The organism is Psychrobacter sp. T6-6, from assembly GCF_052258185.1.
In the GTDB taxonomy this organism is placed as follows: domain Bacteria; phylum Pseudomonadota; class Gammaproteobacteria; order Pseudomonadales; family Moraxellaceae; genus Psychrobacter.
Map to the genome: position 1 here is coordinate 1 of NZ_JBQQEX010000001.1, position 57,671 is coordinate 57,671.

Here is a 57,671-nt window from a genome sequence, read left to right on the forward strand (position 1 = left end):
GCCACTGGAGTTGGATCAGCAGTAAAGCCCGCCTCTGGGGTAAAAGTGACTGCTCCTGTTTCTGGATTCACGCTCCACGTGCCTTCACCCGGTACAGTTAGACTGGTGACTTCAAGTCCAGTGTTTGGATTGATTAGTTTGACACTAGTTGGGTCAATATCGCCCTCAAGGTCGGTGGCGTTATCTAGCACATTGATGACGACTGGCTGACCAACACTGCCTGTTTGAATCTCATCTTCAACGTTTGGCGCCGTTGGTGGGTAGTCGACGGTTATAGTGGCTTGATTGGATTTGTTGCCAGTCAAGTCAGACACTATATATGCCACTGGAGTTGGATCAGCAGTAAAGCCCGCCTCTGGGGTAAAAGTGACTGCTCCTGTTTCTGGATTCACGCTCCATGTGCCTTCACCCGGTACGGTTAGACTGGTGACTTCAAGTCCAGTGTTTAGATTGATTAGTTTGACACTAGTTGGGTCAATATCGCCCTCAAGGTCGATAGCACTACTTAACAAAGTAATAGTAACCGACTGCCCCAAACTACCAGCTATAACTTCATTTTCTACCAATGGCGGCGTATTATCTTCAATGAGGGTGTCATCTCGACTGTTGCTACTTGTACTCGCTAATAGTCCGGCAATTCCCAATCCAGCAGCAGCAGGTATCCACCAAGGGATGACAGCTGCATAGACTTCCCCGCCCAATGCTTGCCCTTCCACGTCACCCACTTCTAATTGAGTAACATAATCATAGGTTTCACCAGTATCTGGAATATAGTAGTAATACTCACCATCTTCAGCAATACCTAGTAGAGCACTATCTGCACTGTCGTAAAAACCTTCAACAATAAGATCGCTCTCTTCGCCTTCTTTTTCAAATGAGACATGGAGGTCGTTCTTAATACGTTTAGTAATAATATGGTTAGGAGCACGGTTTATGGCATTGTCATGAAACTCGTAATTCACTCTTTCTGAGGCTTGAATAACTGTAGGTATGCCATCTTTTGTGACGACTTCTATCTGGCTTACAGTCTCAGTAGTATTATTAGTTTTTACGATGATAGTATTCATTGGTTACCCTTTTTTAAATGCTTTGTTGCCGCTTGAAATACTTTTATGATGCGGCTTTATTTATAATATAAATATACTTGTATCAATTACCCACGCGTTCTTCGACCACAGCGACAACACGGCGGTTAAGCTGACGGCCAGCAGCTGTATCGTTGGTAGCTCTAGGCTGTAGTTCACCATAACCGATAGCATTTAGACGTTCAGGATCGATACCAAACTGAGTAATCAATACTTCTTTTACGGCATCTACGCGTCGTTGTGATAGTGATTGATTATAGCGTTCGCTTGCCCGACTATCGGTATGCCCCTCGATAGTAACCATAGTGTTTGGGTATTGAGCCATGAATTCTGCGACTTCAGATATTTTAGAATAGTATTCAGGCTGTACTACAGATTTGTCCGTTTCAAACAGCACTTCAAGTTCGATGGTCACTTTTTCAGCTAATACTGGTACTACTGGCAAAGCCTCAGGTATCGGCGTTATAACTGCTGTTGGTACTGCGCAGTTGGGTACCACTCGGCTAATTTGATGAGTTTGATAACGTTTGGTTTCTAGTAATGGTAAAGCACTATCACTCGTTATTTGTTCCAGTGTGCTTTTGCCAAAAGCATCCATGTCAACATAGAAAAAGTATGTTTGTCCACCATCAAGTTTATAGTCTGTCTTATCTGCCAACAAATCATTGTCTTTAAAACCAGTAGCATGAGCACTTAACTGATTGCTACCAACGCAAGAGTTAACGGCCGTATAATTGCCAGGGTGCAAGCTCACCTGATATCTATTATTGACAGAAATATTGGCACTGGTTTGTTCTAGGTCATCATCACTTTTACGAATAAACACCAGTCTCGTTTCATTAGCATTGACTTCTTTTGCTAGCACATCACGAAAATCCATGTCGACTTGATTATTCCACATGACGTTATTCACTCTACGACTGTCACCTTCATTATCAATACCACTGTTGCCTGTGACAGCACAGCCAGAAACACCAAGTAGAATAGTAGGTAAAACAATAGTAGCCATAGCTTTCTTTAGTACTTTTTCCATGATGATTTCCTGATTAATAATTTTTGGGTAGGTATTTAAGTCTTACTTTAACTTCAGTTGTTGCACAAATCATGCCATGTGTTTGTGTGATGAAAACCTTTAAATATACGCAAGCTGCAAAATATTCGCGGTTCATTATCTGACATAGACGATACAAATAAAAGAAACTAACCGACTGTTATGTACTCTTATGGTAAGTCCATCACTGTGTCATCAACACTATAAAACGGATCTTATGCATTTAGACTGAGCCGCATTCACTGATACTTAGCAATTGGCAATTTACTAAGGTTTTAGCGCCAGAACTATACTATTCCATTCCAATGCATAGCTAACTTCCCACAAACTACAGCCTGCTTATGATTGGTGACTTTCTCAAACCCCAATGGTAAAAGACTCTACCCTACAACCTAAAAGTATATTTAGCATTAATGCCGTAATAATATTGATAACGAAAATGATTATCATTACAATAGACGCTTAACATACTTGCTGGAAAACCCAATGCAACTGTCTCGCTTATATTCTGCTTTATCTCGCATCAATACTGTAAAAACATCTCGCCACACGCGATCATCAAGCGCGCGGCACTCAGCCTATCTGTCTACATCAATACTATTATTAGGCGCAAGTCATGCAGCATGGGCGCAGACAGATATAAACACTGATTCTTCGTCTGTCTCTCCCAGTGTGGTGCTTGATACCATCGTCGTCACCAGTAGCGCCGATGCGTCAGCGTCTGGACTACCGAGCGCTTATGAGGGCGGACAAGTCGCAACCGGTAGCCGTGTTGGACTCTTGGGTAATCAAGATATTATGGATACTCCTTTCTCCACCACCTCATACACCAATGAATACATCACCAACCAGCAAGCCCAAAGCGTAGGCGATCTACTCAAAAAAGACCCAACCGTGCGTGTCGCTAGAGGTTATGGTAATTTCCAAGAAGCGTACTTTATGCGCGGCTTTGTGACTACCTCAGATGACACCATGTTCAATGGTCTATACGGTATTCTACCAAGACAATACATCGCAACTGAACTGTTCGAGCGCGTTGAGGTTCAACGCGGAGCATCAGCGATGTTAAATGGTGCTGCACCTAGCGGTAATAATGCGGGCGGTACTATCAACCTACTACCTAAACGGGCTGACAATGATCCTCTGCGTGAGATAACGGTTGGCTATGGTCAAGGTGATCAAGGTAAAGTCGCAATAGATGTCGGTAATCGCTTTGGTACGGGTGACGCCATTGGTGTGCGCTTCAATGCCGCCTATCAAGATGGTGACAGCGCTATCGATGATGAATCCTCAACTTTAGGACTAGCAGCGCTTGGTTTGGATTACAGAGCCGACAAGTACCGTTTATCCGCCGATCTTGGTTGGCAAGATAATAAGCTCAATGAGACGCGTACCAATGTCACGTTAGATGGTGTCACAGATGTGCCAAAAGCGCCAAAAGGTACGAAAAACTGGGCACAGCCTTGGACCTACTCTAACGAGGAAGACATCTTTGGTACTATTAGAGGTGAGTATGACTTTAATGACAGTATCACAGGCTACGGTGCCTATGGTATTCGAAGCAGTGACGAGTCCAACTCCTTGGCAAACCTCACCGTCACGGATGCCGACGGCACAGGCACGACTTATCGCTTCGATAATACTCGTGAAGATCTGGTGCAAAGTGCCCAGCTTGGACTACGGGGTAAGTGGCAAACAGGTAAGATTGATCACAATTGGGTACTAGCCGCTGATCTTTATGATCAAGAAGAAAAAGGCGCTTACGCTTTTGACTTTGGTAACCAACTCGCGACCAACCTCTATGATCCTATTGATTATGCTAATAACGCGTGGTCAAGTGCTGCTATTTTTGGTGGTGATCTAGATAATCCCAAACGTACGTCTGAGACCGAGCTACAGAGCGTTGCGCTCGCTGACACGCTCTCATTTTTTGATGACAAGCTAAAGACTACGGTAGGCGTGCGTCATCAGAATATAAAAACGACAAGCTATGACTATAATACTCAAGCTCAACTGTCTGCATATGATGAGAGTAAATGGTCCCCAAGTATCGGCATTGTCTATCAGCCGAGTATGGATTGGTCTATTTATAGCAACTACATCGAAAGCTTGGCTAAAGGTGCTACAGCACCATTGAATGACATCGATGGTAATACCTTGACTAATGCCGGGCAAAACTTAGATCCATATGTCAGTAAACAAACTGAAGTGGGCGTTAAATATGACAATGGTATGATTGGCAGCAGTCTAGCATTATTTAGTACTGATGAGCCACGTGCCTATATCAATGACGCCAGTACGTTTGTCGAAGCGGGTGAAAACCGTCACCAAGGTGCTGAGTTGACGGTCTTTGGTAGTCCAAGTGAGAACATGCGCCTCAATGCTGGTGTCAGCTACTTAAGTGCTAAGCAAAGAGACACGGGCAATGACGCACTAGATGGCAATAGAGTCATCGGCATTCCTACGCTTCAAAGCAATGTCAACCTAGAGTATGATTTAGCCGCAGTTGAAGGGTTAACGTTAACAGGCGATATTATCCACACAGGGGCACGTTACGCAGATGCTGCCAATACTCTAAAAGTTGATGGTTATACGACCTTAGATTTAGGGGCCCGCTATCGCACGATGCTTGGCGGACAAGATGTCACCCTCAAAGGCATGGTCACTAATGTCACGGATGAAGATTATTGGCAATCAGTCGGTGGTCTGCCAGGTTATGGTTACTTAAATGCTGGCGAACCCACTGCATTAAAAGTATCCGCAACGTTCGATTTCTAGACATCATTGAGTTCCATAGAAGGGACTAGGCGCGACCTACTCCCTTTTCTGCTATCAAAAATTTATACTATTACTGAGTCATTATGTCTTCTCGTGCCAGCACTTCTTTGTATCATATGATTTGGGCAAAGTATCGCTCGCCCTTTTTAAAAGTCATCTTACTCAACTTAATCAATGCTGCTGTTAGTGTCGGTATTATTGCTTATATCAATCATACCTTTATCAGCCAGCCTGTATTCAATACCTTATCGTGGGCAAGTTTAGGACAGTTTGTATTACTGGTACTATTATTGTTGATGACCACCTTTGTATCGCAATATGCACTGACATGCTTGGGGCACAAATTCGTCTATGAGCTCAGAACCAAACTGGTCAAGCAAATCATCGATACCACAGTTCCTCAAATCGATCATCTGGGTAGTGCACGGCTACTCGCCAGTCTATCCGCAGATATTCAGTCTATTACCGTCGCTTTCGTGCGTATGCCGGAGTTGGTACAAGGTGTTATTTTGGCTGTTGGTGTTGGGTTTTATCTGGGCTGGCTTTCGCTACCACTATTACTGATCGTGATGTTTTGGATTGCAATGACGATTTGGATCAGCACTATTTTGGTCAAGCATGTGTATCATCATCTAAGAGCCATTAGAGAGATTAACGATGCGCTGTATCAAGACTATCAGTCAATCATCGATGGTCGTAAAGAGCTGGCACTCAACCATCACCGTGCCGAGCAACTATACACGCATGACTTTTTAGAACACGCGGCAGCTTATAAAGAACGAGTGATCAAGTCTGACACTTATCATTTGTCAGCCGTGAACTGGTCTAATATTATGATGTTTGCCGCGATTGGTGTGGTATTTGCGGTGGCCAATTACCTGGGTATCTCGATGGGTATCGCCACTACCTTTTCTTTGACCATCCTATTTATGCAGTCACCACTGCTCCATGCTGTCGGTGCCTATCCAACCCTACAAACAGCTCAAGTTGCCCTAGACAAAATACAATCACTAGCGTTAGCTGAGCACCAGCCTACATTTCAAACAAGTGGTACTAGCCAGCATTGGCAGACCATCTCGCTAACTGATGTAAACTATCGCTACCATGTTTCTAGTAACGGTGTTTCCAGTAACGGTCTTCCTAGTGACAGTACCTCGAACAATACCGCTTTCAATGACAGCGAGGGTGACCATACCACTGGCAACGTTACTAGCAATATCTTAAAAGGTGTTAATCTGACGCTCAAACGAGGCGACGTGGTGTTCCTTATTGGGGCTAACGGAAGCGGGAAATCTACGCTTGCCAAGATTATTACGGGTATCTTTACCCCTACTACGGGCGCAGTGTATATCGATACACTGCGCGTTGAGCCGCACAACAATGCTGACTATAGACAGCTATATTCTGCTATCTTTAGCGATCAGCATCTATTTAAGCAACTGATTGGTCAGCAAGGACAGCAGCCAGATGAGTCTCTGGTAAGTGCGTGGCTGCATAAGTTGAACTTACAAGACAAAGTCAGCGTGACTGACAATCAATTGTCTACAGACAAGCTGTCACAAGGACAACGTAAACGCTTGGCTATGCTCATCGCGGTCGCTGAACAAAAAGACATCTTACTACTCGATGAGTGGGCGGCTGACCAAGATCCTGCGTTTCGCCGCGTGTTCTACCAGACACTGATACCTGAACTAAAAGCATTGGGTAAAACGCTGTTTATCATCAGTCACGATGATGGTTACTTTGAGCATGCTGATCGGTTACTGCTCATGAAAGAAGGTCGCCTCACTGAGCTCAATGCTGAAGAAAGACAACGCGCTAGTAAGGACGCCATTGCTATGTTGTCATAAAGACCATCTCGGTACAGAGCCAACTCAAACAATAGAAAAAAGCGGGGCGTCTCTTAACAAGATGCCCCGCTTTTTCAAATAAGAATAACTTTTTGAGCCATTTATTTTAATAATCTGTGCAACAACCCAACACGAGAAATCACTAAAAAGTCTAATAGCACAATCACCACAATCGCAATAATAGCGGTTGGGAATATGATAGCCACTATTAATAAAGGAATGGCGAGCGGCCACCACACTGCAAAGTGCTGTCCACGTGCTGGCGGGTTTAACCCACTGCTCTGACTAGCATGACGCGGGCGACGTTGCCACCACATGACATAACCGCTGACACAAATAGCGATTACTGCAAGGCAAAATAGCACATTGGCAAGTACACTCCACCATCCAAGTGTGCCCATATGCAGCGCAATACCAGCCGCCATGAATTTACCAAAAGCATTATAATCATCAAAACGTATATCCGCCAAGATATTGCCCGAATAGCGGTCGATATGTACCGTACGGTCTGCTGTTGGACTTTTCATATCATAGCTCATTGAATCTTGGCTAATGGTCCAGACGCCTGTACTGCCTTGTGGTAGGTTTAGTTGATAGCGCCCTACAAACCCCGTCTCACGAGCGAACCGATCTACCGTATCTATCATAATCGGTATATCGGGAGCGATACCATTTTCACCCATAGTTGTGCCTGATGCTGGCATCGGCGTCAGCTCAAGCACCCAAGGCACTTCTTTAGTGCTTCCTAAGTTTAAGGCGCTACCATGTGTAGGCGCGGCTGCACCATGTACATGTGGTACTGCAGCAGATTCCTGCATGGTGCTATGTTGGCTATGATCAATAGATACTGGCACTGGTGCCACACCCCACTTACCCGCAGGAAACTGGCTCCATGCTTGCACGACTCTCTCGCCCCATACGCCTGCCCATGCCATTCCTGAAATACAAAAAAAACAGCAGTAGTATAGAGACCCAACTGCCGAGCGTGGCATGAATGGTACGCATAAAAGACCGTTTTTTCTTGTTGGTTGCCGTATCGTTAGGTATTAACATCGCTTTGACGGACTTGCGATTTTGCCACCAGAGGTACCAGCCAGACAATATCATCAATATAGTCAAGGACGCCGCGGTCTCTAGGAGGTAATCACCAACTTTTCCAACCAACAAATCACTGTGAATATCATTAAAGGTGCTATATAGCCCGCTATTAGACGGTGTACTTTGGACGATATCAGCCGTATAAGGATTGACCGCCACCATGTTGCTGTGTTCGTCTGATTTTATCTGAAACAAGGCGACCGTATCTGTATCGCGAGGCGCGATATACTTAACCAGTGTGCTATTGGGCAAAGTGCTCAGCGCGTTTTTGGCTTGGATAGAAACAGGTGCTTGGCTGGTCAACTCTGGTATAGCCACGGTGAGACGATCATCATCACGGCCTGCAGTGTTGGACATGAACAGCATACCAAGTGCAGTGATGGCCAAAACAATCAAAAAAGGCGCCGCGAACATCCCAGCATAAAAGTGCCAACGCCATACCGTGAAGTAGCGTTGGTTGTTCGTGGGTTTCGGCATAGGTTCGTTCATAAATATGGCCTTTAGCGCTTTTTAGTCACTGATAAACAAGAGCGCTCTATCAGTAGTTGCCCTTAACAATGCCTACTGGTTTACTTAAGCCCAAATAGACGCCTGCATCATACGAGAAAAGCCATATAAACGCTATTACTTGTAGCAGCAATTATCGATAAGTTACGCCTTTTAGCGGATAGGCGGTACCTACTAACGTTGATGATGATAACTACTGGTCATGCGCAGGCTATAGACACAGCACCATCTCGCTTAATATCCCTCTAAAACCTTTTTATTTGTAAATTTTAATGATAATGATTATCGTTAATGTTATTATTCCTTTTCTTCTATTTCTGGTACTCAATAACACCTTACAAGGAAACATGATGCGTTCTGTCTCAACGTCCAAATTCATTCGCCAAAAACGTTTAACCTTAGCCGTCCAACTGGGACTAGCAATGGGTCTGAGCCATTCAGCCTATGCTGAGAACACCCCAAACAGTATCGAAAACAATACGGCTGACAGTATTGAAAATAACGTGATTGAGACAAGCGTAGAAAATTCTGTTGATATTAATAAAGTGGGCAATGACACAGCGCCATCGACTACCTTAGACGCTATTACCGTCTATTCAGATGGCTATCGCAGTACCGGTACCAAAACTGCATTGGACCCAGACGATGCCCCAATGAGCTATACCAGAATCGATCAAGACTTATTACAAAAACGACAAGCAGATAGCGTTAATGCGGCTCTACGTTATGAGCCAGGCGTGAGCACTGAAAGCCGTGGCACAGTATCGATATTTGATGAGTACAACATCCGCGGGTTCAAAACTTACTCTAATTTTTATGATGGACTGAGACTACCCTACGATGGCGCTTGGAACCTCATGCCGCAAGTCGACGTCTATGCAACAGAGGCAGTAGAAGTTATCAAAGGACCAGCATCCTCGCTTTATGGCTACGCAGCACCTGGAGGTATGGTCAACCAAATAGCCAAGACCCCCAAAAGCACACAAGAAAATGAAGTACAGCTGCGATTCGGTAATCAAAACCTAAAGGAAGTCGCAGTCGATAGTACAGGTCCTATCACAGACACGCTGAACTACCGCCTAGTGGCGCTAAAACGTCAAAAAGACGGTCAAATGCAAACCACAGAAGAAGAGCGATTGCTGATTAATCCGTCGCTTGAATGGCAAGCGACCGACGATGTCTCTGTACTTGCCAACTTGTTTTATCAAGATGATCCCGAAATGGTACCCTCTACCCCGCTCCCTGCTATCGGTACGGTCTACAAAGCAAGCTATGGCAAATTGGACAGTGACGCCTATGCAGGTGATGAATGGAATAAATTTAGCAAAGAAGTCTTTATGCCAAGTGTCACCGTGAACTGGGATATCAATGATAAGTTAACCTTTAAACACATCACGCGCTATACCGATGCTGAGGCGCAGCAGCGCAATATGTACAATAGAGGGTTTGTAGAAGGTAGTGACACGATTCTCAATCGCGTCGCCTATACCACTGATGAGAACATGAATAACTGGACCACAGACAATCAACTGGCCTATACATTTGATACTGGCAACACCTCACATAACTTATTGTTTGGTGCTGAATATCAAGAGACAGACAGCAGCGCGATTTACTATGATGCTGGTGCAAATGGCACGCCAAATCTTGACTTGTCTAATCCAGACTTTTCACAAATAAATACGGCTACGCTACCGCTGGATACCTATCGTCAGACACAAGATATCGAACAAAGCCAGCTTGGATTCTATGTGCAAGACGAAATGAAGTGGCAAGATTTAACCGTTGTCGCTGGACTACGTCACGACAACTTTGAGAGTACGACTAAGCAAACCGACGCCTCTCAAGGTGCAGTTTATAATAACGAGACGTTTGGTAATGACGCGTCCGAAACCAGCGGCCGTTTTGCTGCAATTTATGATTTTGACAATGGACTCTCCCCATTTGTCAGCTATTCAGAGTCGTTCCAGCCTGTGGTTGGTAGCAACTTTATTACCAATGAACCCTTTGACCCTAGCACTGCTGATCAGCTCGAAGCTGGGGTGAAGTACTTGTCTCCAGACCGTGCGACCAAAGGAACGCTAGCCGTATTCGATATCACACAGCAAAATGTCGTCGTCACCAATCCCGCTGACTATCGACAGAAAGTTCAAACGGGTGAGATTGAATCACAAGGGTTTGAAATATCAGGCAGTCGCATGCTTAATGACTGGGTAGATCTCGCGGCAAGCTACAGCTATACCGATGCTGAGATTACCGAAGATGAGTTCAATCCAGATGTGGTCGGCAACACTCCTGCCCAAACGGCAAAGCACAAAGCCACGCTATGGGCAGACTACTATGCGACAGACAAACTGACTCTAAATGCTGGCGTTCGCTATGAAGATGGCATGCAGATTGATAAGCAAAACTCAGACGAGCTCCCAAGCGTGACGTTGGTCGATATTGGTGGTAGTTATCAGATTAACCCTATGCTCGCGTTGGGTGCTAGTATCAATAATCTGTTTGACAAGACTTATGTCGGCGCTTGTTACGATACCGAGAACTGCTGGATGGGACCTGAACGCCAAATGTCCGTCAGTCTAAAAGCCAATTTTTAAACCTTATGAACTCAGTTATCGTTAGAATGGTGTTTGGCAGTCGACCATTCTAGCGATGTGTTTTTAAGACAGTATAGATTTTTAAGACAATAGACTATCAAAGCAGTGCTCTTGCCTTATAAACTATCAAACGAACGTACATAATAGTTTGAGCACCAATGTTATACGCGAAAAGCTACACGCACTAAAAGAAGGAAGATAATATATGGCAAAACCAACCCCTAGATTACTTGATGTTATTGGTAGCAGATACCTCACCCCAAACATGTGCCGTGTCACGCTTGGTGGCACAGGACTGACTGATTTTCCAGTGGATCAAGAAAGCGCTTATATCAAACTGATGTTTCCTCAAGGCGAGGATGCAAAGCCAGTGGTACGTACCTACACCGTCAGCATTCAGCGCGATGATGAGATAGACGTTGATTTTGCCTTACATGAGGCTGCAGGCCCTGCATCGACGTGGGCACGCAACACTCAAGCTGGTGATCAAGTATTAGTAGGCGGACCCGGACCCAAAAAACTCATCAACAATGACGCCGATTGGTTTTTGTTAGTCGGTGATATGACGGCGTTACCAGCAATCACGGTCAATCTGGCACAATTACCCGCTGATGCACGTGGCTATGCCGTGCTTGAAGTGACGACTGAGGCAGACCAGCAATCACTTAAAAAACCAGATAACGTCGAGATTCATTGGGTAATTAACGCGCATCCAAATGCAGATAGCAGCCCTTTGCTTGACTCGGTCAAATCATTGACTTGGCTTGAGGGACAGCCTGCAGCTTGGGCGGCTTGCGAGTTCCATAGCATGCGCGCACTGCGCCAGTATTTTAAAATGGAGCGCGACATACCAAAGACGCATTTATATATGTCTAGCTACTGGAAAGTCGACAGCACAGAGGATCAGCATAAAGTGGTGAAAAGTCAGGATGCCCAAACGGCAGATCAATAAATACAGATTTCACATTATAAAAAAGGCGTAGCTAATATGAGTCACGCCTTTTTTTATAAAACCTCACCTATCATGCCTCAACAGTCTTCCCCTTTTCCACCCGACTAATCGTCAGCCCCGTAAACCCAAACAACAGCGTCAGCAGCAATGACAAATAACAGAAGAACGCATACGGCAGATACTCTAATACTGGCACCCCTAATGCCTGACTGATAAACACCCCGCACACACTCCAAGGCACCAATGGATTGATCACCGTTCCTGCATCCTCAATCGTCCGAGACAAATTCTTTGGGTGCAGTTGCAGACGCTCAAACGTCGACCGAAATGCCGTACCAGATAATAGAATACTCAAATACTGCTCACCAATCAGCACATTGATACTGAGCGCCGACATTGCAGCCGCAAATATCGCTCGTCCTGACGTCGTCAGTGTATTCTTAATACCAGACAGTAATGCTGGCAGTATTCCTAGTGCCGTTAACAGTCCACCTAAACTCAATGCCAATATCACAATCGCCTGGGTAAAGAACATACTCTGTACACCGCCACGCGACAGCATACCACCGACTTCACCCAGCTCTAAGGACTCAGCGGGAGCATAGCCTGCAAATAGATACCCACCCAACTGACCAAAGCTTGGTGAGCTGTGTACATAAGTAATAATTAATGCTGCGGCAATGGTACAGATAATCGTATAGATCGCATTAACCCGAAACAGTGCCAATCCAACTAGTATTACAAAAGGCAGTACCGAATACCCATGTACCAAACCACTGTCTATCAGCTGTCCTTGTAGTATGGTCACTTGACTCAAATCAGAACTGACGGTCTGTCCTGAGAACATCCAGAACAATATCACTGTCAGTATCCATGCAGGTACAGTGGTATACATCATATTGCGAATGTGCTCAAACAGATCGATACCGACTACTGAGGACGCAATGGTACAGGTATCAGACAAGGGCGACATCTTATCACCGAAGAACGCGCCTGATACCACTGCCCCCGCTGCTATCGCGACATTGGCATCAAAGGCATTACTCATCCCAATAAAGGCAACGCCCAAAGTGGCAGCCGTCGTCAAACTACTACCCAAGGCAATACCAATAATCGAAGTTAAGACAAAGGCAGAGATATAGTAGTACTCAGGCGATATCAGCTGAAAACCTACATACATCAGTGTAGGAATCGCCCCTGACATCATCAAAGCCGCCACCATGAGTCCAATAAAGAAGAACAGATAGATGGCACCGATACCGCGCATGACGCCTGAGGCCATTTGCGCTTGCATGTCGTCAAAGCTAAGTCCTTTAGTCATACCGATAGCCAGCAGTACACAGATGGCCAAGATAAGAGACAAATGCGGTACCCAGCCAAAGCCGATCATGGTGATGCCCATGATACCGATGACGATGGCGGAGATGATAAAGGCAAGCTTGGCGCTGATCTCGGTGAGTGGTTTTGGTGGCATGACACATCCTTAAAATGCCAGTAGATACTGGCATTAGAGTGGGTTTGAATTTGGGAGTGTTAATTTTATAGCGTTAGAAAACGGGTTTGCTAGCGAATAACCGAATGGCTTATGCGTTACTTATCAAGTAGTTTATCGGTCTTAGCCGCCATGACGAAGTCATTACGATGCAACCCTTTAATACTATGTGACCACCATGTGACGGTCGCTTTGCCCCACTCTACCAAAATGCCTGGGTGATGCCCTTCTGCTTCAGCGATATCTGCCAGTTGATTGGCAAATGCCATCGCTGCGACGAAGTTTTTAAATTTGTACTGACGCTGCAATTGCTGGATGCCATCTATCTCAATCAATGACCAATCAGGAATTTGTGTTAATAGCTCACGTGCCTCAGCATCGTCGACTTTCGGTGCGCCAATGCGGCAGGCTTCGCAGCTGCTTTGTGATAGTGCTGTCATAATAAAATCCTTTTAAGTTGTTTGTTTTTAATAGCTGTTTCTCTAATACTCGTATATCCATATTGAAATAGCTTTAGCGCTACTTCAATACTCCGTACTGAAATGACTGCATTGATGTTTATGTTTATATTTGAATTTTAACGAGTTTTTTCTGGATAAGTCGGCTCAAACAACCCAAGTGACATCGCCTGCTTGACCGTCCCCATGATGTCACTATCGACGATATCAAATAGCATGTCTAATTCGTCAATCACATAGTAAATCGGCTGTATTTGATCGATACGATAAGGCGTACGCAATACATCAAGCAAATCAAATGCACGGTGCTCAGGTTGGGGGCTAGGCTGCTGTTTGGATGTATCTTGTACCGTCTGATCAAGCGCATAGATTGTTTCAGAAGGTGAGCTTAAGATACCGCCGCCATAGATTCTACGGTCCTCAAGCTGACTACCGACCAACCCAAACTCGATAGTAAACCAATAGAGCCGTGCTAAAAACCATCTTTCTTCTTTGGTCGCACTCAGACCCAACTTACCATAGGTTTCGTTAAACGTCGCAAATGCTGGATGGGTCAATAGCGGGCAATGCCCAACAATTTCATGAAAAATATCCGGTTCTTCGATATAGTCCATATCACAAGGCCGGCGAATAAACGTCGCCACAGGAAAAGACTTATTGGCGAGTAGTTTAAAGAACTTACCAAAGCTGATCAATGCAGGCACCGCTGCGGTTTGCCATCCTGTGGACGCTTGCAATACCTCATCGATGTCTTGTAGTTGCGGGATACGCGTCGCCGATAAATTTAACTTAGTCAAACCTTCTAGATATGCAGTACATGCGCGGTTGGGGATTTGCTCAGCTTGACGCGTCAGCAAATCTTGCCAAATGGCATGCTCATCTTCGCCGTACTGAATATGACCGTTGGCATCTGGCTGATGTGAGATATAGGGCTTTTTATCGGTCGTGTGATCAGTCGCAGTGTCAATTTGCTGACTGGTCGCAACATGATCGGTACCTATGACTGTATTCGGAGAGTCTGTATATGAGAGGCGTTCCATGCCTGTATTCCTTCTATCACAGTGAGTACATTACCTTTATACTTATACTTGTCAGTAACGTATCTATCAAAAAGTAGCTGTTGAAGCGTACCTATTAAGGACAAGCCAAATTCCCTTTGCCCTGTCCGTTCATCTTTGAGTACTTTCTAACCTTAGAGTCGCTTACGGCGTTTCTGTTTCTGATTGATCTGTCTCTGACTGACCAACCGTGCCACGACGCACTTGGTCGCGTTCTATCGATTCAAACAACGCTTTGAAATTACCTTCACCGAACCCATCTGCATAGTCACCTTTACGCTGGATAAATTCAAAGAACACTGGGCTACCTAAGATAGTTTCAGAGAAAATCTGTAGCAGTAGACGCGGTGCGCCGCCCTCTGTCGTGCCGTCTAGCAAGATACCACGCGTTTGTAGATCCGCGACGTTTTCACCGTGGTTTGGCAAGCGCTCACTGAGCATTTCATAATAAGAGGCAGTAGGTGCAGTCATAAGCGGAATACCAGCGGCTTTTAGCTTATCGATACTGGCAAACAAGTCATCACTAGCCAGCGCAATGTGCTGAATGCCTTCGCCATTGAAATGCATTAAGTACTCTTCGATCTGTCCACCGCCCTGCTTGGCTTCTTCATTGAGTGGAATACGGATTTTGCCATCTGGCGCGGTCATGGCTTTACTGGCCAATCCTGTATATTCACCCTTAATATCAAAATAGCGAATCTCACGGAAATTAAAGATGCGCTCATAGAATTTTGCCCAGTACGCCATGCGTCCACGGTAGACATTGTGTGTCAGATGATCGATGACTTTAAAACCATGTCCGACAGGCTTTCTGTCCACATCTGCAAAAAACTCAAAGTCAACATCATAGATAGACGCACCCTCTTCATAGCGGTCAATCAAATAGATTAATGAGCCGCCAATACCCTTAATCGCTGGTAGCCTGAGCTCCATTACGCCTGTTGGCACGTCTACAGGCTGCGCGCCCATCTCAATAGCACGCTCATAGGCTTTTTTGGCGTCTTTTACCCGAAATCCCATGCTGCAAGCGCCTGCGCCGTGCTCTTCAACGAAGTAACTGGCTTGACTCTTTGGCTCACGGTTTAGGATAAGGTTGATGTCCCCTTGACGATATAGCGCAACGTCTTTTGATCTGTGATTGGCCACATGAGAAAAGCCAAGCTGCTTAAATAATGCATCAACCGCATAAGGCTGCGGGGATGCAAACTCGACGAAATCAAACCCATTTAGTCCCATTGGGTTGTCAAATAAATCTGCCATTGCAATCATCCTTAATGTCAATTAGTAGTAAAGTCGATTAATGAGTAGTAAATAGTTAATCAATAATGAAAGTCGCTAAAACGGTTCGTAATGAATCTTTATTGTTGACGTTGTATTTATATTAGATTAGCTTTATTTATAAGACTAATTGTTTTTTATGATTTATTTATCAGGTTTACTTATGAATATCAGTATTCGCCAATTAAACGCCTTTATCAAAGTCGCTGACAACGGCAGCTTCACTCGTGCCAGCGAGCAGATGTATCTGACCCAGTCTGCCGTTAGTGGGTTGATCAAAGAGCTTGAGTCTGGTCTTGGTATCGTGCTGTTTGATCGCACTACCCGCCAGCTGTCTCTGTCGGCAGTGGGACGGCACCTACTGCCACAAGCACGGCGTATCTTAAATGAGATGCAGTTGTTCGAAAACGAAGCAAGCAGCTTGACCAGCTTGGCACAAGGTCAGGTACGCTTGGCAGTATCACAGTTTGCCGCGTCCTCCCTGCCGGCGGTCATCGCGCAGTTTGCCAAACAGCATCCCAATATCAGCGTATCATTATTGGATTGTTCAGCAGAAAATTTGCTCAAGCATGTTCAAGATATTGAGGTTGATTTGGGTGTGGGGACTGAGCTGGGTGTCTTTGAGGCAGAAGACGATATTGGCGCTGACTTGTTGTATCAGCTGCCCTTTTGTGTGGTCATGCCAGATAGTCATGTATTGGCCGAGCAAAATGAAATCACTTGGCAGGATTTATTAGATATTCCACTCATCACCCTGCAAGGTCCGTTTCTTGAGCAAGTGACCGCAGAGCTGGAGGACTCTATTGCAGCCCATATCCAGCAAGCGCGCTATAAGGTAAACTTTATGTCTACCGCGCTTGAGATGACGCGCCAAGGGTTTGGCATTACGTTGTGTCTCCCCTACATGCCTGAGGTCATTGACTGGGTCAGCGCTAATGGTCTACAAATGCGACCACTCACGCAGCCTGTCAAGATGCGGCAGTTCTTTATTTATCAACGGGCCTCACGGGCATTATCTCCCGCTACAGTTGCCTTCAAGCAGTTTCTGCAAACGTACTTTGCCACCCACTACAACGACTTACATCAGTCTGACACACTGGCGATTAAGTAATAAATCACGACTCAAACGCTTCTGCTAGATAGATGGGCAGATACGCAAAAAAGATATTTGGTGATTTATTTGGTTAATTATCCAAGATAGCGCACTCTCGTGTTGAGTTCATCGGCAATTTGCTCTATGATTTTCGGCTGCTTGGTTTATATTCTTATAAGGAAATGGCATGTTTGAACGTATCGATTATTACGCTGGTGATCCAATTTTGGGTCTGATGGAAAAATACTCAGCAGATAGCAATCCTAACAAGGTCAACTTAGGTATTGGCATCTATTATGATGAGAATGGCGTACTACCTGTGCTCGACTGTGTAAAAACAGCCGAAGCGCGTATTGCTGATCCTGTCTCTCCTCGTCCCTACTTACCAATGGCGGGTTTGCCTGGACACCGCAAAGGCTGTCAGGAATTATTGTTCGGTAAAGACGCCCAAATTTTAAAAGACGGTCTGGTCGCAACGATTGCCACTATCGGCGGTTCTGGCGCTCTAAAAGTAGGTGCCGAATTTATCAATCAATGGTTCCCGCAATCTAAATGCTATGTGAGCGATCCTACGTGGGGCAACCATATCGCTATTTTTGAAGGTTCTGACGTTGAAGTAGGCAAATACCCCTACTATGACAAAGCCAATAGCAGCATCAAATTTGATGAAATGATTGCGTTTTTTGAAACACTGAACAAAAACGATGTCGTCTTGCTGCACCCTTGCTGCCATAACCCAACGGGCTTGGATTTAACCCAAGCACAATGGGATACGGTACTTAATGTCATCAAAGCGCGTGAATTGATTCCATTCATGGATATCGCTTACCAAGGGTTTGGCGAAGACATGGACAGCGATGCTTACGCTATTCGTAAAGCCGTTGAAATGAAGCTGCCACTTTTTGTCAGTAACTCGTTCTCTAAGAATTTGTCGCTATACGGCGAGCGTGTTGGCGGTCTGTCAGTCGTCTGTCTCACCGTAGATGAATCTGAGCGCGTATTTGGTCAGCTAAACGCGATGGTACGTCGTATCTACTCAAGCCCGCCATCACATGGTGGTCGTGTGGTCGATATCGTTATGAACGATGAAGCCTTACATGAGCAATGGGTTGGTGAGGTCTATGCCATGCGTGATCGCATCAAAGCCATGCGTCTAAAACTAAAATCAGTCTTAGAAGCCAAAATTCCTAACCGTAACTTTGACTACATCACCCGTCAAAACGGTATGTTTAGCTTTACGGGTCTGACGCCTGAACAGGTCGAGCGCTTGCAAAGTGAGTTTGGTATTTACATGGTATCCAACTCACGTATGTGTGTTGCTGGCCTGAATACCAGCAACATCGATTATGTCGCCAACGCAATGGCAGACGTCCTAAAAGGCTAGCGTTATCAGCAAGCTATCGTAATAAGTAATAAAAAAAGCCGAGCGATTGCTCGGCTTTTTTGTGCTTACCTTTTGCTTTTCTAATCTAAGTGTCTGATCCCCAAAGTGTGTGACTAACCAAGATAAGGTGAGCGCTATAGGTAACACTCACTACACTTAGGCTATTTCTGCGATAGTGTAAGTGTAGTCCCTCGCAAGATAAGTCACAAAGCACGCTCCACAAAAAGCTTGCAATCAATATATCAATAAATTACATTATACGTAAGTAATTAACTATAACGTAATTAAATATGTTTTTAGCAAGGAGCAAATCATGTCAACGATTGACAGTACTCTCACCTCTTTTATCGATATCAAATCGGACTCTGACTTTTCTATTCACAATCTGCCTTATGGCATCTTTAGTGTCGCTAAAGATAGCGTTCGCCGTGCAGGCGTTGCCATTGGTGAGCATGTGCTTGATTTGTCCGTACTAGAGACAGAAGGGCTATTGAGTTTACAAGGTGGCCCTTATTTTGATCAGCCTACCCTAAACGCCTTTATTGACTCTGGCCCAGACAATTGGAAGCACGCACGTACAACTATTCAAAAGCTACTGTCTAGCGACAATGCCACCTTGCGTGACGATGCCGAATTGCAAAAAAAGGTGCTGCTCAAGCAAGCAGACGTCACTATGCACCTGCCAGTTCAAGTACCAGGATTTACTGACTTTTATTCGTCTAAAGAGCACGCCACCAACGTCGGTACCATGTTTCGCGACCCAAACAATGCCCTACTCCCCAACTGGACCGAAATGCCAGTCGGTTACAACGGGCGCGCCAGTACTGTCATCGTTAGCGGCATGGATATCGTGCGTCCATCAGGTCAGTTAAAGCCAAACCCTGATGAGCGTCCTGTTTTTTCTGCCTGTAAGCGCTTAGATTTTGAGTTAGAAACGGCGTTTGTCGTGGGCAAAGGCAATCGTATCGGTCAACCAATCGCTGTCGATGAGGCAGCTCGTCATATCTTTGGCATGGTACTACTCAATGACTGGTCTGCTCGAGATATCCAAAAGTGGGAATATGTACCGCTAGGACCATTCAATGCCAAAACGTTTGCCTCCCAAGTCTCCCCGTGGATTGTCACTATGGAGGCATTGGCGCCGTTTAGTACCGCGTGCCCAGCCCAAGAGCCCAAGCCGCTTGCTTATCTAAACGAAAAAGATAGCGATAGCAGTTTTGATATTACTCTATCCGTTGAACTACTGCCTGAAGAGGCAGAAACCGCAACAGTAATCTGCGAGACCAATTTCAAATATATGTACTGGTCAATGGCGCAGCAGTTGACGCACCACACTATAACGGGCTGCAAAGTAGAAGTTGGCGATATGATGGGTTCAGGTACTATTTCAGGGCCAACGCCTGATTCTTATGGCTCGATGCTAGAGATTGCATGGAATGCTACCAAACCCGTCACACTTGAAGGTGGGGCAACCCGTAGCTTCATCGAAGATGGTGACACAGTCATTATGAAGGGCTATAGCGAAAAATACGGCATTCGTATCGGCTTTGGTGAAGTACGCGGCACCGTGCTGCCTGCGCTTAGCTTTGACTTTAACAAATAGCATTTGATAAGTAGTAACTGATAATAGTATTCGAAAAATGACACTAATATAGAAATAGTAAAAAGGCGTGTAAAAGCTCATGTAGGCTGATAGGAAGACAAGCGCATTCACTTAATCATAGTTATGTGAATCAAGCCAAATGAGTGACACGCCTTATCAAAAGGAGTTTGATATGAGCTTTCAAATTGAAAAAATCCATCATGTGGCTTATCGCTGCAAAGATGCCAAAGAAACGGTCGAGTGGTACCAAAAAAACCTCAACATGGATTTTGTCTTAGCATTCGCAGAAGATCATGTGCCGTCAACCAAAGCCTTTGACCCTTATATGCATGTCTTTTTGAATGCTGGTAATGGTAATGTCTTGGCGTTTTTTGAAGTACCTAACCAACCTGAAATGGGCTTTGACCCAAATACCCCAGACTGGGTACAGCATCTGGCGCTAAAGGTAAAAGACCGTGACGAACTAATGATTGCCAGAGAACATCTCGAGGCTGCAGGTATTGACGTCATTGGTGTGACCAATCACGGTATCTTTCACTCCATCTATTTCTTTGACCCAAATGGCCATCGCCTTGAGTTGACCTATGATGATCCGACCTCAGAAGATAAGGTCTCGATGATTACAGATGCTATCAAACAAGACATGCTAGATGAATGGTCTCGTACCAAACGCGCGCCAGCACATACGCAGTTTTTGCACAGTGATGAGCTGGCCGAAGCACGCGACGTTGCACCCGTTGGTGAGTAGCACACCCTATTACCGTGTCTACTACTTTGTGCACATTGTCTAACAGCTGACGCTTTTGGTCCAAATGAGTACCCATCGACTCAAGATAATGTAGATTCAAACGAGCACAAACGATCTCTAACCATCATGAAAGGACTCTATGATGAAAATAACCACCCCTCTAGGAGTACTCTTGGCAGCCTCAATTGCAATGAATGGCTGCTCTAATAACGAACAAGCAGCGAGCTCTGATGTCAGTAAAGACCACGTCACCACTCTAAGATTTTCACATTTTATGACTGCCAACGACAATATCAACACCGAGGCATTAGAGCCATGGGCTAAAAAAATTGAAGCCGATTCAAAAGGTCGTTTAAAGGTTGAGATATACCCTTCTGCAACACTAAGCAAGCCAGGAGCTACCTACGATGCTACGGCTAAAGGTAGTGTTGATATTGGTATGCAAGCACAAGGCTATACAGCAGGGCGTTTTCCTTTGACCCAGATTGTAGAGCTACCAGGCATTACCAATACCGCACAGCAGCAAAGTTGTATCCTTCACAAATTATATGATGAAGGCGTCATTACCGATGAGTATGAAGATACTCACTTGCTCGCGTTAATTGGGACAGGACAAGGCGCGCTTCATACCGTTGACAAACCTATTCGCACACCAGCTGATATGAAAGGATTACGTATTCGTCAGCCATCTGCGGTTGCTAGCCACATTATCGAAGCGACTGGCGCAGCCCCCGTTGGCATGCCTGCCAGTGACACCTATACTTCGCTTCAGCGCGGCGTCATCGATGGACTCAGCTTTACGTGGCAACCCATTCAAGCATTTCGCCTTGACGAGCTGATTAATACACATACCAATATCCCTTTTTATAACTCGACCTTTGTCATTAGCATGAACAAAGACAAATACAATAGCTTGCCTGATGATCTCAAAAAGGTGATTGATGACAATTCAGGTGCAGAAATGGCAGCATATGTCTCCAAGGTATTTGACGTCAGTAATACCAAAGCAATGACTGCAGCCAGAGAAAAAGGTGACATCATGATCGATATCCCCGATCCACTCAATGACCCAAACTGGAAAGGACCATTGATGGAAGGCTCAAAGCATTACCTAGACGAAGTCAATGCCACTGGTCTAGATGCTGACAATGTGTACGAAAAAGCAAAAGCAGCAAGTAGCGCCTGCGTGGTCTAGAGAATGGAGTTAATGAGACACATGGGTGAATAAATCTCTCGACGCGATAACGCGATAGCCAATCAGCTTGTAGTTAACATTTTGGCTACGCTATTTGAGAACGCTGCGCAATCGTCAAGATCTGCTCAACCACATTGCTCTGCTCGCTTATCGGTAACTGCTCTGTGGTACCAATAATAGTAATGGCATACTCTATAGGTAGGTTGTCACTAGGCACCTCACTCTCAGTCGCGGACTGACTCTTAGTATGACTGGCAATCGTCGGCAGGATCACAGGAATGGTAATGGCGTTGATACCCATGAGCATATCACCCGTAACGGTCGCATAGCCCTGAGTACGTATCTTGGTTTGTAGATGAGTAAAGCGCTGCCATTTCTCTAGGCTATCGGCTGAGTTTTCATCCGCTTGCCATTCAGCCATGACCAGCGGCTGGATCACACTCTGAGGTTGATAGCTGGCAAACAGTTGCCCTGTGGCTGATGTCGTCAAGGGCATCCGTGAGCCGATACGCGTAATGATACTAATGGGACTATCAGGCTCAACGGACTGAATAATAATTGGGCCTTCGCTAAACCATTTAGCAATTTGTACACCGCAGTTTAGAGTGTCTTTGATTTCATTGGCAACCTGTGTGAGACGTGCCAAGATATTGTTTTGGCTCAGTCCAGTGTATCCCAATGCAGCCAATGCATGCACTCTATCGCCGAGCCCATAACGCCCATCATCAAGCTTACACGCGTAGTTTTTGCGGATGAGACTGACCAAGTAACGATGCGATTTTGCTGGATGCATGTTCATGGTTTCAGCGATGTCTTTTAGCATCATAGGCTCATTGTGATCAATGAGCACATCAAGTATCGATAGCCCAATCTCAAGCGACTGCACCCCGCTCTGGTTTTTACTGATACCTAGGTTATCTAAAGCATTTTTGGCTGCTGGCATGATGGGCTCAATTATGTTTATTTGATTATATGCGTGATGGTTGTTTGCTGATGGACTACTTAGCCAACCAACAATGAGAGATAAGTTTCATCTACATAGAGTTTTTGTATGACCATTCTATAGTAGTCATTTTTTACAGTACATACTCGTCACGCACTCATTTGATATACCAATAACCTATCACAATAAGGACATAAATCATGATGACACTTTATGGCTATTTTCGTAGTGGCACCGCTTATCGTACTCGTATCGCCCTGAATCTAAAGGGTTTGGATTACGAGAATATCGCCATCAATCTAGCTCAAGATGAGCAATTAGAAGCAGCCTTTAAAGCTATTAACCCTCAAGGATTGGTGCCTGTCCTGCAAGCTGATGACTTACTATTATACCAAAGTCCAGCTATCTTGGAGTGGTTAGAAGAGACCTATCCTGAGCACGCGTTATTGCCTAATGATGCTACTGGGCGTATGCACGTGCGGGCACTGAGCGCGATGATTGGCTGTGACATTCATCCGATCAATAACCGCCGTATCCTACAGTATTTACGCAACGAGCTGTCCATCGAGGATGAGGACGTCATCGCATGGTGCAATCGCTGGATTACGGATGGGTTCTTGGCATTAGAGACGCGACTGGCAGCAGACAAAAATCGCGGAAACTACTGCTACGGTGATAGACCGACTCTCGCAGACTGCTATTTGATTCCACAGGTTTCCTCTGCCCGACGTTTTAAGGTAGACCTCACTGCGTATCCCAACATTGTGGCTATTGATACGCATTGCCAAACCATGCAAGCCTTTATGGATGCCGCTCCTATGATGCAACCTGACGCACCAAAAAATTAAGAGATATCAAAAAGTTAAAACGGATAAAATCGTAGACACAATACAGCAAACAAGTGTATAGTTAAAACCAACTTAATAAGGACATTATTTCGTTAACTGGTAATTGCAAGTGAGACTCAATATCAACTGCCCCATCACTTAAAGCTTTTCTACAAGGATCCGTATGAAATATACTACCAAAGCGCTAATAGCTGCGATGACATTATGTATGAGTGCAAGCGCCTTTGCCTCCAGTCACCGCGAAGCCCCTTCCATCACCAAGACCCCAAAAGTCGATGCGTCTGACTTTTATATGTTCAATAGCTATGAGAATAATCGATCGGACTACGTGACGATTATTGCCAACTATCTGCCTCTACAAGATGCGTATGGTGGACCCAACTACTTTGCTTTAGATCCAGATGCCCTCTATGAAATTCATATCGACAATAACGGTGATGCGGTCGAAGACATTACCTTTCAGTTTGATTTTACGCAAAACCTAAACAGTATCGAACTTGATACGGATAACGATCCATCAACAGCAAAGGTCGCTATTCCTTTGTCTAATGCGGGTGATGCTTCAAACCCTGCCAATGTACAAACCAGCGAAAGCTATAATGTCACAATGGTCAAAGGCGATCGCCGTAGTGGCTCGCGCACCTCATTAGGTAATTTTGATAAGCCGTTCGATTATATTGGAACCAAATCATTTAAAGACTATCCTAACTATGCGCGTGGGTTTATCCAACCGCTCAATCTAGGCAGTTGCGGTGAAGGACGAGTATTCGTCGGGCAGCGCGCTGAAGGTTTTGCCATTGACTTGGGTAAAGTATTTGACTTAGTAAATCTCAGTCCACTGGGCGAGCGTGATGAAGGCACCAATATACTAGCGGACAAAAACGTTACCTCAATCGCGATGGAAGTGCCTAAATCTTGCCTCGTCAATAGCACCAGTAACGACCCTGTGATTGGCGCTTGGACGACGGCTAGTGTCCGTCAAGCGACCCTAGTCAATCCATCTCCTGAATCTGGTATTAGCACCACTGCCAAAAAAGGCGGCGCATGGACACAGGTCTCAAGATTGGGTATGCCGCTGGTCAATGAAGTGGTCATTGGTCTAAAAGACAAAGACAAGTTTAATGCCTCAGAGCCAAAAGATGATGTGGATAATTTTGCCCCTTATGTATTTTATCCAACGCTGCCAAAACTCATTGAAATTTTGTATGGCGATGTCGGTGCAGTAGCGCCAACGAACTTCCCACGTCAGGATTTAGTCACTGCATTTTTGACGGGTATACCTACTGTCAACAAGCCTGCTAATGCAAATCAAGTACCTGCAGATATGCTACGCTTGAATACCAATATCCCAGCTGTGGCGGCTGACAATCAAAATGACTTAGGCTTACTCAGTATTATTTCCGGTATCCAAACTGACGGTCGTCCCAACGCTGGTGCAGATACTGCCGGATTCCCGAACGGTCGACGCCCTGGTGATGATGTCACTGATATTGCCTTGCGAGTATCGATGGGCGCACTCTGCCATTCTGGTTTAGATGCCAAGGTTATTCCCTGCGCCCCTACTGATGCCAAAGCTGGTGAGGGTCTGTTCACAGATGGCGCACTCAAAACTGCTAAAGGGTTTGATTCAGTCTTTCCATATCTGAAAACCCCAACCCCAGGTGCCCGAACCTCTACCACAGATGACCAATAAGCTGAAATCCAACCAAGGAGAAATACTATGCGCTATGTAATGTTAGCCGTATTGATCACTGGATCAGCTGCGCTTTCTGGTTGTTTCAATGATAACGATAGTTCATCAAATATAGGTAAAAGTGACGTTGCAGTAGACCAAGCAAAAGCTGAGCTGGCTGCTAAAAGAACCTCTGATGTGATTGACGCCAGTAACCGTCCAGACACTGATGAGCCTCAGGATATCGATAGAATTGTTCTTCCTGAAGCCAATTTGGCTGAGCCTGTTGCTGTCACAGACGCCAACGCTTCACTATAGTGTGATATGAGATCGTTCCAGCACCTAATCAGCCTACTGATTAGGTGCTTCTTTATATATTGAGCCAAGGTAATTTTTATGCATTGGATTAAGACACTTGTCAAATTACTGTTTTTAGTATTTATCGGTAGCCAAGCAGTTTATGCTGCCCCATTTATTCCCACAGACGGTCAACAAATTCTCGCCACTCTACCAGAAAACTCACCGCCACCTCGCTACCTAAGCGTAGCTGACTTTGCCTCTGATAAACAAGAAAGTAACCTTGAGCAGACCAGTCAATTGCTCGAGCGTGCTTATTTACAAGGCGACCCAAGGGCACTCGGGCAAGCACGTGCGCAATTGGATCAGAGCACAGACAACAGTATAGATGCTTTGATGCTACAGGCGCGAGCATTCCAATCAGATCACAAATTCGCTGAAGCAACAGAACGCCTAAAACAAATATTGGATCAAGAACCCGCTCATCCAGATGCCCTGCTGACGCTTTCTTCGTTGCTGCTTGTACAAGGGCAATTCACAGAAGCGATGAGCTACTGTGAAAAACTTAACGATCCTGACCTGCGTGTCTATGAACTGGCATGTGCCGCTCAGATACAAACCATGACAGGAGAGCTTGACACTGCAAAAAAAACGCTCCGTGGTCTAGCTGCTATTGCACCTGGTCTGGACGCCTCGACAGCACGCTGGGTTTATCTAATTCAAGCTGACGCTGCATTGCGTAGCCACGATACAGCGCTTGCCACTCAAGTGTTTGATGAGATAGATGATCAGACCGTGCCTGCACTTATGGCTCGCGCTGATTGGCTACTCAGTATCGGTAAATACAAAAAAGTCCGTGAGCTGCTCAATACGCATACCGAAAAAGATGCCCTGCTATTACGTCTGATTACTGCTCAAATGGCGATCAATGACCCAAAAGCCAAACAAAATTTAGCATTAATGAAAGAGCGTATTAACGTCTGGCAAATACGTCAAGAAGATGCCCATATGCGCGAACAGGCCACCTATGCGCTACTTGCCAATCAAGTGGACTCAGCCCTACAACTGGCGCAAGAAAATTGGCAACAACAGCGCGAAACGGCAGACATCGTACTGTACGCTACCGCAGCGATAAAAGCTAACAGCCAAAAAGATATCGAACTGATACGCGAGTTTATAGCCGATACGCAGTTTGAATATCCTGCATTAGAGCATGCTCTACGTGAGGGTAAAATAAGCGATTGCCTACATTGTCAAGCTGCAAGTGAACGACAATCAAGCCTGCAAGCGGCAAACGCTTCTGTTCACAATGACCACGTTCACGGCAACCAAGTTCACAGTAACCAAGTGAGTACCAAAGCGTATATATGGACGCCAGTTAAGCATAAGGATGAGACTTTATGAGCGCACTTTCCAGACTTATATGGCATCATGCTTACCGCTACTTGACTGTATTATTGCTCATGCTGACCTGCACGCTAGCACAAGCGCATGAGTCTAGTACCGCCTACCTCAATCTCGCACTTGAGGAGTCTGACAGCACGACTGATACTATATACGATGCTACCTACGAGCTATCACTACGCGATTTGGCATTATTAATAGATATCGATGCAAACTCTGATAATCAAGTGAGCTGGGCAGAAGTGACGTCACAGACGCCGCTCATAGAGCAGCTTATAATCTCTAAAGTAACATTGGCTCACGCAGCGCAAGCATGTCAAGTAGCACGTTTTGCACCATTAGCTATCAATACTCGTGGCGGTTTTAATTACTTATATACTCGTTTTTCATTGAACTGTGATCAGCCAATCGATAGTCTTGATTATCAGATATTGGCAGGTATTGATGCCAATCATCGCTTAATATTGACACAAGCGAACACTGACACACCCTTGCAAGTACTGACAGTCGGACAGAACCCATTGGGTACAGAAGCAGACTCCGGCTGGATGGCAATAGCCACAAACTTCCTAAAAAGTGGCATACACCATTTGCTAATCGGTTTGGACCATTTGCTATTTTTGTTCGTACTACTCATCCCTGCCGTATACATACGTCAGCAAAAACAGTTGGTAGCTGTTTCTAACCCAAAAGCGGCGTTAATCGAAGTTTTCTGGATTGCCACATCTTTTACGCTTGCCCACTCAATCACATTGAGCTTAGCAGCATTACAAATCGTTAGTATTCCTGCGCGCTTTATTGAATCTGTCATTGCACTGTCTATTGCGTTTGCTGCACTAAACAATTTGGTGCCGATGCTACGCGTTCGAGCTGTTTATTTGGCTTTCTTTTTTGGACTCATTCACGGTTTTGGTTTTGCCAATGTACTGGTCGATTTGCCACTTGCCACAAGTGCACGCGTATTGGCGCTATTGAGCTTCAATATCGGTATCGAATTGGGACAGCTGGTATTTATCGCTGTGGTCTTTCCGATAGCACTATTACTACGTCACACGCAGTTCTATAAATGGGGTGTGTTTTATATAGGATCATTGATTGGTATTCTAGTGGCGCTATGGTGGTTCTTTGAGCGGGCCTTTTAGCGCTTCGCTCGCTCATAGACCAATGACATCGGTACGATAGCATCGACTGCTACGTCATTTTGTTGTATTGGATTGAGTTGCCCCGCTCTTACTTGGGTCGTTGCTATGGCATCGATGATAGGACTGCCCGACGATTCAAGTAACTGCACTTCGGTAATACTGCCCGCTGTGTCGACGCGTAGCTCAAGCATCACGATGAAGACATCACCCAACTCACCATCAACACTACGCCATACTAGCGATGGAATACTAGTAATAGGTTCCTGTCCCTCAATCCAGCTGCCATACTCTGCCAAAAAAACAGTCTCGTCAATTGCCTGACTAGCATCATTGTCTGATGCCGATCGATCCATCGTTTGTTCTTCAGCTTGAGCAGCAGCCAGCGCTAGCATTTTTCTGACCGTTTCGTTAGCGGCTTGTTCTTGCCACTGCGCCTGTTCGTTGCGTCTTCTATTGGCTTGTTTGGCTGCTGCCTGCTTCTGTACGGCTTGTTCCCTATTGTATTTCTCTGTCACAGCACGAATCATATAGGACAGATAGTCCTCTTCTTTAGCTTCTGCTTGGTTTGCTTGCTTAGAGGTCTTCGCTACTTTTTTGGACTCTACTATTGTGAGATTTGGTACCGATGATGATGTATCAGGCGGCATGTTTTTTTTGGCTGGTTCTTCTGATGACAGTATATCTTTGTTTTGTTGCTGTTGCTGTTGCTGTTGCTGTTGCTGTTGCTGTTGCTGTTGCTGTTGCTGTTGCTGTATATGATGTATGAAAGGCTCAGGTGTAGAGGATTTAGGTATAGAGGACTCAACCTCTAAAGTTTCAGTCTCAGAGGTTTCAGGTGTTTTTGCAACTGACAATGGCTGAGTAGGCGCTAGCCCTTCTGTTGATAGGGTTTCAATAGGTTGGCGCTCTATTGAAGGCGACTGCATAGTAGGCGCATTAGACTGTGCAGGCTTTGTCGGCGCTATTTTGGGCTGCATGTCCGTACTGATTGATTCTTTGGGCTGTGGCGGTTTTTTGGGCTGTGAAGACAGTGTAATAAACTCCACCTCTATAGCGTTGGCGCTGCTCGTCTCTATCAGCGGTGGTGGACTGTCCATAGATACCATCGCCCACACCGTAACCCCGTGCAGTAAAATAACGAACACAGTGATCCAAGCAGTGATAGGACGGGTAAATGGGTTTGGTATCATCATAGCTAATAGAATACGCATTAAAAACAACCCTGTATATGGATTTGTTTGATGATTTGATAAATAAAAAAGCGTGCGAGATCTACTACCCACCCTCTTGCTCTTTCAATAAATCCAGCTGACAAGACGTAGCAAATTGAGCAAAAAACACCAATATAACAACCAATAACAGCTAATAGCAGAATCGTTATGCCATCATTGGTTGAGATGCTTATTGTTCAGCCACAAAAAAAAGCAAGATATCTAATATCTTGCTTTTTATAGGTTACTAAGCATCATAATCCAAAACCTTTTAGTCAAAATGGAAACCTGCACCCACTGCGCCACCTACGTTGCCTTGAGTATCTGCTGTACCGTTCACTTTGATAACCCAGCGACCATCGTTAGATAGCTTAGAGAAACCAATCGCTACGGCACTTTCTCCATTGTACGTACCGATACCGCCGCCGATCAGTGACTTACCTGAGATATAGGCTTGAGGTAGTGAAGACATGGCCATCGCAGCCGATATACCTGCATTGGCATCATCTTCTACTTCATCGATCTTATAGCCAAGATCGCTCATATTGCGACCTAGTCTACTATCGAGCGCACTCAGCTGACTATAGTTGACAGCATCGGTTGCTTCGACACCATCAGCGACTCCAGTCATGCGCTGATTACCAGCATATAGACCTTGGGCTGTCATACTCGGTCCATCTTGCATACTGATACCATTACTATTGATGACCGTCGTCCCAGCTGTGACACTATCAACACTGATGTTACCGTTCAGATCAAACTTAATGCTACTGCCTTCTGCTGTGGTGGTGATGTTACTGCCACCTGTGAAGCTTAAGACACTGCTGTCTCCGACTGGTTTATTGATATCGTCGCCATTATCTGCACCAAAGTTGAGTCCTGCATCGAGCCTATTTGTATTGGTCTCAATATTGGTGGTATTGGTTGCGATACTGCTGGTGTTATTAGCAATATTCGTCGTATTGGTGGCGATACTGGTCGAGTTAGTAGCTATGCTTGTGGTATTCACTTGCACACTTTCGTTGATCTCAATCGTTCCTTGTCTAATAGAAGCAATGGCACCGTCTATATTGCTCTGACCTGTTCCACCGATATCGCTATTAGTGAAGGTGCCACTCTCAGCATTGTAGACAGTATCGCCGCCAATGATGCTACTGATACCCACTCCTTGGGTATAGAGCTGGCTGCCGTTGATCGCATCCTGACTGGTCGCTGACACCTCACCGTTTTGAACGTTGGTGACTTTATTATCAGCAGCATCAATACCACTTTTTGTGATGCTTGGACCACCGGTTATGGTCAGTCCATTATCACTGATAGTGGTATCACCAGTAGTGACACTGTCCAAGGTAATATCTGGGTTTAGATCAAAACTGATGTCATTAGGATTACCAGGCACAGCTGCTGCACGTAAACCTGTGCTAGCATCCAAGGTGGCCGTATCATTGACTAACGTTCTAGATACTTTGATATTACCATCTCTACTATTTAGGTCGATTGCATCTCCTTGTCTTACCTGAGTCGCAATATCACCTTGAGCGGTGATATCCCAACCTCGATCCAAGGCAATGGTCACTTCTCTCAATTGCCCAACGTTTACAGCATCAGAGTTTAGCTCGCCTCTACCAACGTTGCTGATAGGGTTACCGCCATTATCCAGACCACGACTGCTGAGTGTGACCGTTCTGCCCAGCCCACTATCAATGAAAGTAAAGCCTGTGTTATTCATAATGCTATTGCCTATCTGCACACTACCCTCATTACCAAGATCTAACTGGTTGTTGAGCTGGACTGCTACCCCAGTCGCAGAAGCAGTGGTGGTTATATTGCTATCACCTGTGACATTGATCGTATCGCCTAATGCAAACTGCTGATCATTATCGCTATTGCCATCGCCAACCCTAATACCTTTGGCGATTTCATCATTGGTCATAGTGAGCTGTGCAAAGTTTACGGCATCAGTTGGTGCAATCCCCTTATCAACTTTGATGATTCTATTATTACCGTTATCAAGACCCTCGTTGCTTAAAGTGATGGTCTCGTTAGGACCGTCAGTGATGGTAACACCTGCATTGTTAAGTACAGTGCTTTCCATTCTCACACTGCCGTTTCGACCAAGCCTCACATCTTCAGCCAACCTAACGTTTAGGTTGCCATCTTCGTCAGCGACCACACCGATGTTGTTATCAGTCAGCTCTGTTGCACCCCCTTGAATCGTTAAGGTTTGTCCTAATTTACGATTGATAACAGCTGAGGTGTCATCTCCTGTGAAGTTCAGTCCCAAGTCGACTGTACTATTGGTTGCATTTAACTGCCTAACATTGACAGCGTCCGTATCTTCATCACCATCGGCTACCTCTGTGATTCTGTTGCCGCCATTATCCAGTCCTTCATTACTCAAACGGACTGTACTGTCAGTGAAACTGACACTAGTGAAGGTGACGTCGTCTTTTGTAGCGACTCTAATACCACCATCATCAGCACTCAGAACGATGTTGTCGCCTGTGAGGAAGTTGGCAGTATTGTCCGCTTGGTTCAGGGTTTTGACCTCGTCACCATCGATTTGGGTAACTACCGTTTGTAACGCACTATCCGCTTTACCCAAACTGGCTTTACTGTCATCGCTTAGGTCAACGGCGTAGTCAGTTATGTTGGTCATCTCATCTGTTTCACCCGCTGTGACGGTGACTGCAGCAGATCCAGCTGAAGCGCTGACACCATTAGCATTGACGGTGTAGACGTCTTGACCTGTATTACTGTCAGTTGAAAATTCCACACTGGCGACATTGGTGCCTTTCACCACTTTGGTTCTAGCAGCGCTCGATGCACGATTCACATCACCGATGTTTGCGGCATTGAACTCATCACCTACTCCACTTGCGACGTTGGTGATTCTGTTACCACCATTATCAAGACCGCTACTGCTCAGTCTGACGCTGCTACCACCTAAGAAGCTAACACCACCTGTATTGAGTAAGGTGTCTCCTGTTGTGACGCTAGTGAAGTCAACTACAGCGGCTGTTGCGACTTCGATATCACCATTCTTATCGGTGAGAACGATGTTCTTACCGGTTAAGAAGTTGGCAGTATTGTCCGCTTGGTCCAGGGTTTTAACCTCGTCACCATCGATTTGGGTGACGACAGTTTGTAACGCTCTATCCGCTTTACCCAAACTGGCTTTACTGTCATCGCTTAAGTCAACGGCGTAGTCAGTCAAGTTATTGCCATCAGTAGTATTGCTTACTTTTACTGCTGACGATCCTTCTGATACTTTGGTATCATTAGCATTGACGGTGTAGACGTCTTGGCCTGTATTACTGTCAGTTGAAAAGTCCACACTGGCCACATTAGTGCCTTTGACCACTTTGGTTCTGGCAGCAGCAGATGAGCTGTTTAGCTGGCTGACGTTGACGGCGTCGTTTGGATTCTCACCATCATCAACATTGACAATCTTTTTATTTCCGGCGTTGATACCATTAGATTTAGTAATACTTGGGCCATTGAACATGCTTAGACCATCACTGGTCAACGTTGCCTTAGATAGTGGATTTGTACCTATTACTTTCACGCCAAGCCCGCTAACCGTTGTCACCCCGCCCATAGCTAGGCCACCTGTGACCAGACCCAAACGATTAACTTTAGTACCACCAAAGATATCACCTGTACTAACGCTACCGTTGTTGCCTAGATCAAGATTGTCATTAAGCTCGAATGAGACATCATTGCTGTTTGCTGTTTTGGAGACAGTGATGTTGCTATTCTTACTATTGAAGTCCACTGCATCGCCAGGCTCTACCGTACTTGCGGTAGTACTGTTACCTTGTGCACTAATGTCCCAGCCTCTATTGGCTGTTTCTGTGACACTGTTTAGCTGACTGAGGTTGACTGCGTCATCTAACTCAATAGCATCATCCACCTCAGTGATTCTGTTACCACCATTATTAAGACCGGTATTACTGAGTCTGACGCTGCTACCGCCTAAGAAGCTCACACCACCTGTATTGAGTAAGGTGTCTCCTGTAGTGACGCTAGTGAAGTCAACTATAGCGGCTGTTGCAACTTCGATATCACCATTCTTATCGGTGAGAGCGATGTTCTTACCGGCTAAGAAGTTGGCAGTATTGTCCGCTTGGTTCAGGGTTTTAACCTCGTTACCATCGATTTGGGTGACGACAGTTTGCATCGCACTATCCGCTTTACCCAAACTGGCTTTACTGTCATCGCTTAAGTCAACGGCGTAGTCAGTCAAGCTGTTGCCATCAGTAGTATTGCTTACTTTTACTGCTAACGATCCTTCTGATACTTTGGTGCCATTAGCATTAACGGTGTAGACGTCTTGACCTGTATTACTGTCAGTTGAAAAGTCCACACTGGCCACATTAGTGCCTTTGACCACTTTGGTTCTGGCAGCAGCAGATGAGCTATTGAGCTGACTGACATTGACGGCGTCGTTTGGATTCTCACCATCATCAACATTGACAATTTTTTTATTTCCGGCGTTAATACCACCAGACCTTGTTACGCTTGGGCCGCCGATAATGGTTAACCCATTCACAGTTAAAGCAGTACTAGGAATACCCAATGGACCATTTACAAATACTCCTGCACCATTGACTGTCGTACTAGCCAATGCATTGCCTGTTCTGACCCCTAAGCCATCTACCGTTGTACTAAAGTACGAGTTGCCTGTTGTTAGACCAGCGCGATCAAGTGTCGTTGTGCTACCCAGTCCAAAAGGAGAGCTCGAACCCATTTCCACGCTACCGTTATTGCCTAGGTCTAGGTTGTCATTAAGCTCGAATGAGACATCATTGCTGTTTGCGGTTTTGGAGACGGTGATGTTGCTATTCTTACTATTGAAGTCTACTGAGTCGCCAGGCTCTACCGTACTTGCGGTAGTACTGTCGCCTTGTGCGCTGATGTCCCAGCCTTCATTTGCAATGTTTGCAACCGCTTTTAACTGAGATACATTCACTGCATCAGTGTCTGCTGAGCCACCTGCCACATTGATGATACGACGTTCGCTTCCAACAGCGCCCACTGAGACTGTACCGTTATTGGCATCAGCAGCAACGTTGGTTAAAAATGAAGCACCACTTTGTAACGCAGCAACAGAGTTTTGACCTAAAGACACGCTGTTTAGAGCATTGGCACTAGCACCTTTACCAAGTGCCACACTGCCTTGCGCTTTGGCTTGCGCACCAAGACCAAGTGCAACGGTGTCTTGGGCAGTTGCTTTTGCTTCATAGCCTATTGCAACTGCACGACTTGCATTGCCGTTTGTGGCTCTTTGACCTATCGCAACTGAATTAACACCTGCTTTTGCATCTTGACCACCCGCGAAGCCATTGAATGAAGATCGTGCACCTTCACCAATGACGGTCGCATTTCCTTTTCCAAACGCATTTTCTCCAATAACGGTTGAGCTACTACCGTCTGCATTGGCATTAGAGCCAACGGCCAGAGCATCAGTACCTGTTACTGATGTGGTGTATGGCTGTGCATTGCTAGAGCGGATAGGAAAATCAATGTCAGCAACGACAGCATCTAACGCTTTTAGCTGAGACACGTTCACTGCATCGCTATCATTGGTACCAGCAGCGACATTTACAATCTGACGAGTACCACCTGCTTCTCCGGTCCCGATTGAAACAGCACCATAACTTGCGCCACTTTGGGTTGCTATGATTGCAGCATTGTCATTACCTGTTGGATCATAACCTATAGCGCCACCTGCAACATTGGCCACTGACCCTGCACCAAGTGCGACTGATCCTTTTTCGCTTGCTGAAGCACCGATACCAAAGGCAGAAGACGCAACACCAGATGAAGAGGACTGTACGCCAACAGCGGTAGATAGTGCACCTTCAGATAACGACTTTGCCCCAATAGCTATGGAGGCGGCACCACCTGACTCGGTGTTTACCTTATAGCGCGGCGTCTCAACCAAATCACGACCTGTATAGGAGAAGAAAGTAGTATTGACATCACCACCATTGAGTGTGGATACAGAGGTTCCATCGATATTGGCTTTTGAGGCATCATCTAGATCATCGCCGCCAATTGCGATAGAAGAATGCCCTGTTGACACGACGTTTGCACCGATGGCGATAGACTGTTGTCCACTCGCTACGGTGTTCTGACCACTCTCTCCGCTACCAATAGCAATAGCTTGCCCGCCAGTAGCACTAGCATTACCACCCATTGCCATAGCATTGGGTCCGGTTGCGCCATCGTTATTGGCATTGCCAGAGGCAGTTGAATTGACACTATAGTACTTGGTTTTGTTAGCGGCGACGGTATTGGTTAAACTATGCAGTTGTGAGCCATTGACCGCCTCTTTACTACTAGCACTAACCAGCCCATTATCTACATTGGTTATTTTCTTATTACCAGCATTGATACCAGTGGATGAAATAACAATACCGCTGTTAAAGGTAGTACTTTCCAAACCCGTCAAATCTTCTGCTAGTTTAACGGTCAAAGTATCACCTATACCAAAGACCCCGATGTTGCCATTCGTTAGCGCTCCTGTTGCACCGCCCAAAATATTGAGCGTCTCACCATTACTGCGTGTAATAGTTGTAGCATTATCGCCTTCAAATTTTAGTGCTATTGAACTTCCGGGGTTGCCTTGACCTGAATTGTTATGGCTGTTGTTACCAGCGGTGTGGCTATGGACACCATGACTACCATGACTGTGACTATAGTTACCATTATGGTGATTTTCTGTGCCTACAGCGCTTGCCTGCATGCCGAATCCAGCCGTTATGAGCCCAAGTGCTATGGCACTCAGGCATAGTGTATTGATAGTAGATGAACGAGATGTCGTGCTGATGGTTGTGTTAGCACTGACACTAGATTTGGAAGATTTGCCATGCCCTTTTGCATACTCACCGACTGCGGTAAAGCAATTTAGGGCTTCATTCCAGATGACTTTATAGATGCGGTTCATGATATGTACTCCCTTACAGATTTGTCAGATTTAAAAAATCAGAGATAAAATCCATCTTGCAAGAGAGTCGATATGACAAAATAAGACGAGTTATGTGTGCGGTAGTAAAGCCTTTTTAAGTATTACTGATATTAAGGTTTAAGAAGTAAGACGTTTCGTTTTGTAAGTTATGTATCACTCTCTTATATATTAGTATTGCCGAATATATAGAGAGAGACAATACCGTTCGTCCGTGATTTAATACCGTTTGTCTATTATATTCATATTAGCGAATATAAAAGATTTTTATTATTGAGTGCATTTGTCAAGACGATGCTTCTTTATAAACATAAGTCCATAATCTCATACAGGTTATGGACTTATGTACACTACATATATGCATGAGCGAAAACGATTCATTTAAGCTGCTTTTTAATACTTTATTTTCTCTTTCATAGGCAAAACGATTTGTACTATCAATCCTTTGATACCATCCTGTCGGTTGTAGGCAGTAATAGAGCCTTTGTGCGCCATCACCACAGCGTGAACGATAGCCAATCCCAACCCATACCCTCCAGTATCACGATGACGCGCAGAGTCTAACCGCACAAAGGGCTGAAAGATACGTTCTAGGTCCTTATCCGCTATACCGCCGCCTTCATCTTTTACGCTAATTTGAATAGCAGATCGGCCATCATCTGTCTGAACTGCCTTCATTTCAGCAATGACTGCAGAGCCTGCAGCCGTATGCATAAAAGCATTGCGAATGATGTTTTCGAGCGCGCTATGCAATTGCTCCTGATTGCCCTGTATCCTCCAAGCATCTTTTACGTTTTTTGTCTTAGTGGACATCAAATCTTCAGGTGGTTGCCACTGCCAGTGAACTTCTTTATGCTGAAACTCAAAGCACACATCCTGTCCGATATCACTGATGATTTCAGTCAAATCGACGGCGTCACTTTCTAGATTATCGATTGTATATTGCTGCATTTGTAGTGATTGAATATGAATGATTTGTTCAATCAGCTCATTCATCCGCGTAGACTCTTTGTCAATACGGTCTAGATAGCGACTGGCATTGGGTGCAAAGTCTCGGGTCAGCTCAGTTGCCACATCAAGTCGTGCAAGCGGTGAGCGTAGCTCATGCGAGATGTCGCTTAGCATTTGTTTGCGTGCCAGCTCACTGTCGGCCAGTCTCGTCGACAAATGCGCCACGTCTTTGGCCAGTAACCCAAGCTCATCATCACCCATTTTTAACAATGCTGGATTGGCTTGATAATCCCCATCAATCATACGGTGAACCGTGCTTTGTACACGCCCGATACGCTGGGTCAATGTACGGCTAAGCCATACACAGATCAACACACTAAAAACGATAATCAAGAGCAGACGTATAGGAAAATTACCGTGTTGCAACGCAACGACATCTGAGAAACGCAAGTGCGGGCGCAGCTGTATGATAACTGACTGTCCATCGGGCAGCTCAACCGAGATGTCGGCCAGCTCAGGACGAGCATCTATCTCTGCAATTGCAGCACTACTCGAGGTCAATGGCTTCAAAATCTCATGCAAGACCGTCGGCGGTTTTTTTGGTACCTCGTCATTATAATTTCTTGGTCTATCGTTGTTGTCCATTCTGGGCTGCGGCATCGGTGGTATAGCACGCTCAACTGACTGCTGACCGTTCTGTAGCCGCTCTTGTGCTCGATCCTCTCGGTCTCGATATCGTGGAAATATAATAGCGCCCTGCTCGTCGTAGACTCTGATTTGATTCATCAGCCGTCTATCCTGACGATACATCTGCGTGACCGTGGTCAAGTCGCCTACTCGTAGCGCTGCAGCCATATCTTGACGTTTGATTAATAGGCTCTCAATTTGGACATCCATCCGAGCAGTCAACTCCTTTTCGGCCAACCAGCGCTCGACCACAATGGATAAAATAGAGGTAATCAGGATCGTCAGCAATAAGCTCAAAAACAAACGCCAAAACAGCGTCACACGCACCTTTAGCTTGGGTGATTTTTGAGCGTTTTTGTTAGTGTCCTGCTGGGGCGCTTTTATTGATGAGTTTGTCATTAGAGCACCAGTTGATAGCCTTTTCCACGCACCGCTTTAATTGGTTCGTCATGAAAAGGCTGTAATTTTTTGCGCAAGCGAGACACATGCACATCGAGGCTACGGTCAAAAGGCTGCAACTCACGTTGCAAGACATTCTCTGATAACCATGCCTTACTCACCACTTCTCCTTTTTGCTTAAGTAGTGCCACAAGCAAGTCAAACTCTGTCCCAGTCACTTGTAACGCCACGCCGTCTATCTCGCAGACACGCTGGTTTTGGTCAAGATATAAGCGACTCTCTGGTAGCGGTGTATGCTCAGATGTGGTGGTATTGGTTCGTTTGATCACCGCATTGATACGTGCCAGCAGTTCGCGCGGGTTACAGGGCTTGGTGATATAATCATCAGCGCCTAACTCTAAGCCGATGATACGATCGATCTCCTCCCCCTTTGCTGTCAGCATAATCACAGGAATATCACTGATACTTGGCAGTTGACGCAGTACGCTCAGCCCATCTATTTTGGGCATCATGATATCGAGCACGAGTAAATCGTAGGCAGCATCGTCGTGCGCCACCGCTTTTAATCGCTGTATAACCGCAGCGCCATCGTGAACACAGTCACAATGGATGCCATGATTGTACAAATACTCTTGTAATAACTGAGTTAACTCTTCGTCATCATCACCTATCAGTATATTTGGCATACGCCTCTCCTTTTACTTTTGATGATTTCAATTGGCTTTCATTGGTCCGGTTACCCATATTATCAGGCATGCGCGTATCAGTTCGCTATAAACGTTACCTTTCTTAATACTTCATAAATGTTCGTAACCTTTAACTGTCGTAATATAGCTCCTATCAGCAGCGAGTGCCGCAGTCTGGAAAAGGATGCTCGCAAGATAAGATTTTAGTGTCTACTTAACCACACTCAACTTCATAAAGGATCTCATCATGAAAAAATTATTATTAGGTTCAGTATTAGCAGCTTCTAGCGTGTTTACCGTGACCGCCTGTACTAGTGTTAATGCAACCACCGATACAACACCCGCGACTCAAATGCAACAAAAACATAAAAATGGCGCTATGAAAGGTCCAATGTCAAAGCTGGATCTAACGGCCACACAGCAAGCCCAAATCAAAGCCATCATGCAAGAAAAGCGTGGCGATCGTACTGCTGATCGTGCACAGCATCAAGCAGAGCGTGCGCAGATGGATCAGCAAATACAAGCTTTGACCAACGCAAGTACGCTAAATAACGCTGCTCTAAACCGCTTGGCTGATCAACAAGCGGCCAAAACCAAACAACGCTTTATCGAGCGTGTACAAACTCAGCATGCTATCTCTCAAGTCCTAACGGCTGAACAGCGTGCAAAAATGGAACAAATGAAATCAGAAAGACAAGAAAAAGGACGCAAGCACTCAAAAGACCGTAAAGGTCATGATGAGCAACGTCCAGGTATGTAAGCGGACACCACTGTACTGATCGGTACTAATTTGTCTTTGTATTGCTTATCGATATCGTACCCATCGCTACAGTGTCTGTCACTGTATGAACAAAAAAGCGCATCGTATAAACGGTGCGCTTTTTTATTGAAAATCTTTCTGCTCATCAACGACTGGTCTTACGCATTAATCAATCGAACTAAGACGCTCTTTGGCCATCGGTAGCATATTAAATATCATCTTACCTACTACCGTGCCATTACCATCACGGTAATATTGCAGCAACTCTGGCGCGTATTCTCTGAGATCGATACTATTGCTCTTATTCGGTGACTGAACATCACGTGGTAGATTTGGGAACGCCATATTTTTGGTATTGATAGCAGCGTACTGCTGCAACACGTCTATCATCATATGATTGCTTTTATCAGAGGCGTTGTCGATATCAAGCTTGCGATGGACATGCTGCCATTTGAGCTGACCCTTTTTATCAAAACCATATAGCTCTTGTACCTCTGTGTTGGCAGCTGCTTGCGTCCCTGATACGTTATCGTTCATTTGTTCTTTTATCATCGCTAGTATTTTTTGTACCATCGCTTTGCTAGTGAATGCCTGTGGGTTTTGAATCGTCTCAAAGGCTGTCATAGGCGCCGTTTCTTCAATGAGTTCTGGATATTGCTTGCTGATACGATCATAGAAAATCTGCATATAACTCTTATAATCGTCACGATAATCATCAAAACTCTGTACTCGGCGAATAATAGATTCGCTTGGCAACATTGCTGATAGCTGATGGGCAGGTAGCTTCGGGGACACTGACGTAAGTGTGTTGGGCGCGACATAATCAAACTGACCAACTGGGGCTGCATCATAAGTCATATCTAACGCGGCAAAGTGGCTTTTTATTACCGCACGACCAAACCCTTTGGGCAATGTGCCATCATCGATGGCTATTTTTAGCCATTTGTTACGCCATTTTTCTCCAAGCTTATCGTCTAATAGCTCAGAGTTGATCAGCGCAAAGTTATCTGCCCATAGATAGATATCACCGTTCTTTAAATCAACGTAAATAGGCTGATTGATACTGCTATGGTGGTTGCGCGCTTGATACTGGGCACTGGCGAGCATCGTCGTCTTACCCGCTAGTGGTTGGTAGATTCCTTGCGCATCGATAGATAATGGTTTTAGCAAATACTCATCAAGCAATTGCGCTTTTTTGCCATCTAGTGGTTTTGGTTGGTCCTCATAATCATCGAATAGCGCCTGATACTCTGGTGTGACTTTGATAGTGTTGTCATACTGATTGTCTCTCCAAGCATTGTAAGCCTCTACGCATTCGGCGTACGTCTGCTTGATAGTGTTCCGCTCAGCATCGTAATCAGCCGCTAGAACTTCTTTGTTTTGGTTCTCTGCCTGCAGTATTAGCGCTGCATACGCCTGGTCATGCGCCTCATCACAGTGTTGATCGACATAGTCTGATACAGCTATTTGTCGGTTAGCTGTAGCCGTAAGCGGTCGGTTATTGCTTATGTCATTACTCGTAACATTGCTTATTTCAAGGTTGCTATGGTAACTAAACGATTGACGGCGCTGTTTTTGCAACGCACTTGCCAATGTTTTTTTGGCAGTGCTAGGTAATGGCTTAGCTGCCGTACTTGCCTGACTGCCATTAGTGGCTTGGCAACCTGTTAATAATAGTGCCCCTGATAGACAGGCACTGGTCAATAATTGATTGGCTTTTATCATAGGTGGCACGCGTAGAGCGATGGTTTTATATATTGTTTTCATTATTTATTCCTAATAGGTATGAGCGTAAATGCAATGAGATGATGCAACTGAGTTGTTATTTATTATCAGTATCATCTTCGCCGTTGTTAGTACGACTCTGCTCGACGGCCTCTTCGCCATAGTTACGCTCATAGTTACCACTGTTATAGTCATCACTATTATAATAATTCTCTAGCTCACCATCCTGATAGTCGTAACGGGCGTAACGTGCCAACTGTAGTCTGTCTTTTTTCTCACGCTGTGCGGCAATCCATGCATTACCATCGATAGGAGCGGCGGCTTTTGGACCAAACGACTCTGCCAATAATGGCGTTAATGCATGACGATTAAAGCTGGTTCTGTCATAACGTATTTGATTGAGCATAGTCGTCGTAGAGCCCATTAAATCGCCACCAATATTGACACGCTGCTGCTTGGCAAGTAGGCGATTTGAGCTGTCTAAATAGTAGTAATTAATTTGATTAAATGAAATGGGTCCAATAGCTTCAATGAGCTGCAACAGCGAGCCCACATCAGCACTTTGATAGCCTTTATTGTATAGCTGCAATTTGGCAAGTGCAGCCTTTAGCGTAGCGCCATCAGGGTATTGTTTTGGATTGGCATCGACATGTTCTTGTAGCGACTGCGTCACATATTTTAGCGTTTTGCCAATCATCTCACCGCTTTGCTGACTACCAAAATAGACTTTTACTGCGCGAGTCGCACCGACTTCTTTGGCAAATGCATCACCATCAATATCTACCGCACTAAAATGCTCAGGCGCTAATTCTGCCATGCTTTGCTGTATGGCGTTGAGCACAGCGTCATACAGTACTGCTGGTGGCAACTGAGCGGTAACACTTTCAGGTAAACCAAAACTTACCGTATGTGCAGCCATTTGCTCAGGTAAGAGGGTGTTTTCAGGATTGACCATGGCGACAAGTGGCATAATAGCCGATGGATCGACTGTGACTTTACTGTTATTAAAATCAAAAGCGAGAGGAACCTGTATAGACGAGCTGATCGTTGGTGTGGCGTAATCGTAGCTGTAGACACTTTGTAATTGTCGCTGCTTGGGGTTATATTGGCTGACACTATTGAACGTCAAGTTCTGATACTGATAGGCGTTAGTTGCAGCGATTTGCTCTGGCGTACGGTGGAACATGGTCAGTATATTACCAATCAACCCAGTAGGAGACATCGAGGGCTTATCATCAGCTGATGCCTCTGTCTTAGCCTGCTGTTTTGCCAATTGCATGGCTTCATATTTTGCAGCCATTGTCTTTGGGTTTAACCTTGACATACCTGAGAGCGCACCCCCTGTACCACTGCCATAGTCGTCATAGTCCTCATAGTCGTCACTGCTATAGTAGTCATCGCTGCCATAACCGTCTTTATCATAGCCATACTCATTGTCAGCGTTGGGATCACCTACTGGTTCATTTTCACCGGCTTCGGCCAGTATCGCGGCAATGGCTTTTCTTTCTACCTCGGCAGGATCACTCTCACCGTATTTGTCTTTGTAATAGTCAGACTGCAATGAATCATCATAATCATCGATATAAGGCTGATATTCATCGGCCATCCCTTCAGGCTGATAGGCATACGTTTCTATGATCGTTCTGAGCAAGCTGGTTGATCCTGCATCGATACTGTCTGCATCGATGAACGGTACTGACTGATAGTTCGCTTGGGCGACAGCCACATGCTCTGTCGCTAAGTGCTGACGAATCGCAGCTAGTAAATGCGTCTTAGCTCGATTCTCAGTACTAGGGTATTTTTCTTGATCAAACAATTGCGCGTAACGCTCGGCCTGAGCATCTTGACTGGCTGTAAAGGCGCGTCCTTGGCGTTGACTCTTCGCGGTATCTACACTGCTAAAGTCTATCAGTGTGCTGGTCGACCCTGTATTCGATGATATAGGAGATGCAGATTGACAACCTGCGAGCACAAGCGATGCACTACTCACTAACAGTGCGATAGAAGTCAATTTGCAGGTTTGATATAAACGATCATTATGGCGCTTATTATTAGAAAAACAGGCAGGCGTAGTCTCAGTAAAACGTTGTTGATTGCAGGTGTTCAAATGACGTAATGGCATAGCAGTCTCTTTTTATAGATAGACTCATCGATAATGAGTGTACAGTAGTACTGTTATTTATATCACAAGACGTTACAGTTTAGTAAGCGTAGCGTATGTTTTTTAAAGGAAAACTTCAATGAAAAGTAATTTCCTCTATACAACGAGGCAATTATGCTAGGTCGTGCTTGAATGAAAACAACTGAAATTACTGACAGAGTTGCTCATCTTGTATCAACACCTCATTGTAGAAGTTAATAAACAACTTTCTACTATTCGTTATTTTCGCTATCATTCAGACATCTCTCTAATGGTTTATCTTTACTCGCCCAAAAAGGACTTTGCGATGTCACGACTCCCTTTTCATGCTGATCAGACTGCTCAACAGATTCATTCAAAAACCAAAAACCAGCTAAAAACTAATATATTGCTGATCACAAGCGCCTTGCTACTGTCTGTCTCAGCCCATGCACTTGAGCCAACCGTTCCGGCAAACAGCGCGACGCTTAATAATACCTCTATCAATACCAGTGCAATCAATTTAGCCATCATGACGGACAATCCAACCGTCCTCTCTGAAACCAAACGCATCACACGAGCCAAAACCAGCACTCTCAAAACCACGTCCAATAATGCCAATAGCGATCAGGCAATCTACTCTGAAGATGCTATTCACCATCCGCTATGGGCAAAAAATGGCATGGTTGCCACCCAAGAAGCGCTTGCTTCTGATATTGGCTTGCAGATTTTAAAAGACGGTGGCAATGCCGTCGATGCTGGGGTCGCAGTGGGCTTTGCCTTAGCAGTGACCTTACCGCGCGCGGGCAACCTTGGCGGTGGTGGTTTTATGATGATTTATGATGCCAAGCAAGGCAAAACAGTCGCCCTTGATTACCGTGAAAAGGCACCAAGTAGCGCCTCTCGTGATATGTATCTCGACGATGAGGGCAACGCAGTTAGTGACTTATCTCGTTATCATGGCTTAGCCATTGGGGTGCCGGGGACGGTAGCGGGACTGTTAAAAGCCCTAGAAGAGCATGGTACGATGAGCCGCGAGCAAGTCATGGCACCAGCGATTGCATTGGCAGAAGATGGTATAGAGGTCACCGCAGGTTTGTCCGAGTCGCTCACCGCCTTGAGTGATCGCTTACAGAAATGGCCAAGTACCAAAAAAGTGTTTTTTAAGCCTGATGGCAGCGCTTATCAGCCAGGTGAACGTTTAAAACAGCCTGAGCTTGCGCAATCATTAAAACGGATTGCAGTACAGGGTACCGATGGGTTTTATAAGGGTGAGACCGCTCAAAAACTGGTCAAAGCAGTTAACGAAGCAGGCGGTAGCATGAGCTTACAAGACTTAGCCGACTACGATGCCATCGCTCGCGAACCTGTCAAAGGCGACTACCGTGGTTATGAGATTGTCTCGATGCCACCGCCCTCCTCTGGCGGCATTCATATCGTGCAGATTTTAAATATTCTAGAAGGCTATCCACTGGGTGACTACGGTCAAAACAGCGCAAAAACCATTCACTTGATGAGCGAGGCCATGCAACTGGCGTATGCAGATCGCGCTGAGTACCTCGGGGATTCTGACTTTATTGACGTACCTGCCAGCGGCCTCACTTCACAAGCTTATGCTGATAAACTGCGTACATTAATTGACCCGAACAAGGCCACGCCAGCAGCTACCATCAAAGCCAATAACCCGCTACCTTATGAGAGCGATCAGACCACGCACTTCTCTATCGTTGATAAAGACGGCAATGCCATCGCCAACACCTATACGTTGAACTTCTCTTATGGCACTGGTCTGGTGGCTGAGGGCACAGGAATCTTGTTAAATAATGAAATGGATGACTTTTCTGCCAAGCCTGGTGTACCCAATGGTTACGGACTGCTAGGCGGCGAAGCAAATGCCGTTGAGGCTAATAAACGTCCGCTATCCTCGATGAGTCCGACACTGGTATTCAAAGACAGCAAACCTTATATCGTCACGGGCAGTCCAGGTGGCAGCCGTATCATTACCACGGTCACCCAAATCATCTCCAACGTCATCGACCACGACATGAATATCGCGGAAGCAACGCACGCGCCGCGCATTCATGACCAGTGGTTGCCTGACGAGATTCGAGTCGAAAAGGCACTGAATATCGATACGATCAAAAAATTGGAATCTATGGGTCACACGGTCAGTCCAAAATCAGCCATGGGCTCCACGCAGTCGATTATGCTCACACCAAACGGCGTTTATGGCTCTTCTGATCCCCGTATAGTTGATGCAGCGGTGGTTGGGTACTAGATCAAACTGTTTTTAATTATCAATAACATAGCCCTCTATACATTATGTATAGAGGGCTTTTTAATATGTCTTTTGACCTATTGGAAGTCGTATAGTGACTTATTTCACTCAGATTAAACCCTTGCAATCAGTGGCTGTCTGCCGCAAATAATGATATTATTAACGACCCCATTTAAAACGTATCAATATGGCTATCGAGGTCTTATCGGCCTCTAGGTATCAGTATAATTGATTGATAATAATCAATTATTTTATCGGTAGCTTATTTCTTTGATCGTACCAGTAAGAGTCTTCTATGGCATTTGTACACCTTGGCATCCACAGCGAATACTCCATCACCGATTCTATCGTGCGTATCAAACCGCTCGTAAAAGCGGCCGCAGCCGATAATCAGCGCGCGCTGGCACTGACTGATTTGTCTAACCTGTACGCCACAGTGAAGTTTTATCGTGCCTGCCTAGGCGCGGGTATCAAGCCCATTATCGGTAGTGACGTCATCATGGACAATGAAGACACACGCCTTACCCTACTTGCGATGAACAACGAGGGCTATCAAAACATTACTCGTATCGTGTCGCTTGGGTTTACCGAAGGTCGCGCTGATCCTGTCAACCATGGCACACCTGTGATTAAGCGTAGTCATATTCTGGAGCATGCGGCAGGCGTCATTGTACTACTGACCGAAAAATCAGACGTGGGTCAAGCACTGGTTGGTTCTATGCCAGAAAAAGCCGATGAGCTGCTCACTGAATGGCAAGCAAAATTTGACGATCGTTTGTACTTTGCCATCAAGCGTACCAACCGCTCAGGCGAAGATGCCTTTATTAGGGCGGCCATTCACTCAGGTGCCAAGCACAACATTCCTATCATTGCTCATAACGATGTGCGTTTTTTAGCGCAAGAAGATTTTGATGCGCATGAGGCTCGCGTGTGTATTGCAGGCTCTTATGTCTTAGCAGACCCCAGCCGCCCTCAGACCTATTCAGATGAGCAGTATCTAAAAACCCAAGACCAAATGGCGCAGCTGTTTGCTGATATCCCGCAAGTGGTTGATAACACTTTAAGTTTGGCTACCCGCTGCAATGTAACCTTGACGCTAGGCATTAATGTATTGCCCGATTTTCCTGTCCCTGAAGGCGAGACGATTGAGTCGTTTTTCCGTGCAGAGTCCCAGCGCGGTCTTGAGCGGCGCTTAGATAAGCTCTTTCCAGTCGAGGCACGTACAGACAATTGGAGCGACTTTCGTCAAAGATACGACGAGCGCCTAGTATATGAGCTGGATATTATTCTATCGATGGGCTTTCCCGGTTACTTCCTTATCGTAATGGACTTTATCCGCTGGGCAAAAGCCAATGGCGTGCCTGTTGGACCTGGACGTGGTTCTGGTGCAGGGTCTCTGGTCGCCTACGCGCTCAATATTACCGATCTCGACCCCATTCATTACGATCTATTGTTCGAGCGCTTCTTGAACCCTGAGCGGGTATCCATGCCCGATTTCGATATCGACTTTTGTATCGAGGGTCGCGATCGCGTGATTGATTACGTGGCGCAGACCTATGGTCGTGATGCGGTATCACAAATTATTACCTTTGGTACCATGGCTGCAAAAGCGGTAGTGCGTGATGTGGCGCGCGTCCAAAGTAAATCATACTTTTTGGCCAATAAAATATCCAAACTGATTCCCAAAACACCCGGCATCACCCTCAGCCAAGCGCTTGAGCAAGAGCCGCAGCTTAAAGACTTAATCTCTAACCCTGACAATATGGACTATGAAGATGCCATTGAGATCTGGGAGATGGCGATTAAACTTGAAGGCGTTTGCCGAAACGTCGGCAAACATGCTGGTGGTGTACTGATTGCGCCGCATAAAATCACCGACTTTAGCGCCATTTATTGTGATGATGAAGGTCACCGTGTCAGCCAGTTTGATAAAGACGATGTAGAAGCCGTCGGTTTGGTAAAGTTTGACTTTTTGGGTCTACGTAACTTAACGGTCATCAACGCGGCAGTCGAAAACATCAATTTGCGCCGTGCCAAAGAAAACGTGCCCGCATTGGTATTGGAAGATTTGCCTTTAGATGACGTTAAAGCCTATAAGCTGCTGCAAGATGCCAAAACCACCGCCGTCTTTCAGCTAGAAAGTATGGGCATGAAAAAGTATCTGGCCAAACTGCAGCCGACCAATATCGAAGATGTGATCGCCATGTGTGCGCTCTATCGTCCCGGCCCGCTTGATGCAGGTATGGTAGAGATGTATATCGACCGTAAGCACGGCCGTGAGGAAGTCATTTATGACCATCCCAATCTCGAACCAATTTTAGAAAATACTAACGGCGTTATTGTCTATCAAGAACAGGTCATGCAGATCTCACAGGTGATGGCAGGTTATAGTTTAGGCGGTGCTGATATGCTGCGCCGTGCGATGGGTAAGAAAAAACCTGAAGAGATGGCAAAGCAGCGCGATATCTTTGTGACTGGTGCAACCTCACAAGGCATCGACGAGGTCACATCAGGCGGCGTGTTTGACCTAATGGAAAAATTCGCAGGTTATGGCTTTAACCGCTCGCATTCTGCTGCTTATGGAGTGCTCGCCTACCAAACGGCTTATCTCAAACAGTACTACCCTGCCGAATTTATGGCGGCAGTATTAACATCCGATATGAACAACACCGACAATGTGGTGTTCTTTATCAATGATTGCCGTGAAAACTTTGAGTTGACCGTGGTCAATCCGTCAGTCAATCGCAGTGAATGGCACTTTGTCGCAGATACACCGACCAATATCATTTATGGATTGGGTGCGATTAAAGGCGTGGGTGAAGGGGCTGTCGAGTCCATTGTTAATGCCCGTCGCACGGATGGACCTTTTAAAGACTTATATGATTTCTGCCGCCGTGTGGACATCAAAAAGGTCAATAAGCGTACGCTCGAAGCATTGGTCAGCGCAGGCTGTTTTGATGACTTTGCAGCGACGCTACGACCCGACTTACCAGCCGACGAAGCTTTCGAGATTCGCGGTGCATTGATGAGCCAGCTACCAAGCGCAGTACAAGCGGCTGAACAAGACCGTCAAAACAATGAGCTTGGCATGATGGACTTGTTTGGTGAGATGGATGGGGTCGTTGCCGCGCCGCCGCTCGTGATGACGCCAGAGCTGATTTGGGGTGACAAGCATCGCCTAAAAGCGGAAAAAAATACGCTGGGGCTATACTTAACCGGTCATCCAATTAATGAATACTTAGATGAGTTAAAACGCTATACCTCAGGCGCTCGCCTCAATAAACTGGCAGATACTGGCTACAACGGCAGCTGCTATTTTGCAGGCCTCATTATAGATATCGCAAACTTCGGTAATCGTAATGTGATTACGTTAGATGACGGTACATCGAGGCTAGAAGTCAGCTGCTACGCTGAGCGATTCAACCGTGTCAAAGAACAATTGAAAATCGATGAAGTCGTCATCATCAAAGGCAGCATCCGCGAGCGTGACGGGCGCTTGTTTGCGCGCCTTGATAGTGCCATGAGTATGGTCGATGCCCGCTTGCGTTGGCTCAAAAAAATCAGTATCAAAGTTCATGGCAATGACATTGACCTGCTCACGCGCTTGCAGCCATTACTCAAGTCCGCCCAAGCTGACATCATACCTGAACCGCGATTAACTTATAATCAAGAACAAGACGAACAAGGCGGTGCTAGCAGTAACGCCTACGATCCTGCCATGAGCGGCAGCTTATATGATGAAAATGGCAATGATCTGTTGGCGCTAGAGAACGATATGAACCATGATGCAATGAACCAAAACGGCATGCTCCAAAGTTATGCAAACAATGCATTAAGTAATACGGATGCCTCTATCAATGACAACTGCCTACCACTTGGACTAAGCATCTATGACGTATATGGTATTGCCAATGTAGGACTATCCGAGCACTGGCGCGTCTACCCAAATGATGACAACTTGCAACAATTGAAGACTTTAGTTAGTGAAGATAATTTACACTTTCATTACAGCTAAAATGCACAATACCCTCGAAAATTTACTATAGTAATCTTATAGCTTTAACTTTTAATAATCGGACAAAAACAATGACTGACATGACAAATAATAATACAACTGGTCAGACTGATGAAGAGATTGTCAATCATGAACAGTTTGAAGACATGCGTGACTTACTAGAAGAAGACTTTGTCGATTTGATACATGTATATTTTACGGACAGTCGTCAAAGAATCGAGACATTACGCACTGCCCAGCAAGAGAATGATAACGCTACCGGCTTTGAGGCAGCTCACGCCCTAAAAGGGGCGAGTGCAAACTTAGGTACTACTCAATTAGTCCGCCTGAGCAGCGAGCTACAAGAACACTGCCGTGAGCGCCATATCAGTGAGCACGCAGACTTGATTGAAGAAATCGCTGGCGCATTACAACACGCTGAACAAGAAATCAATCAAAGATTGGGGCAATAATGAGTAACGACACTTTATCATCTATTGAGCACGCCCGTACAGTGAATGATTATCTTAACTGTCTACAAGTCGTGATGGTCAATACGACTCTACCTGCTAATATTGGCTCGGCGGCCCGTGCAATGCATACAATGGGTTTGTCTCGCTTGACAGTCGTCGATCCCAAACTACCGATTGATGACACCAGTGTCTCACATGCAGCAGGTGGCAGTGATCTGTTGTCCGCTGCTATCATCGCGCCTACCCTAGAGGCGTCTATCTCTGATTGTCAGTTGGTATTTGCTGCCAGCAGTCGCAGTCGTCATCTGCCTCGCCCTGTCGTGACACCCACACAGGCCGCCAAAATCACGTTTGACTTTATTGATGCACAAGCAGCTTTAAGTACAGATGATAGTGATACTTTATCTGCTGCGCCTTCTCGCAAGCCAAATATCGCTATACTATTTGGACGTGAAGACCGCGGATTGACCAATGAAGAATTGGCTTATGCAGACTATCACATTCAAATCGATGCCAATCCTGCCTATCCAGTACTAAATGTCGCCTCCGCAGTGCAAGTCATTGCTAGCTTTATTTTTGCTTATGCTCAGACACACGTTCAGGCAGCAGATGATTTGGATACAGAGTCAGATAACACGACTCAGCCGACACTTGATGTGCATTTACGTCAGCAATGGGACGAGCCTGCTATCACTCAGCAGCAGCTGCAACAGCTCACTCAGCGCGCTACGGATCTTATGATCAATCGTGGTCTGGCAAATAGCGAACATCTAAAATCATTGCCGTCCCGTTTATCTAGGCTTGGCTCACGTCTGCAGCTTGATCAAAAAGAGTATCAACTATTAAGTGCTTTGATTGCAAAACTCTCAAAAGATTAAGGTAAGTTATTGCTCATCACCTCTATTTTATTTGATAGCGCCTTACTATATTTTAGGGCATAAAGCTGTTATAACTTGAGAGAGACTAGCGGCTATACGTTTCCATTGTTATCCGAATATCATGACCACAGATAAGAGACCCTGCCATGTTAGCAGTGGTACTCTATAGACAAATAGATAGGACCCTTTATGTCAGTGCCAGCCAAATTGTTCAAAACACTTGCCAGCATCAAAAAAGATCTAAAAGAAGATGTTGAAGCAGTATTTACCCGTGATCCTGCAGCACGTAATAGCTTGGAGGTTGTTTTGACCTACCCTGGTATTCATGCGCTGATATTGCATCGCGGTGCGCACTGTCTGTGGAATAATGAACAGAAACTGGCGGCTCGTGTTATCTCTTATGGCTCACGTATTATTACCGGTATCGAGATTCACCCTGCTGCCAAGATTGGTAAGCGCTTTTTTATCGATCACGGTGTCGGTGTCGTTATCGGTGAGACCGCTGAGATTGGGAACGATGTGACCTTATACCACGGTGTCACTCTAGGCGGGGTGTCTTGGAACAATGGCAAGCGACATCCAACGCTAGAAGATGGCGTGACCGTTGGTGCTGGTGCCAAAGTATTGGGGCCATTTACTGTCGGTAAAAATGCCAAAATTGGCTCAAATGCAGTGGTAGTTAAACCGGTGCCAGCAGGTGCAACGATGGTCGGCAGTGCGGCTCGTATGATCTCAGATTATCACGATGAAAAAGGCAATCCGCTCACGACTAAGGTACAAGATGCCAAGCAGCAAGAAAAAGTTGCGAAAGCAGGTGACAGCAGCGAAGATCAAACAACTAACACTACCCCTACCGCAAAACGTACCAATACGTTTCGTGCTTATGGTATTGACCCCTATTCACAAGACCCTGTTGCAGAAGCTTTTGCTAAAATGCTTGAACACATCCAACAGTCAGAAAATCGCCTCGATCAACTACAGTCAGCGATGTGCGATATCGATCCCAATTTTTGCAAAAAAGAGTATGACAAGCTGTGTCTAGAAGACTTAGATGTGATTGGTCGTGTTGATGTAGAAGATATCAATGATGAGAAAAATCGCTAAGACAGTCGTTAAATGTAGGCAGTACTATTGCCGTATAGACTGATAAAAAATGCTTATATAGGTTTTAGTAAAGAACCAATGAAATCAAAGCGGGATTGGATAAAATCTACCATGTCTGCATACATGGCGGATTAACCTTCTTAATTCTCAAGTAAATTCCAATCTTGCAAATCGTTGCTTTTCATCTCAGAGTAAGACGCACGAGCTAGTAGCGCGTGATAAAAGATATCTTTTATTGACTGTGACATAGTGAGCCTTCTTAATTTTAAAGTTAGTTACTTGTTAGCGTGAATATTGAAGAGTGATTTTCTTGGAATTAGGGTTTTGTCTTTTGAAACATATCTTTTTGTTTGAATGTCGCCAGTACCAAATTGTGCTAAGTAATTTGACCCCCAAAACCAAGTATCACCTAGAGTTGATATAAACTCGTTACCATTGCCTGCAACATACTGAGAAACCCTAATATTACTCATCACTTTAATAGGTCTAGAAATATTGCTTCGATTTGAGGACATCTTTCCTTCAAAAGTATACATACCCCAAATATATAAATCTCCATTATCCGTATTGGCAGAGTATGAATTCATTTTTACCACTTTACTAAGTCCATCCACCTTTTTAGGCTTGAGGCTATTTTGAAGCGTTCCTTGAGCTGTCCATCCACCACTACCATCACCCCAACTCCATAAAGAACCATCTTCTAGAAGTGCAAAATTTCCGAACCCATATGAGAAATCAACTACTTTTCTAGGAACATGTACCTTCTCAAGTCCAAATAGATCTTTTTTGTGTTTGAAATTTTGATACCCTGAATTATCTTCAAACCGTCCTAAATCTTTTGGATAAAAACCTGTCGTATACATTTCACCTTTGTCATTAAGTGCGAAAATTGTACTAATGCTACCTTGTACTTTCACTATGTTCATATCATTGAACATAGTGATTTTACATATCCTAAACTCGTTACATTCGCTAGGATAATCATTCTTATTTCCTAAAATATAAACGCTTCCATCTTGTGTTAAAAATATCGAAGCAAACTCACTAGCATCTATGTCTACAACATTCTCAATTCCTTGAATCTGTCGTAACTCTTCAATAAATGTATCATCATCACTAGGATCTATCTTTCCATGATAGTTACTACCCCAACCCCATACTGTGCCATCTTTTCGTAGTAGTAACATATGACCAGCACCTGACACAGCTACCGCATCTTTAACACCCTCGACTTGCCTAGGCGTTGGGTCTTGTCCTGTCTTAGTCTCGCGCAGTAGACCATCTGTACCCCATGTCCAAAGCGTCCCATCGTTTTTTACCCCTGCGCTCCATGAGCTGGTCATGGCTAAGCGCTTGGGTTCGACGTTAATCTCAAGTGGGGTTTCTAACGGCTCATCTAGCATATTTGCCACAGGGTATTTGTCTTCGATAAAAGATTTAAGGTGCTCGGAAGGGGATTTATCGCAGGCAGGTAAAGTAGATATAATGATTATTGCTACTAAACTCTTGATTATTTTTTTCTTCGAAAGGTTCATTGGTTTTTGCATAGGTAGTAGTATCTTGAGGATTACATCGTCACTTATACTAACAATTGCCTAGATAATCGCATAGTTTTTATTAGATTTTTGTCTAGGAAACTGATGGGTTAAGGCAGAGTGAATACTGAACAGCGATAGTTTTAGATGAAAAGATATAATTGTGATTAAGATACGGCCACTTACTAGCCAAATTAGAGCTTGGTTAAAATTAATTCCCTGACTCCCGCTTCCTCGTGCGCTTTAAATGGATAACGATCGGCCATCACAATCCAATCAGACATTGATTTAGATATCGACTCTTCGCTTAGGCTATTTTCTTTATCAGCCAATTTAATCATCAAAATATCAATGTCCATTGTCACTCGCCGTACTTGATTCGGTTCAGTCTGTCGACATCTATGACAATCGCCTTCAAGCGTTCTAAAGGTTTGCTGTAGCTGCTGCAGGCTCATTGGCGTTGTGAGTACTAGATAGACACATTGATTGGTATAGTCAGGCTTTGGTTGTTCCAAACTTGCGGTGAAATCAGGATTTTGAAAAGCCGTAGATAAGCGAATGTTACCTAGCGCAGCTAAGCTATTTCGAACGAGCGGAAGATACTTGTCAGCTTGATAGTTACTCCCAAGCGCTAACACTACCTCCAACACAAGCTGTGCTTGCAGAGTCTCAGATGCGCCTTGTTTTAACGTTTCTAAGTCCAAATCTATCGACGTTTTATGCATCATCGGCTTGGCTGTCATCAGCGTCTGTAGTAGCTGGCTCGTTGGTTGACGCTGGTGCATAGCGTGTTATTTGCACCCCGACTGCGTCGGCTTGAGTGATAGCCGTCGGTTTAGCAATGCTCAATGTTATCTTTTGACAGTCATATTTTGCAAATATTTTATCAGAGATCTGTCCCGCTAAATGCTCAAGCAGCTTTGCTTTTATCTCTTTGCACCACTCGCTCACATCATCGCAAACTTCTTTATAGCTGAGTGCATCACTCACATCATCTGACAGTGCAGCAGCGCTAATATCAGTCTCAAGTGCGATATCAATGAGCAAAGGCTGAGTAATGGCTCGCTCCCAGTCAAAAACGCCAATCACGGCTTCAACTTTTAGACCCTTTATAAATACGACATCAGACTGGGTATGGAACATACGTCTATCCTTATTTACGAATTTTTATTTGAGTGATGAATCTTTTATCCAAAACTATTGCAAAGCTTCTTCTCGTAAGCGCGCCGCCTTTAACACTTTACTTGGACGATGTCGCCATAGGTCGATGCTAAATAATAGCAGACCTAACCAAATTAGCCCAAATACTGCTAAACGATTTAAATCAAACGGTTCTTTATAATAAAATACCGCCAAGAAGAAGATAAACGTCGGCGTCAGATAATTCATAAAGCTCAAGATACTATAAGCGACAAGCTTGGTAGACTTATTAAACAATAGCAACGGTATCAGGGTGATCGGACCTGCAATCATAAGCAGCCAAATGTTTGAGCTGAACCAAAAGCTTAGCTGGTGACTAACCACGTCAGACTGCCAAAACCACCACAGGCATAACGGTACCAACATCGCCGTTTCAACAAACATAGCATCCACAGCAGTTAATGGCGTTTGTCGCTGGATGGTACCATAAGTGCTAAAGCTAAACGCCAAAATCAACGATATCCATGGCAGGCTGCCAATCATCACCACTTGAATGACGACAGACAGCAGTGCAAACCCAATAGCAACCCACTGCAAAGGACGCAAGCGCTCTTTGAATAATATCATTGATAATGCGACGCCTACCAACGGTCCAATAAAATATCCCAAACTGGCCTCAAGGATACGGTCATGATTGACCGCCCAGACATAGGTGAGCCAGTTGGTGGCGATAATCAAACCAGATACTAACGATAGTGCAATCCATCTTGGGTTCTTTTTGAGTGTCTCTATCCACCCCCAGCGTTTGGTAGCCACTAACACAATCAGTAGGCAGCAAAACGTCCAGACAATACGATGCCCAATGATCTCAGTCGCATCATAATCAGATAGTTTTTTGAAGTATAACGGAAATCCGCCCCAGATAAAAAATGCAATAAGCGCTGTAATGATACCGCGCCTGGTAGTAGTAATGGGAGCAACAGGTTTTTTGATGACATTTTGGGTAGTCATAATATAGGACAACTTTTTAGAGCAAAGCGCGCCCTCACCTAGTTTTGATTGTTATTATCGACATCATGGTGGAAGCGCAGGGTTACTACAGTGAGATTATAAGGTAAAAAGCAATGTACTCATGCCAGTAGTGACATGAGTACATTGCTAACGATGTAATACTAAATTTTTATTGATGCGCTGTGTTGTCAATCAAGAAGATGACACTAACTGGCATTTGATGATCTATTGGGCACCAGTATCCACTTGATCAACGTCAATAGACATACCGATTTGGTTGGCAAGCGTCGCAAATCCTGGGAAGCTGGTATTAACTGTCTCAACCCCTTCGATAGTAATTTGCTTGGATGCACGTAAACTGGCAACAGAGAAACTCATCGCAATACGATGATCATGATGCGAGACAATGTGACCACCACCAAAGACAGGCTGGCTGTTGTTTATATCGCCGTTCTCAGTAGCAGTGCCTTTGCCTTCGATAATCAGCCCATCATCAGTCACGGTACAATCGATACCAAGTGTGTGTAGCCCTTCTGCCATTACGGCAATACGGTCTGACTCTTTGACGCGTAGCTCTTTAGCTCCAGTCAATACGGTACGGCCTTGCGCACAACTGGCTGCAATAAATAGTACAGGGAACTCATCAATTGCTAGTGGCACAAGATGCTCTGGTATCTCAATACCGACCAAGTTTGAGCTGCGAATGGTAATATCAGCCACTGGCTCGCCGCCAACGTGGGTCTCATTGCTTAGGCTAATATCTGCATTCATCAACTTGAGAATATCAATGACACCCGTACGTGTCGGATTAATACCGACTTGTGTCAGTGTCAGTTCGCTATTTTGACTGATAGCAGCAGCTACCATAAAGAATGCAGCAGAAGAAATATCAGCAGGAACCGCAATATCACCACCTGTTAACTCACCGCCGCCAGTGACACTGATACGATTGCCTTCTACAGTCACAGGATAACCAAAAGCCGATAACATACGCTCGGTATGGTCGCGGCTGACCTCAGGCTGTGTGACGGTTGTCGTACCCTCTGCCCACAGTCCTGCTAGGAGCAAGCAAGACTTGACCTGCGCTGACGCAACTGGCATATCATACTCAGCACCTTGCAATGGCTTACCGACCGTGTCACGACCAGTGATACTGAGCGGCGCGGTGCCACTATGACCCGTACTCTGAATCATTGCCCCCATTGACCGTA

Annotated in this window: 40 protein-coding genes (1 of these 40 running past the window's edge); 20 read left to right on the forward strand and 20 right to left on the reverse strand. The window is 45.2% G+C overall.

What is annotated here, in order from left to right:
* On the reverse strand, positions 1–1,067 hold a 1,067-nt coding region (locus tag ACTXGL_RS00005), incomplete at its 3' end, for an Ig-like domain-containing protein (protein WP_443523997.1).
* 82 nt (positions 1,068–1,149) lie between these two features.
* Positions 1,150–2,118: an OmpA family protein gene (locus ACTXGL_RS00010; protein ID WP_319052366.1), complete on the reverse strand. Its 969-nt coding sequence runs from the start codon at positions 2,116–2,118 to the stop codon at positions 1,150–1,152.
* Positions 2,119–2,622: 504 nt separating this feature from the next.
* Between ACTXGL_RS00010 and ACTXGL_RS00015 the strand changes: the two genes are divergently transcribed.
* Both ACTXGL_RS00015 and ACTXGL_RS00020 read left to right on the forward strand, forming a co-directional pair.
* Positions 2,623–4,914, forward strand: coding sequence for a TonB-dependent receptor (locus ACTXGL_RS00015; protein WP_443523999.1), 2,292 nt, complete (start codon positions 2,623–2,625; stop codon positions 4,912–4,914).
* Between the two features lie 83 nt (positions 4,915–4,997).
* Positions 4,998–6,764: a cyclic peptide export ABC transporter gene (locus ACTXGL_RS00020; RefSeq protein WP_319052312.1), complete on the forward strand. Its 1,767-nt coding sequence runs from the start codon at positions 4,998–5,000 to the stop codon at positions 6,762–6,764.
* A 101-nt stretch (positions 6,765–6,865) separates the two neighbouring features.
* Here the strand turns inward: ACTXGL_RS00020 and ACTXGL_RS00025 are convergent, their stop codons facing one another.
* On the reverse strand, positions 6,866–7,699 hold the full coding sequence (locus ACTXGL_RS00025; protein WP_319052313.1) for a PepSY domain-containing protein: 834 nt from the start codon (positions 7,697–7,699) through the stop codon (positions 6,866–6,868).
* The gene (locus ACTXGL_RS00030; RefSeq protein WP_443524000.1) at positions 7,635–8,351 is read right to left on the reverse strand and encodes a PepSY-associated TM helix domain-containing protein; all 717 of its coding nucleotides are present in this window, start codon (positions 8,349–8,351) and stop codon (positions 7,635–7,637) included. Before ACTXGL_RS00030 ends, ACTXGL_RS00025 begins: the two co-directional genes overlap by 65 nt.
* A 368-nt stretch (positions 8,352–8,719) precedes the next feature.
* Between ACTXGL_RS00030 and ACTXGL_RS00035 the strand changes: the two genes are divergently transcribed.
* Entirely contained in the window at positions 8,720–10,969 is a 2,250-nt protein-coding gene (locus tag ACTXGL_RS00035; RefSeq protein ID WP_443524002.1) for a TonB-dependent siderophore receptor, read from the forward strand.
* A 205-nt stretch (positions 10,970–11,174) separates the two neighbouring features.
* A complete protein-coding gene (locus ACTXGL_RS00040) occupies positions 11,175–11,921 on the forward strand; it encodes a siderophore-interacting protein (RefSeq protein WP_443524003.1) in 747 nt (248 codons plus the stop codon).
* Between the two features lie 70 nt (positions 11,922–11,991).
* Here ACTXGL_RS00040 and ACTXGL_RS00045 read toward each other — a convergent pair whose 3' ends face one another.
* From ACTXGL_RS00045 to hppD, 4 genes are all read right to left on the reverse strand, one after another.
* Positions 11,992–13,395: a Na+/H+ antiporter NhaC family protein gene (locus tag ACTXGL_RS00045; RefSeq protein WP_443524005.1), complete on the reverse strand. Its 1,404-nt coding sequence runs from the start codon at positions 13,393–13,395 to the stop codon at positions 11,992–11,994.
* Positions 13,396–13,511: 116 nt separating this feature from the next.
* Positions 13,512–13,853, reverse strand: coding sequence for a 4a-hydroxytetrahydrobiopterin dehydratase (locus ACTXGL_RS00050; protein ID WP_443524006.1), 342 nt, complete (start codon positions 13,851–13,853; stop codon positions 13,512–13,514).
* A gap of 137 nt (positions 13,854–13,990) precedes the next feature.
* Positions 13,991–14,911 carry a phenylalanine 4-monooxygenase gene (gene phhA, locus ACTXGL_RS00055; RefSeq protein ID WP_443524007.1) on the reverse strand — a complete coding sequence of 307 codons (921 nt, stop codon included), beginning with the start codon at positions 14,909–14,911 and terminating at the stop codon, positions 13,991–13,993.
* A gap of 162 nt (positions 14,912–15,073) precedes the next feature.
* Positions 15,074–16,189, reverse strand: coding sequence for a 4-hydroxyphenylpyruvate dioxygenase (gene hppD / locus ACTXGL_RS00060; RefSeq protein WP_443524009.1), 1,116 nt, complete (start codon positions 16,187–16,189; stop codon positions 15,074–15,076).
* A 181-nt stretch (positions 16,190–16,370) separates the two neighbouring features.
* On the opposite strand from hppD, the gene ACTXGL_RS00065 reads away from it, so the two are divergent.
* The 5 genes from ACTXGL_RS00065 (at position 16,371) to ACTXGL_RS00085 (ending at position 22,230) form a co-directional block, all read left to right on the forward strand.
* The gene (locus ACTXGL_RS00065; RefSeq protein ID WP_443524011.1) at positions 16,371–17,318 is read left to right on the forward strand and encodes a LysR family transcriptional regulator; all 948 of its coding nucleotides are present in this window, start codon (positions 16,371–16,373) and stop codon (positions 17,316–17,318) included.
* 169 nt (positions 17,319–17,487) lie between these two features.
* Positions 17,488–18,684 carry an amino acid aminotransferase gene (locus ACTXGL_RS00070; protein WP_443524012.1) on the forward strand — a complete coding sequence of 399 codons (1,197 nt, stop codon included), beginning with the start codon at positions 17,488–17,490 and terminating at the stop codon, positions 18,682–18,684.
* 313 nt (positions 18,685–18,997) lie between these two features.
* Entirely contained in the window at positions 18,998–20,287 is a 1,290-nt protein-coding gene (fahA, locus tag ACTXGL_RS00075; RefSeq protein ID WP_443524014.1) for a fumarylacetoacetase, read from the forward strand.
* Positions 20,288–20,459: 172 nt separating this feature from the next.
* Positions 20,460–21,035: a VOC family protein gene (locus ACTXGL_RS00080; RefSeq protein WP_443524015.1), complete on the forward strand. Its 576-nt coding sequence runs from the start codon at positions 20,460–20,462 to the stop codon at positions 21,033–21,035.
* 142 nt (positions 21,036–21,177) lie between these two features.
* The gene (locus ACTXGL_RS00085; RefSeq protein WP_443524016.1) at positions 21,178–22,230 is read left to right on the forward strand and encodes a TRAP transporter substrate-binding protein; all 1,053 of its coding nucleotides are present in this window, start codon (positions 21,178–21,180) and stop codon (positions 22,228–22,230) included.
* Positions 22,231–22,315: 85 nt separating this feature from the next.
* On the opposite strand, the gene ACTXGL_RS00090 is transcribed toward ACTXGL_RS00085, so the two are convergent.
* Positions 22,316–23,173 (reverse strand): IclR family transcriptional regulator, encoded by an 858-nt coding sequence (locus tag ACTXGL_RS00090; RefSeq protein ID WP_443524018.1) that lies wholly within the window; start codon positions 23,171–23,173, stop codon positions 22,316–22,318.
* A gap of 203 nt (positions 23,174–23,376) precedes the next feature.
* Between ACTXGL_RS00090 and maiA the strand changes: the two genes are divergently transcribed.
* The 5 genes from maiA (at position 23,377) to ACTXGL_RS00115 (ending at position 28,536) form a co-directional block, all read left to right on the forward strand.
* Positions 23,377–24,021, forward strand: coding sequence for a maleylacetoacetate isomerase (maiA, locus tag ACTXGL_RS00095; protein ID WP_443524808.1), 645 nt, complete (start codon positions 23,377–23,379; stop codon positions 24,019–24,021).
* Positions 24,022–24,184: 163 nt separating this feature from the next.
* Positions 24,185–25,714, forward strand: coding sequence for a DUF4331 domain-containing protein (locus ACTXGL_RS00100; protein ID WP_443524019.1), 1,530 nt, complete (start codon positions 24,185–24,187; stop codon positions 25,712–25,714).
* A 27-nt stretch (positions 25,715–25,741) separates the two neighbouring features.
* Positions 25,742–26,011 carry a hypothetical protein gene (locus ACTXGL_RS00105; protein ID WP_443524020.1) on the forward strand — a complete coding sequence of 90 codons (270 nt, stop codon included), beginning with the start codon at positions 25,742–25,744 and terminating at the stop codon, positions 26,009–26,011.
* 78 nt (positions 26,012–26,089) lie between these two features.
* Positions 26,090–27,394 carry a tetratricopeptide repeat protein gene (locus ACTXGL_RS00110; RefSeq protein WP_443524022.1) on the forward strand — a complete coding sequence of 435 codons (1,305 nt, stop codon included), beginning with the start codon at positions 26,090–26,092 and terminating at the stop codon, positions 27,392–27,394.
* Complete coding sequence (locus tag ACTXGL_RS00115) at positions 27,391–28,536, forward strand: HupE/UreJ family protein (protein ID WP_443524023.1); 1,146 nt, start codon at positions 27,391–27,393, stop codon at positions 28,534–28,536. The genes ACTXGL_RS00110 and ACTXGL_RS00115 overlap by 4 nt, the downstream gene beginning before the upstream one ends.
* Here ACTXGL_RS00115 and ACTXGL_RS00120 read toward each other — a convergent pair.
* The 4 genes from ACTXGL_RS00120 to ACTXGL_RS00135 all read right to left on the reverse strand — a co-directional run bounded on the left by ACTXGL_RS00120 (position 28,533) and on the right by ACTXGL_RS00135 (position 39,443).
* On the reverse strand, positions 28,533–29,747 hold the full coding sequence (locus tag ACTXGL_RS00120) for an energy transducer TonB (protein ID WP_443524024.1): 1,215 nt from the start codon (positions 29,745–29,747) through the stop codon (positions 28,533–28,535). The two genes, ACTXGL_RS00115 and ACTXGL_RS00120, sit on opposite strands and share 4 nt — an antisense overlap.
* A gap of 271 nt (positions 29,748–30,018) precedes the next feature.
* The gene (locus tag ACTXGL_RS00125) at positions 30,019–36,702 is read right to left on the reverse strand and encodes an ESPR-type extended signal peptide-containing protein (protein ID WP_443524026.1); all 6,684 of its coding nucleotides are present in this window, start codon (positions 36,700–36,702) and stop codon (positions 30,019–30,021) included.
* A 411-nt stretch (positions 36,703–37,113) separates the two neighbouring features.
* Complete coding sequence (locus ACTXGL_RS00130; RefSeq protein WP_443524027.1) at positions 37,114–38,757, reverse strand: sensor histidine kinase; 1,644 nt, start codon at positions 38,755–38,757, stop codon at positions 37,114–37,116.
* A complete protein-coding gene (locus tag ACTXGL_RS00135) occupies positions 38,757–39,443 on the reverse strand; it encodes a response regulator transcription factor (protein WP_443524028.1) in 687 nt (228 codons plus the stop codon). The genes ACTXGL_RS00130 and ACTXGL_RS00135 overlap by 1 nt, the downstream gene beginning before the upstream one ends.
* Positions 39,444–39,690: 247 nt before the next feature.
* On the opposite strand from ACTXGL_RS00135, the gene ACTXGL_RS00140 reads away from it, so the two are divergent.
* On the forward strand, positions 39,691–40,203 hold the full coding sequence (locus tag ACTXGL_RS00140) for a Spy/CpxP family protein refolding chaperone (RefSeq protein ID WP_443524029.1): 513 nt from the start codon (positions 39,691–39,693) through the stop codon (positions 40,201–40,203).
* Between the two features lie 165 nt (positions 40,204–40,368).
* On the opposite strand, the gene ACTXGL_RS00145 is transcribed toward ACTXGL_RS00140, so the two are convergent.
* A complete protein-coding gene (locus tag ACTXGL_RS00145; RefSeq protein WP_443524030.1) occupies positions 40,369–41,970 on the reverse strand; it encodes a hypothetical protein in 1,602 nt (533 codons plus the stop codon).
* Between the two features lie 55 nt (positions 41,971–42,025).
* A complete protein-coding gene (locus tag ACTXGL_RS00150; RefSeq protein ID WP_443524031.1) occupies positions 42,026–44,050 on the reverse strand; it encodes a hypothetical protein in 2,025 nt (674 codons plus the stop codon).
* A gap of 325 nt (positions 44,051–44,375) precedes the next feature.
* Between ACTXGL_RS00150 and ggt the strand changes: the two genes are divergently transcribed.
* The 5 genes from ggt to cysE all read left to right on the forward strand — a co-directional run bounded on the left by ggt (position 44,376) and on the right by cysE (position 52,774).
* Positions 44,376–46,325, forward strand: coding sequence for a gamma-glutamyltransferase (gene ggt / locus ACTXGL_RS00155; protein WP_443524033.1), 1,950 nt, complete (start codon positions 44,376–44,378; stop codon positions 46,323–46,325).
* 295 nt (positions 46,326–46,620) lie between these two features.
* The gene (gene dnaE / locus ACTXGL_RS00160; protein WP_443524034.1) at positions 46,621–50,340 is read left to right on the forward strand and encodes a DNA polymerase III subunit alpha; all 3,720 of its coding nucleotides are present in this window, start codon (positions 46,621–46,623) and stop codon (positions 50,338–50,340) included.
* 71 nt (positions 50,341–50,411) lie between these two features.
* On the forward strand, positions 50,412–50,792 hold the full coding sequence (locus ACTXGL_RS00165; RefSeq protein ID WP_443524036.1) for an Hpt domain-containing protein: 381 nt from the start codon (positions 50,412–50,414) through the stop codon (positions 50,790–50,792).
* Entirely contained in the window at positions 50,792–51,670 is an 879-nt protein-coding gene (locus ACTXGL_RS00170) for an RNA methyltransferase (protein WP_443524038.1), read from the forward strand. Before ACTXGL_RS00165 ends, ACTXGL_RS00170 begins: the two co-directional genes overlap by 1 nt.
* A 189-nt stretch (positions 51,671–51,859) precedes the next feature.
* Positions 51,860–52,774, forward strand: a complete 915-nt coding sequence (gene cysE / locus ACTXGL_RS00175) for a serine O-acetyltransferase (RefSeq protein WP_443524040.1) — start codon at positions 51,860–51,862, stop codon at positions 52,772–52,774.
* 275 nt (positions 52,775–53,049) lie between these two features.
* Here the strand turns inward: cysE and ACTXGL_RS00180 are convergent, their stop codons facing one another.
* The 5 genes from ACTXGL_RS00180 to ACTXGL_RS00200 form a co-directional block, all read right to left on the reverse strand.
* Positions 53,050–54,321 (reverse strand): RCC1 domain-containing protein, encoded by a 1,272-nt coding sequence (locus ACTXGL_RS00180; protein WP_443524042.1) that lies wholly within the window; start codon positions 54,319–54,321, stop codon positions 53,050–53,052.
* 182 nt (positions 54,322–54,503) lie between these two features.
* Complete coding sequence (locus ACTXGL_RS00185; RefSeq protein ID WP_443524044.1) at positions 54,504–55,094, reverse strand: 2-amino-4-hydroxy-6-hydroxymethyldihydropteridine diphosphokinase; 591 nt, start codon at positions 55,092–55,094, stop codon at positions 54,504–54,506.
* A complete protein-coding gene (gene folB, locus ACTXGL_RS00190) occupies positions 55,027–55,452 on the reverse strand; it encodes a dihydroneopterin aldolase (RefSeq protein WP_443524045.1) in 426 nt (141 codons plus the stop codon). The genes ACTXGL_RS00185 and folB overlap by 68 nt, the downstream gene beginning before the upstream one ends.
* 54 nt (positions 55,453–55,506) lie before the next feature.
* Positions 55,507–56,460: an EamA family transporter RarD gene (gene rarD, locus ACTXGL_RS00195; RefSeq protein WP_443524047.1), complete on the reverse strand. Its 954-nt coding sequence runs from the start codon at positions 56,458–56,460 to the stop codon at positions 55,507–55,509.
* Positions 56,461–56,685: 225 nt separating this feature from the next.
* On the reverse strand, positions 56,686–57,671 hold the final stretch of the coding sequence (locus ACTXGL_RS00200) for a bifunctional prephenate dehydrogenase/3-phosphoshikimate 1-carboxyvinyltransferase (RefSeq protein ID WP_443524809.1). 1,303 nt of this gene lie beyond the right edge of the window; 986 of the gene's 2,289 nt are visible here — the last part of the coding sequence; its start codon lies beyond the right edge, outside the window; its stop codon occupies positions 56,686–56,688.

Bases quoted from the DNA above. Each gene is read 5' to 3' on its own strand.
- ACTXGL_RS00010 (WP_319052366.1), bottom strand. From the start codon at position 2,118: ATGGAAAAAGTACTAAAGAAAGCTATGGCTACTATTGTTTTACCTACT.
- ACTXGL_RS00015 (WP_443523999.1), top strand. From the start codon at position 2,623: ATGCAACTGTCTCGCTTATATTCTGCTTTATCTCGCATCAATACTGTA.
- ACTXGL_RS00020 (WP_319052312.1), top strand. From the start codon at position 4,998: ATGTCTTCTCGTGCCAGCACTTCTTTGTATCATATGATTTGGGCAAAG.
- ACTXGL_RS00025 (WP_319052313.1), bottom strand. From the start codon at position 7,699: ATGGCATGGGCAGGCGTATGGGGCGAGAGAGTCGTGCAAGCATGGAGC.
- ACTXGL_RS00030 (WP_443524000.1), bottom strand. From the start codon at position 8,351: ATGAACGAACCTATGCCGAAACCCACGAACAACCAACGCTACTTCACG.
- ACTXGL_RS00035 (WP_443524002.1), top strand. From the start codon at position 8,720: ATGCGTTCTGTCTCAACGTCCAAATTCATTCGCCAAAAACGTTTAACC.
- ACTXGL_RS00040 (WP_443524003.1), top strand. From the start codon at position 11,175: ATGGCAAAACCAACCCCTAGATTACTTGATGTTATTGGTAGCAGATAC.
- ACTXGL_RS00045 (WP_443524005.1), bottom strand. From the start codon at position 13,395: ATGCCACCAAAACCACTCACCGAGATCAGCGCCAAGCTTGCCTTTATC.
- ACTXGL_RS00050 (WP_443524006.1), bottom strand. From the start codon at position 13,853: ATGACAGCACTATCACAAAGCAGCTGCGAAGCCTGCCGCATTGGCGCA.
- phhA (WP_443524007.1), bottom strand. From the start codon at position 14,911: ATGGAACGCCTCTCATATACAGACTCTCCGAATACAGTCATAGGTACC.
- hppD (WP_443524009.1), bottom strand. From the start codon at position 16,189: ATGGCAGATTTATTTGACAACCCAATGGGACTAAATGGGTTTGATTTC.
- ACTXGL_RS00065 (WP_443524011.1), top strand. From the start codon at position 16,371: ATGAATATCAGTATTCGCCAATTAAACGCCTTTATCAAAGTCGCTGAC.
- ACTXGL_RS00070 (WP_443524012.1), top strand. From the start codon at position 17,488: ATGTTTGAACGTATCGATTATTACGCTGGTGATCCAATTTTGGGTCTG.
- fahA (WP_443524014.1), top strand. From the start codon at position 18,998: ATGTCAACGATTGACAGTACTCTCACCTCTTTTATCGATATCAAATCG.
- ACTXGL_RS00080 (WP_443524015.1), top strand. From the start codon at position 20,460: ATGAGCTTTCAAATTGAAAAAATCCATCATGTGGCTTATCGCTGCAAA.
- ACTXGL_RS00085 (WP_443524016.1), top strand. From the start codon at position 21,178: ATGAAAATAACCACCCCTCTAGGAGTACTCTTGGCAGCCTCAATTGCA.
- ACTXGL_RS00090 (WP_443524018.1), bottom strand. From the start codon at position 23,173: ATGCCAGCAGCCAAAAATGCTTTAGATAACCTAGGTATCAGTAAAAAC.
- maiA (WP_443524808.1), top strand. From the start codon at position 23,377: ATGACACTTTATGGCTATTTTCGTAGTGGCACCGCTTATCGTACTCGT.
- ACTXGL_RS00100 (WP_443524019.1), top strand. From the start codon at position 24,185: ATGAAATATACTACCAAAGCGCTAATAGCTGCGATGACATTATGTATG.
- ACTXGL_RS00105 (WP_443524020.1), top strand. From the start codon at position 25,742: ATGCGCTATGTAATGTTAGCCGTATTGATCACTGGATCAGCTGCGCTT.
- ACTXGL_RS00110 (WP_443524022.1), top strand. From the start codon at position 26,090: ATGCATTGGATTAAGACACTTGTCAAATTACTGTTTTTAGTATTTATC.
- ACTXGL_RS00115 (WP_443524023.1), top strand. From the start codon at position 27,391: ATGAGCGCACTTTCCAGACTTATATGGCATCATGCTTACCGCTACTTG.
- ACTXGL_RS00120 (WP_443524024.1), bottom strand. From the start codon at position 29,747: ATGCGTATTCTATTAGCTATGATGATACCAAACCCATTTACCCGTCCT.
- ACTXGL_RS00125 (WP_443524026.1), bottom strand. From the start codon at position 36,702: ATGAACCGCATCTATAAAGTCATCTGGAATGAAGCCCTAAATTGCTTT.
- ACTXGL_RS00130 (WP_443524027.1), bottom strand. From the start codon at position 38,757: ATGACAAACTCATCAATAAAAGCGCCCCAGCAGGACACTAACAAAAAC.
- ACTXGL_RS00135 (WP_443524028.1), bottom strand. From the start codon at position 39,443: ATGCCAAATATACTGATAGGTGATGATGACGAAGAGTTAACTCAGTTA.
- ACTXGL_RS00140 (WP_443524029.1), top strand. From the start codon at position 39,691: ATGAAAAAATTATTATTAGGTTCAGTATTAGCAGCTTCTAGCGTGTTT.
- ACTXGL_RS00145 (WP_443524030.1), bottom strand. From the start codon at position 41,970: ATGAAAACAATATATAAAACCATCGCTCTACGCGTGCCACCTATGATA.
- ACTXGL_RS00150 (WP_443524031.1), bottom strand. From the start codon at position 44,050: ATGCCATTACGTCATTTGAACACCTGCAATCAACAACGTTTTACTGAG.
- ggt (WP_443524033.1), top strand. From the start codon at position 44,376: ATGTCACGACTCCCTTTTCATGCTGATCAGACTGCTCAACAGATTCAT.
- dnaE (WP_443524034.1), top strand. From the start codon at position 46,621: ATGGCATTTGTACACCTTGGCATCCACAGCGAATACTCCATCACCGAT.
- ACTXGL_RS00165 (WP_443524036.1), top strand. From the start codon at position 50,412: ATGACTGACATGACAAATAATAATACAACTGGTCAGACTGATGAAGAG.
- ACTXGL_RS00170 (WP_443524038.1), top strand. From the start codon at position 50,792: ATGAGTAACGACACTTTATCATCTATTGAGCACGCCCGTACAGTGAAT.
- cysE (WP_443524040.1), top strand. From the start codon at position 51,860: ATGTCAGTGCCAGCCAAATTGTTCAAAACACTTGCCAGCATCAAAAAA.
- ACTXGL_RS00180 (WP_443524042.1), bottom strand. From the start codon at position 54,321: ATGCAAAAACCAATGAACCTTTCGAAGAAAAAAATAATCAAGAGTTTA.
- ACTXGL_RS00185 (WP_443524044.1), bottom strand. From the start codon at position 55,094: ATGCACCAGCGTCAACCAACGAGCCAGCTACTACAGACGCTGATGACA.
- folB (WP_443524045.1), bottom strand. From the start codon at position 55,452: ATGTTCCATACCCAGTCTGATGTCGTATTTATAAAGGGTCTAAAAGTT.
- rarD (WP_443524047.1), bottom strand. From the start codon at position 56,460: ATGACTACCCAAAATGTCATCAAAAAACCTGTTGCTCCCATTACTACT.